Source organism: Pseudoalteromonas sp. Isolate6 (assembly GCF_022398435.1).
GTDB classification, from domain to species: Bacteria; Pseudomonadota; Gammaproteobacteria; order Enterobacterales; family Alteromonadaceae; genus Pseudoalteromonas; species Pseudoalteromonas galatheae.
Genome location: NZ_JAKEVK010000013.1, coordinates 1 through 49,696, shown reverse-complemented (window position 1 = coordinate 49,696; position 49,696 = coordinate 1). Strand labels below are relative to the sequence as shown.

Sequence of the window (49,696 nt, the reverse complement as noted above, 5' to 3'; positions counted from 1 at the left end):
CTTTAATAATCAGTATATTAAAATCAAATTTCATCTTGGGAAAATTGCTATAGAAGTGGCTGAGTGGGCAGTAAGCTGACGAAAAACAGAAGTATTTTAAAAAAGTAGCAGAGAAAAGAGAGGTGTGTTGCTAAAAAGCAACACACGCTAGATTTGTATTAGATTACGGAGCGGTACCCAACCTTGCAGCGCTGACTTTTTACTTGAGCACCACACCCAACCATTGAGTTGGTTATGCCCCAATAAGTGTTCACCTTGAACTACCGATAACTCCTGAGCAGTATAGTCCATTAATGCAACACCTTGTTTGGGATTGACTAAGCGAAACACTTGAGCAGGTACCCAACCAGACACTTGCTCCTCAGTTTCGCAGAAAAACCAATTGTCCCACCCCTCTTCGCCCTCATACTCTTCACCAACGGTCAATCTGGCACCTTGTTTAAACGTGATGGGGGTCGGAAACTCATTGATATGTTCCTTGATTACTTGATATTCGATATCTAACTGCTTATTTTCCAAGTTTTAACTCCATGTACGTCAGCCATTAGACTGGCGTTTTAGCTCTTCTAGCATACGTTCATCACCCATCAAGTTTTTAAGGATGGCTTTAACCTTGGGATCCGAGGCATTTTCGTAGAGAGAAAGCAAATCTTGCGCAATCCGTTGTTGCTGTTTTGGATCCGTGCCTGACTGGAAATACTGTGACATCAGTCCTTCTGCTGCGAGGCTTTTCACGTAATCATTGGGCTCTTGTTCTAACATTTTCACAAACGACTGTGACAAACGCTCATCAACGATAGGTGTGCGCGACACGAGCTCAAGCGCCTGTAGCCTCAACTTTTCATCACTCATGTTATGCGTCATATTGAGGATAGATTCTACCGCTTGATAATCATATTGCTCTAATTCATTGCGATTTAGCATAAACATGTTCATTTGTAGCTGGCTCATCGCCGCTAAACGTTCCGCCGCTGGTAAACTGCTATTCAGAATTTTCTGCTTTAAATCGTTGCTGATTTGACTCGCGTACTCAGGATCGGTCTTGATCCGCATTTCGTAGTCTTCGGGTAAGTCTTCATAAAAGCCATAAATTGGGTTTTCAGCTTTCATCTCATCGATTTTTTGTTGTTCACGTTTTTCTATCAACGAGAAGATTAGAGACTCAAACTCATCCGGCGCCTGCTCAGAGAGTAAGTCTGACTTTTCCATCGACAATGCCTGTAACCTCGTTTCAAGTTTATTGATCCGAGCCATTAACTTAGCGATTTGTTCAGGCTCGTCAGTTGAAATCTGAGTGTCCTGCGTATATTGAGTTGCATTATAGTGAGGCTGTTGAGTAGGGCTCTGATACGCATGTGGTGCTACAGGAGAGGTTGCTAATTTGGTTTGAATGACATTAAACCCAGAAAAAGCCAATGCAAGAACTGAGCATGAAAGCGCTATATTGAGTTTAAGATTAGACATGAACGAGTTACCCTTATAAAAAGTAGCAATGTAATAGATCTGCAAGACAAATACTGTAAATGATTGTACTGTAAATTGATACAGCAAGAGGCAATTACGTCAAGAATTATTACACTTTGCACAGGGTAGCCAAAACTAGCTTCCAAACAGATTGAAATGATTGCCAACAAGGAATGACCGTGAATAATATACTGCAAACTGTCCACTATAAACCCATCACATTGCTTTTACTTGGTATTGCGACAGTGACGTCTTTGCTTGGCAGCAGCCTACTTTGGCAAAGTCACCAAGCCTTATTTCAATGGATTTTGCCCTCAGCCTCACTACTTCTTGTGTTGCGATTAGGGTGGCATGTTCGCCAAACAAGCCTGGCAGTAAGTCCCTGTACTTTACACACAGACATAAAACTCTGTTGGGTTGCTCTGCTCTTATGTACTGGCGGAGATATCGTCAACTTCAATCTCTTCGAGCTTTACCATCGCCAAGATCAAACCATAAAGCATGACTACCTAATCGACTCTATTTGGTTTTTTGCCCTTGGTTATGGGCTTTTATTTGGACTGCTTATTCGGTTTTTAAGGCGAGAATTCTCATTAACATTAGCAACCGCGACTGTGTTGGTTGTTGTGTCTATGGCGTTATCGTTGTTTAGCTATCAAATGATGTACCTACCTACGATAAGCCAATACTCTCTGCTGTTGAGCGCAAGTTATAGCTTAATAGTGACCTTGCTTGGTGTTTTTGGTTTTTGGCTTATTATTCAAAACATTAAACTCAATGAACAAACCAACTACGCAGTTGCCATCGGCTTTATCCTAGCTATGTTAGCGGATGCTATCATCGGTCAATTTTGGCTGTTCGCAAACCAAGGGAATGGTTACTTCCCTATTGCGAGGCATGTTAATTGGGTCATCTATATTGGCTCGCAAACGTTACTATTATTGTTTCCTGTTGCCATGATAAAAACTAATGTTATTACACCTAAGGCTTAGGCAACAAAAAGGCCGAACGATGTCGGCCTTAACTATTTATGCGCTATATCGATAAGCGGCTTATCTTTTGACAATCGCATTGTGGTAAACGTTTTGTACGTCATCCACATCTTCAAGCATGTTGATTAGCTTTTCGAATGTCTCAATTGCTTCTGGATCTTCGATTTCTACGTGAGTTTGCGGAACCCAAGTGATCTCGTCGACCTCAAAAGTGATCCCCTCAAACGCTTCTGTCAATGCAGTTTTCGCCTTGAAGTACTCAGTGTGAGGTGCGAAAACAGAAACTTGGCCGTCTTCAACTTCTACGTCAGTAACATCAACATCAGCCATCATTAGCGCTTCCAAAACTGACTCGTCGTCATCACCTGCAAATCCTAAGATCGCAAAGTGGTCAAACATATGTGCCACACAGCCAGGATTACCTAAGTTTGAACCAGTTTTGGTAAACGGTAAGCGAACATCTTTGATAGTACGATTCATGTTGTCTGTTAAACAGTCAACGATGATCATGCTGTTACCTGGACCGTAACCTTCGTAACGCGCAGGAGTGTAATCTTCGCCCGCACCGCCTGCCGCTTTTTCGATTGCTTTATCAATAACGTGTGCAGGAACTTGATCTTTCTTTGCCTTGTCGATTAAACGACGTAATGACAAGTTCGTTTCAGGATCTGCGCCGCCATTTTTAGCAACAACGTAAATCTCTTTTCCGTATTTTGAGTTTACTTTTGTTTTTGCCGCCGCCGTTTTTGCCATGGCGTTTTTGCGGACTTCAAATGCTCTGCCCATCTTAATGCTCGTTTTTATAAAAATTGGCGAAGATTTTACCAAGACATTTGAGTTACGGCTATACCCTTATTATCCGTGATGATAATTTGCTTCAAGCAACAAGATTATATACTTGTTCTGCAACTATTTTGTGGCGAACCTAAACAACTTTACTATAGTTAATACTGTTTAAATTTACCGCTATGGGTGGCTTACGTATGATCATGTTTGGCTTGGGAAAAGCAAAAAAGCAAAATGGACAAGATGCTGCGCTCTTTCAACACTTTAAGGCTACAACCCCTTACTTAGAAGTGGATTATCAAACAGATATTGTTCAGGGTAGTTCGGCTTTCAATCGCTTACTCGGACACCCGACGAGCCACGAGCTGAAATCTCTAAGTTTTCTATGTCATACTTCAACGGATGCAGCCACACTCAAGCGTGGGCTCGCTCAACTTGAGCACCAAGCACATGTAAAGGTAGAAGTCTCTCTCAATACAGCGAGTGACAACAAGCCGAAGAAGTTATTACTGGAGCTATCGCGTACTCAAGAAGGTAGAATTTTAGTTATTGCGACAGACATCGATGATTACCTCACAACTATCGCCAACATGAGTGCAAATTTACGTGCGTTATCAGCGTCCTTTGCGGTTATCGAATTCGACATGCACGGTAAAGTACTGGACGCCAATGAAAACTTTTTGTCAGTTATGGGTTATGACTTGGAGGAAATACAAGGTAAGCATCATAGCTTATTCGTTAGCGATGACTACGCTGCAAGCGCGGAGTATGAAGCATTTTGGCAACGCCTAAATAATGGCGAATTTTTTGAAGGTGAATTCGCAAGGCAAACAAAATCAGGTAAAACGATATGGATCCAAGCCACTTATAATCCAATTTTTGATGAACAGAATAGGCCTATCAAAGTCGTAAAATATGCCTCAGATATCACCGCACAAAAATCGAAAGCCGCTGACTTTCAAGGGCAAGTTGATGCTATCAAACAAACTCAAGCCGTTATTGAGTTTGACCCTTACGGCAACATAAAGACTGCAAACAGGCTATTTTTAAATGCGGTTGGTTACACATTAAGTGAAATACAAGGTCAACACCATCGATTATTCGTGGCACAAGAAGAGGCTGAGAGCAGCGAATATCAAGACTTTTGGCACGCTTTACGACAAGGTAAACATCAATCCGGTGAGTTTAAACGCCTAACGAAATCAGGAAACACTCTGTGGATTCAAGCAACCTATACTCCCATCTATGACGAAAATGGCCAGTTGGGCAAAATCGTCAAATATGCCTCGGATATTACTCAAGCAAAGCTGGCGTCTTTCGACTTTGCCGGGCAACTCAAAGCCATCAATCGCTCGCAAGCCGTTATCGAGTTTGATTTGCAAGGTAATATTTTAAAAGCAAATGAAAACTTTTTATCTGTAATGGGCTACAAGAAAGAAGAAGTCATTGGCAAACATCACAGCATGTTCGTTGACAGTTTTTACGCGCAAGGCAGCGAATACAAAGCATTCTGGCAGCGTTTAAAACAAGGCCAATTTGAAACAGGTGAGTTTCAACGCAGAGGGAAAGGTGACAAAGAAATTTGGATTCGTGCCACTTACAACCCAATTTTAGATGAGCAAGGGAAACCGCTAAAAGTCGTGAAATTTGCGACAGATATTACCGAACAAAAAGCCATTGCTGCTGATTTTGATGGTCAGCTTCAAGCCATTCGTAAATCACAAGCCGTCATTGAGTTTGCAATGGATGGTACTATTTTATGGGCCAACGAGCCATTCCTAGATACGATGGGGTACTCACTTGACGAAATCAAAGGTAAACATCACCGTATTTTTGCTACACACGAACAAGCCACTAGTTCTGAATACCAGCAATTTTGGCAAAAGCTCAACCGAGGTGAGTTCGACTCAGGACAATACTTGAGGCTGGCAAAACAAGGTCAAGAGGTATGGATCCAAGCATCTTATAACCCTATTCTCGATCAACAAGGTCGCCCCTTTAAAGTCGTTAAATATGCAACGGATATCACAGAACAAAAACAAGCGGTTGAACATATTAAAGATGCTATCTTGGCAATGGAGCAAGGTGATTTAAGGCATAGGATCACCCACCACATAGGTGGCGAGTTCTCGGTGCTACAACAAGCAATGAACGGCTTATTCGATAAATTAAGCGACTTAGTTAACACCATAAACAATGGTGCAGAGCAAGTGTTTGATGTGGCTAAACAAATCGCGAATAACAACGAAGAACTCAATAGCCGCATTGAAAATCAAGCGGCGAGCTTAGAAGAAACTGCCGCCACTATGGAAGAGCTTACCGCTACGGTTAAAAAGAATGCGAGTAGCGCAAGTAATGCCGCTGAGAAAGCGACTATTGTTAGAGAAAAAGCACACTCAGGTAAAGCATCGATTGATGATGCCATTACCGCAGTAGGTAGAATCGAATCTTACAGCACGAAAATCTCTGATATTATCAGTGTCATTGACGAAATCGCTTTCCAAACCAACCTCTTAGCACTCAATGCTTCCGTTGAAGCAGCCCGGGCTGGTGAGGCTGGACGCGGATTTGCCGTGGTTGCCGGAGAGGTGAGAAACCTTGCTCAACGTAGCGCATCAGCGGCACGTGAAATCAAAGCACTGATCAAAAATAGCGTTGATGCAGTGGCGCAAGGCAGCAAACTTGTATACGAGTCTGGTACGACTTTCGATGAGCTAATGCAATCAATTGCCGAGGTGAGCAAAATGGTGGCAGACATAGATAACGCGGGGAAAGAGCAAGCTGAAGGGATCGCTGCGGTTTCCACCACCATCGCACAAATGGATAATATTACTCAGCAGAACGTTACTCTAGTTGAAACAACATCTCGTTCAGGTAGAAATATGGAAAATCAAGCCAAGCTCCTTACCGATCAAGTTGCATTTTTTCAACTAGATGAATAGTTAAGGATTTACTATCTACACAACCACATATAAGTAATTTATCTGAGTATGCCCGCTGTACCCTTAATGCATCGGGTATGTTAAGCTCGTTCGACTGGCTAGTCTCCCTTTTGTTTATCGCTTTACCCCATTTGGACAGTTTTATTAGACAAAAGGAAAAATGATGATAAGTCCAGTTACACCAAACAATTATCAGGAATTACTGGCCGTTTGGGAAGACTCTGTGCGAGCCACTCATGATTTTATCACTGACGCGGATATCGCTTATTTTAAACCTATTATTATTGAACAGGCGTTTCCAAACGTTACGCTACACTGTGTAAAAAATAGCGACGCAAAGATTGTCGGTTTTATTGGCGTGCATGACCGAAAAATCGAAATGTTATTTGTACTCGATAAGAACAGAAGACAAGGTGTCGGTACTAAGCTGCTTCGCTTTGCACTTGAAGCACAAAATGTGCAGTTTGTTGATGTCAATGAGCAAAACCCAGAAGCCGTAGGCTTTTATGAAGCAAAAGGCTTTAAGGTATATGAACGCTCACCAACTGACGATATGGGAAAGCCTTTTCCAATCCTACGAATGCGACTTCTAACGTCAGCTTAATTCAAATATGGGCCTACACAACAGGCCCATCATTTACTCTTGTCTAGTCAGAGCCCTTAGAAAAAATAAAATACTGAAATTTAAAGCAAAAACTCAATATAACCACATTGCATATAGTAAATGTACTAAAGCTACCTGCTTGACAAACATTAGTTATCTTAGCTAATCACTTTTATTAAGACCGTCCATTTATCGTTAGAAAAAACGCAGACTATTTACAATCATTTACTATTTAAGTAAGAGGCACAATAACATTTATCTCCACCTCTAAATTGGATATTTCTCAACCTAAAATCCCGTTTCCCAGTACAAAAAGCAACCAGCCCAAACCTATTAAATTAAAGTTAAATTGACAATTGCGCACAAAATAAAATAAATGTAACAAAACAAAAACAAGGAGAGAAAAATGATAAAACAGTTATTACTTACTTCCACTCTATTCGGATTAGCGATTTGTTCGACTAATGCACTAGCAGATCAAGTACTGTGCGCTGTGAGCCCCACAAGTACACCCCAGGAAATGAAACCTGATTTTTGCGGGAGTCAAAGAGTAACGTCCTCAAAACCCTACGTAAGTTTTCAATTTAAACCATCCAAACCCATAGAGCATGTGACATGGCAATTCAGCACACCACTGTCTGGTAGATGGGATTGTGGTGCACATCGTACAGAGTGTGTTTTTTATGACGATGGGGAAAATAATTCATCTTTTCGCGACGCTACAGCCTGTGTAAAAAGAGTACTTTACAAAGATGGTACATGGAAAAGTATGAACGAATGTGCAACTGCAATTTATAACTTAGGTTCTAGGTTCTAGAGCTCATCACAAACCAATAACAACTTGTAATATAAGGAATATAAAAATGAAAAAAGCAATAATTTCAAGTGCACTACTTGTACTCGCTACCACTACCTACTCACAGCAAGCTGAAGCAGCACACGTCGAGTGTTTGATTGGCGGAACCAGTACACAACAGTTTTTTGAGCCCGACTTCTGCTCAGCGATGACTAACACAAACCGCCCTTCAGTTGCATTTAGATTTATTGCAGATAAAGATGTTGCCGATGTGGTTTGGTCATATAGTGCATCAGCTACCGGGAACTGGGAATGCGGGAACGGTTCATACTGCCACTTTCGTGATAGTGGCAGACAAAATCACGACGTGTTTTATGATGCATCAGCTTGTGTAACAAGGGTACTTTACAAAGATGGCACATGGGAAAATACCAAACACTGTGCCACGGGACATTACTCGAAACAATCTAGCAATCCATTCTAAGAATTTGGTGTATATAAAGTTTGATATCAGTACTCTAAAGCTTATCGCGATCAAAGCATTCGTCACGCTTACCGTTAGCTCAGGGTAAAAGTCTAAGGATTGTATAGAAATACAAAACTTGGAACAATATCAAAGATATGTATTCAAATCTTATCTTGTACGGCAAGGCAGATTAGGTCGTAGTATGGGAAGAAGCTTTGGTATCACTGCAAAGCTTCTTTCTCATTTAATATGCACAGACTAAAAAAATAAATCAGAACAATCCAGTTCAGCAAGCATTATGTTACTTGGCAAACAATCTTCTCTCACAAAGCGTGCAAGTTCAGAGCGTTTCTCACACAATAATACATCCAATGCTAGACGATTTTTACCATAAATACCGCGATGTATCATATTGGCTGAAAATGCAAGGAGATCACCTGCGACCAAGGGAATGACTTTACTTCCCGGCAAACATTCATGGTTATTATGTCCTGATTGCTCTAACCTAACGTTTAACTCTTGAGGTGAGTCCCACCGTTTGTGAGTGCCTGGGATCAATTCTATTCCGGGCTCATCTTCCAGTGCCAATCGAAAGTGAATAACTTCAGGCCCTAACAACAATGCTTGTTTTTGCTCTTCAATGGTTAAATGATATTGTGGATCTCGGTGCCAGTAATTGAGTTGAGTGGTGTTCGCGGGGTTAAAAAATAGCTGAGTATTCATAAATCGAAACTCACGCGAAAATATGGACGAAGCTAGTGATACAAGAGAACCTGACGCAATGAATTGGAAAAGGGTAAGCCTTTGCTGTTCATCAAGGTACTTTGGTGCAGTAAGGTAGGCAGAATTGATTGCTCGACTCTGGTAAAAGTCATAATTGTCAGCCAGCCACGCATGATGAAATGCTAAAACGACTTGCTTGACTTTGTTAAGCTCGCGGGGCGATATAAAACTAGGCTTTACTAGATAACCATACTTATCAAAATTATGTGCTGATTTTACCATCACATATTGGCCTCTGGCATTGCCGGTCAAGCTCCTGTAACTAAATTGATTCCATACAGTTTTGAAATAGAGTCGAAAAGTATTCGGCTCCAACAATAACGTATATTTTTGATGCGACCCATTTGGCCCTAGCCTTTGACAAGAAAAGTCGTCGCTCTTTTTCATACCCATTCGCTAAGGTAAACGCCTCTTTGGCGAACCAAAGCGAACTGGTGTAGCTTCCCTAAACGTTCATAGGGCGTCTAACAGGGCTTCCGCCTTACTTACTTCAAATTGTTTAGGTTGTTCTACATTGAGTGATGTCACGATACCATCCTCAATAACCATAGCGTAACGCTGCGAACGCACACCGCCAAAAGGTCCAGTATCCATTTCAAGTCCTAGCGCCTTGGTAAAGCTTGCATCGCCATCTCCAAGCATCATAATTGCTTCTGCGTTTTGCGCATCACCCCAAGCTTTCATTACAAAAGCATCGTTTACCGATACACATGCGATGATATCAATGCCTTTTTCGGCAAATTTATCTGCATTTGCAACAAAGCCAGGTAAATGAGATGCAGAACAAGTTGGTGTAAACGCACCAGGAACCGCAAAAAGCACCACTTTTTTACCAGCGAACAACGTTGTTACGTCATGATTAACCATACCGTCAGAGGTGAGTTCGCTCAATTCGACTTGTGGTAATTTTTGTCCAACTTCAATCATTGTTTAATTCCTTCATTTAAGAGTTAAGCGCCTTCAAGGCCCTTTGTTATAGTAGTACATCACCCAAAAAACTATTATCAGTGACTACATTTCGACTTGTTTAATGTCAACTTGCGGGGTTTCATAGCCTGTAAAAAGTAACCACTGTTTTTCCGCAATAAAGGCAAGGCCACGACTACGGCTAAAGCTGCGTTCTGGCACACGGATGATATCTTTATGCACTTTACTAGCAAAGTCAAAATAGCTGATGCGAAAGTCCCCTCGCCACACATATAAGTAGTAAATACCAGAGTGTGACACCGACCAACTCGCACTGGAAGCCAAATGTGCATTTTTAAATAATAGCGTTTCTACTCCCGTTGCCAGATCCATATACCACATTTCTTGCAATTCGCCGCGATACACGTAAAGCAATCCTTCTTGCTCATAAGCAACATCGCCTTTGGTGAGCTTAACAGGAGCACTCTCAGAACTAAGTGGTAAATGATACAAGTCACGGCCATCAGAAACATAGACACCGCTTCCATCTGAAGACCAACTTGGCTTACCATGATATTCAAGTCCAGTATCGATTTGAGTAACCTGCTTAGAATTGACATCCAAAAGCTGAAGTTGGCTTCCTTGCTGAGACTTTGTTAAAAAAATAATTTTTGTACCATCTGGCGACCAGATAGGATGAAGGGCTTGCAACGACAACGTCGTCATTTGTTCACGTTTATCGCCAGTCAAGCTGGAAGTCCAGATTTCGTCAAAGCCAGATTGGTTAGATACAAAGACAATACGTTCGGAAAGAGGCGAGTAATTAGGGTATCGAAAACTAACTGGAGACTGTAACAATGGAAAAGGGGAGCTAGCAACCTGTGCATTTAAATCTAACTTCATAATAGAAGTTTTGATATTCCAATCGTGGAAATACAATCGACCAGAACGGCTAAAACTCGGATAACTTAACCCATCAAAAGGCAAGATGCCCAATGTTTTGCCTTCAGGACTAATTTTATATGCGCTACGTGTACCATGCTCAATAGACGAGATAACCAAATAATCGCCAGAAGGATGCCAACTAATTCCCCTTAAATCATCAAGCCCATTTAGTATTTTGATTTCTTTGCCTGTTTCTAAATCTTTTAAGTATAGATTTTCAAGTCCATTAGGTAAGTTACGAGTGATTGCAATTTGGGCTGCATTCGGTGCAAACTCTACACTTTCGAGTTCACTTCCTTCACAGTCTATTTCACAACCGAGCTCCGTTGACGTTCGATCGTTCAAATTTAATAGCGTAACCCGAGCCTCACCTGTTTGGTCTTTGTTCGCAATAAATCCCAACACATTATTTCTTACCGAATAAGTCAACGTCGTTGTCGTATCCGAAACGCAATTTGCAATGTATGACTGCACCTTAGTGATAACATCCAATGATTTTATCTCACACTGGCCTGCTCGCTTCTCGATATAAAAAAGCGTGCGATTATCTCGGCTCCACACCGAAACTGAAGCGTTTCCGGGGCCATTGGTCAACTCTTTAATGGGTAATTCTGGCTGCGCTAAATGCTTTAGATAGAGCCCCGAATGACTACCGAGCTTGCGCCAAGCAAACACCAAAAACTGTTCGTTCGGTGAAACACTAGGAAAAAGCTCCCGCCCTGGGTAGTCGGTTACCTCTTCAAGTTGAGGCGTTGGTTTAAGTGCTGATTGGCCGACAAAAAAATAAAAAAAAGCAAATAATACAAACAGTAAGATAGTCACTACAGCCATTATTTTGGCCTTTAAGGAGGGGCGTTGCATATCGTGTGGATCTGAATTAATCCTAGCGTTTGTAAAAGTTGGTGCTACTTTTAATCTGTATCCCGATTTTCTTATCGTCTCAATTATCTCTAGCTCGGACGCCTCTCTCTCCTCTTCACTAATAGCAAGTAGTGTTTTAAAGGTTTTGCGAAGGTGCCAAATCGCGTTAGTAAGGGCCTTTTCTCCAACAAACAAGTTACCGTCCCAAACTTGCTCAATAATCTCTTCTCGAGTTACAACCCTTGGATAAGCACGCGCCAATACAGTGAGCACTTCAATAAATTTCGGCTGAACACAACAAGTTTGCCTACCGCTTGATAACAGGTGGCCGATTGTATCAACGTTTACTTCTAATAACTTATAAGTTGTGCCTTGACGCATTTTTCCAACCAAGAGTAAATACATTGTAAATCATACCTAAAATAGTCACCAAAAGACAAAAGTAACGCGATAGACGCCTTGATATAAATTACACACACGACAAAAATCATCATAACAATCTGTATTTATTACTTATTTTCACAAAGATATTAAATAGAGTTAAAAACGTCAAAGAATAGATATCTAACTTATTGCATCAGTTGCAGCTCTAGTGAGAGTGTACTGAGTGAAGAGTAGCTTTCTTTGTTGCTCAAATATTATAAATAACAAACAAGGTTATTTATCTTTCTCAGTCAGCCCTAAAAACCAACAACAATCAGAAAAGAGGGACTCCCGTGTCACCTAACAATAATATTAAATTACTCGCCCTATCTATCGCGCTCGCTTGCAGCAATACGGCTGCTGCAAACGAACAACAAATCGATCTTCAGCAGATTGAACAAAGTGATACAGTTGCTAAATTGCAAAGTGAGGATCAGTCATTGGAAAAGATTGTCGTTACAGGATCTCGTATCAAGCGCGACAGTTTTTCAGTGTCAACACCTATCGCAACTATGGGGGCTGAATCGCTCAATGATTCAGGCTTTGGTTCACTTTCAGAAATTCTCTATGAAGAAATGCCTCAAGTAAGTGAAGGAACGGGGAACGGTAACTCACAAGGTAGTGTTCAAAATACCGGACTTTCAACTATAGACTTACGCGAATTAGGCGTAAGCAGAACATTGACTTTAATTGATGGCAGAAGAGTAGTATCAAACAGCTATTCAGGCAACTATGTTAGCCTATCAACCATTCCTAAAGGCATGGTTGATAGAATAGAAATCATTACCGGTGGCGCATCAGCAGCCTATGGTTCCGATGCCGTAGCCGGAGTCGTAAATATAATTACACAGCAAGACCAAGAGGGTGCCACTTTTAGTGTCAGAGGTGGTGAAAGTACCGAAGGCGGCGCTCAGGAATATACAGTAAGTGCTGACTACGGTACGACTTACCACAATGGCAAAGGTTACCTATTCGTCAGTGCCACTTACGACGAAGAAAAGGGACTAAGCTACTGGGATAGAGAGCGTGCTCAGCAGCAAGACAGCTGGGATTACGATAACGACCGTATGTGTAACGTGATGCTCACTGCCAACTACGATCCTGATACAAAAAGTGCTTACCATTGCATGAGAGATATTGATAAGTCACAGTGGGCTAGCTTGAGCGACTCAATTCCCGGTGGTGTATTTGATGAATCAAGCAGTACCAAACCTAACTCCGGCTTTTGGTATGACGGCACAACTTTACGTAACGATTGGCAAGAAGAGCTTCATGGTATCCACTTCAACCAATTTACTATGCTTAAGGTGCCCGACAAAGACCTCTCCGCAGCAGTTAAAACAGAGTACGAATTTGATTCTGGTATAGAAGCTTATTTCCAGCTGCAATACAGCCGTAATACCTCTCGGAATATTAAATCACCAGAAAGTGAGGATGAGTGCGATGCGATTGTGACCTATGACCCAAACAGTAATAAATTTGGTTCAGACTGCATGGGCCGTATCCCTTATGATAATCCATATATGCCAGAAGCGATCCGTGCAGAGGCAAGCTCAAAAGGCGTAAAATGGGATAGGCTATTCACCGAGGTTGGTAACATCATCAATAGCAATGAAAGAACGACTATCAGATCTTGGGGTGGCTTACGCGGCTACATCTGGGATGACTGGGAGTGGGATGTTTCTGTAGGTTACGGAAAATTCAAACAAGAACAGAGCCGTAGCAACGAAATTTACGTTGCGCGAGTCAAGCAGGCTCTGCATGCTGAGCGCCTTGTTGATGGTACGGTTCAGTGTAAAGACGAACAAGCTCGGGCTGAAGGCTGTGTACCAATTAATTTGTTCGGTGAAGGTTCAATCACGCCCGAAGCGGCGAATTATATTCGCGCTAACCCTTCCATTACGACTGATATAGACCAAGTGACCGTATCTGGCTTTATTACTGGTGATTTATTTGAACTTCCAGCCGGCCCCGTTGGTTCGGCATTTGGTTTTGAATATAGAAAGGACACACAAAGCGTATCAACTAACGTACCAAATGGTGGCGTAACATTTAACTACGTACCCACATTTGAAGGTGATGTAAGTGTTAATGAAATCTTCGGCGAATTGTCGCTGCCACTATTAAAAGATGCGCCAATGGCAAAATCGCTTAACGCCGAGATCTCTGCTCGCATCGCTGATTATAGCTGGGCAAATACAGGCTTAATCCAAAGCTATAAAGCAGGCTTCATTTACGAGCCAATCGAAGGTTACTCCATTCGTGCTAACTGGGCTCGAGCCATGAGAGCACCAACAATAACAGAGCTGATGTCACCACCTCGCGGCGACTATGATAGCTTTGATGATATCTGCGATGGTGTTACTGCAACATCAACTGATGCAGGCCACGACAATTGCCGTAAAGATGCGGGAATACAAGCTGCTATTGCCGCTGAAGGTACTTTTGAAGACGAAAATAACGGCTACTCACCTAACTCAGGGAATAGTGAGCTGTTTGAGGAAACCGCAGATACCATCACCATTGGTTTATCCTTAGCGCCCTCCTTTGCACCTGACTTTAGAATTGCGCTAGATTATTACGACATCAAAATCGATGATGCGGTGAGTTCGCTTGCTAATGAAGATATCATAAAGTTTTGTTACGCTTCATCGATGGAGTTCGGTGACAGTAACGAGTTTTGTCGTGATATTAAACGCGATGAAGAAGGGCAGATTTTTGAAGTTAATCAACGTGTCATCAACACGGATGAGATCCGCACTAAAGGTTACGATATCGCACTAGAATATGTGTATGACGCTAGCGATTACGGTAGCTTTAAGGTGAAAGCCGATTGGACACACGTGATCGAATACTCAATCACCAGTACGGGTCCCGATGGACAATACGAAGACCTTTATGAAGGCTACTTAAACGAAGATATTTTCGAAGACAAAGGTGCTATTTCACTGACTTGGTATAAAGATGATTGGCGTGTACGCTGGAGCACAAAATATAAAGGTGCAGTCGAAGCGAGCCGCTCGAGATACGAAGACTGGCAAACAGCTATCGCCAAGAACAATGAGCGCTGTGCAAAAGGCGAAACAACCTGTATAACCAACCCAGAACCGCTATGGCAAGGCGCGCTGCCGTCGGTTACCACTCACAGTTTGAGCGTTAACTATAGTATGGCGCTAAACGGTAATCGTACACTTTCACTTTATGGTGGTGTGAACAACTTATTCGATGAAAAAGGACCATTTATCGTTGGCGGCACAGGTAATTTTGATAGTGCCTATGGCTCAGGTGTTGGTCGCTTTGCATTTATAGGCGCAAAATACCAGTTTTAGACTTCTGCATTGATCCGAGGGGCTACCACTGAGTAGCCCCTTATCTTTAAATGAAAAAAGCCCCGCGCTAGGCGGGGCCAAAATCACTGTTTCGCTGATACAGGCTCAGCAAAAGTAACGTTAACTCTGAAGCTGTGTTAAGCAGTGCTACAGTTCACCGCTTGGCAACGAAACAGTGTACAACAACCTAATATTTAAAGGGAGTTAGGTTAATGTGGTCCGCTGTTGTCGGCTGGTGTCAACCAGTTGCTCTGCCAGACATAGTTACCATGGATATAAAGTAGTTTATCAGCTTGGATTAACCCTCTATCGGCCTCGGTATATCCGAGTGCTTTATCATTGTCTATAGGAGTTGCTACAGCTGCGCGACTACTGCCACGGTAAGTGAGCGTTGAATCTATACCTTGGATAATTTCAAACGCAGCAAGCTCATTTTGCGCAAACCAACTGTAATCGCTATCACTCGTTTGCTCCGTATTCCAGTAAACAACTGGCAATGTGAATCTGGTTACGGACTCATTGTCTTTCAGCATGGCTAATGTACGGTAGTCGTATTCTAGCGGCGTAAACCCCCCTGCAAAAGTGTGATCTTTGAGTAACTTTGGCTCGGCAGGATTTGCTACGTCAAACAAACTGACTTTGGTACCCGGCTGCACGTTTCCATCAGGGTCGCCAATGTGCTGGCCTACCCCCAGTAATAAGCCTTCACCAACTGGGTGCAGATAAGAAGAAAAACCCGGGACCTCCAAGCTTCCCACCATTCTAGGTTGCAATACATCAGATAAATCTAAGACATAGAGTGGATCAACCTGCCTAAAGGTTACGACGTAAGCCGTATCATTGAAATAACGCACTGCATAAACGTCTTCATCCACAAGCCCAGTATCCGGGTTAACTTTACCAATAGGTGTTGGGTTTTGACTATTTGGTAGCGTAGCCACAGTTTTGAGTTCTGTACCTTCTGGTTTAAGTACATATAATTTATGGCTATTACCAATCTCCGTATCATACTGACTCGTTACCACACGTAACACGCCATCTTTTTCATCAAAGCGCGTGGCAGCCATAGAATCGCTGACACGCGAAAGTTGGCCGTCAACCTCGCCTGTTGCTTGATATGTTACCCCTTCATCCGTTAACAGCAATTTATGTAATACCATACCAGAGGGATCCCAGAGTGAAGTTTTCACATCATCATCGCTATCGTTAAATGCATAATTGTATAGGTACACGGCGGTCGCTGACATATAAAAACCAAAGACTCGAGTACTGACGCAAGTTGTCTTCACATCATCAGGGTTACGAATGTCAATTTCAGTGACTGTTGTTAGGCCATTATAGCCATCTTTTGCAGTGGCATCGGCTGGTAAAAAACAGCCATCTGCAGCCACTAATGGCTCCGCACTTCCTTGCGTTAAGTTTCTAAATTTAGGTAATAAATCGTTAACGTTGGTGTTCATTAAACGATTGTAACTTGCTACTTTATCAGCAGGATTAAAATCACTATAGCTCAGCGTATGGTCTGCGATAACGTAAAGTTTGTCACCAATTAACCTACTACCAACTAATGAGCCATCGATTTGAAAACGTTTTTCAACTTCCGCTTGCGCTGGTAATGCAACGTCACTAAAGGCAAGTTCAATCACTCCTTGATAATTTATCTCAGGTTGAACGTCTAGCTCAGACATATCATCAGCAAAATCATACTCATAATCCATTAATACACTAACAAGCTGATTGTCTTGAAGGTAAAGGTTTTGGCTGGCAAATTCAGAGTCTGACACTGTTAACTCATTAACTTGGGTAGGAACATCGCCAGCATTGGTGTCCAAGATACGCACAAAGGTCTTATTGTCAGCATCTTGATATGCGACACCCGTTGAGCCTGCAATAAATAGATATCGGCCATCAAATTTAATTCGATCACTTTCTGACACACCGTCAACCAGTTGGTTTGTACCGGAATAAGGCTCACTATCCGTTGTTGATGGGTTTTCCAAGTCATCACTATTACTCAATCCACCACTGGCAACGAAAATACCGTTTTTGATAAACTGACTAAACTGAGCTGAAGAGGCCGTTTTTAACGGAGCCGAACTATTATTCAGGGCGTTAAGTTCTGGTAATTTGTCTTCATTGTTGTCACTACTACCACCGCATGCGCATAGGCTAGCGGCAAGCGGAAGACTGAGCCACATCTTGCATTTCATGATCTGTTTCCTTGTAAGTTAAGTGCAAACTAAGCCTAAACTTTCAGTTAAAAATTTCTGTTATCTTCGCAACTTGTTTTGTTATTTAATGTTACCCTTTCTGGTAATTTGTACGACGGCTGGTAAATTAGACTAGTAGCGATGTTGTGCTTTAATTGACAGACGTTTGGTCAAAGAAAAATATCTGCAAAAAAAGTGCAAAGCCCAACCCCAATACCGGAGTTCCAGTTGAATAAGTTTTTAATGGCCTTAGCCTTGTTGGTTACCACTCAGGTAAATGCCACAGCGGTGCCATGTGATGCAAATGACAGCGAATGCACGCCAGTCGACAAATGGCGGTTTGGCATTGCACTTGGCGGTGGGGTGATCTCAAACCCACTTCACGATGGTGAGAATATCCCTTTAGTCATCGTTCCCTACGTTAGTTACTATGGCGAGCATCTCTTTTTAGATAATGGTACCTTGGGCTACACCTTTTATTACTCCGATAAGTTTGATCTCAGTCTGATCGGGACTTTTAACACTGAGCAAGCCTATTTTGAGAGGTTCCACCCGAGTAACATCTTCGTACAAAAAATGGGGTTTGACGCCAGCGAGCAATTACCAGGTGGTGAATTTGCCGCAGAGCAAACCGCTATTTCTTTGGATGAAATCGAGTCGAGAAAATGGGCCGTTGATGGTGGTGTTTTAGCCCATTGGGTGGTAAACGATAGAGTAAAAGTCAGTGCATCATGGCTTACCGATATAACCAATACTTATCAGGGCTACAATGCGGATATTGGCGTTAGCTACCGTTTTCGTTTTGACAGCTCCCCAAATACTTATGTCTTTATTAAAGGTGGGCTAAAATGGAAGAGCCGACAATTAATAGACTACTATTACGGCATAGACAAAGCAGACATTGCAAATAGTGCGCTGTGGTATAAAGGTAGTTCAAGCTTTCAACCTTATATCAGTTTTGCCTACTCTTACCCTGTCAGTAAATCTTGGACATTCAAGTTTAACGCTAAGTATCAACAACTAGATAATGCAATGACAGATAGCCCGATTGTCGAGGACAGTTATACCGCGACGGTGTTTGTCGGGGGAAAATATGAATTTTAGGCTGTATTCAATAATAATTATAATTTTCAGCACGTCTAGCCAAGCTTTAACCAAAAAAAACAATGATGTCAGTCTTGAAATAAAACCGATTACATGCATGGTAAAACAGGCTGGGCAACGTTGTGAAATGACAGCAAAATTTGCTTGGTACGCGCCGACCTCAATGAGCTTATGCTTGTTTCAAGAGCAACAAAAGTTGCAATGCTGGGAGCACGCCAAGGAGGCGAAATCAACACAAATTATCCACCTCTCAAAATCCATGCTCTTTACCCTAAAAGATGCTAAAAATAACGTTGTTGCAAAACAAAATATTGAAGTACACACAAGCGTCAATCAACAATATAGACGTAAACTTAGAAGCGATTGGAGTGTGTTTTAATGGCTAAGGTGTTACTTGTCGAAGATGATGTAAAATTAGCGGAGTTAACCGCAAAGTTCTTAATCCATAACGGTTTTGAAGTTGTTCAATTGCACAATGGTATAAACGCCATTAAGGCAATAGAAGCCGAGAAACCTGATATTTTAATTTTAGATATTATGCTTCCTGGCCTAGACGGCTTCTCTATTTGTAAAGCGGCACGCGGTGAGTTTAAAGGGCCGATTCTATTCCTTACCGCCAAAGATAGCGACTTCGACCATGTAAAAGGGCTCGAAATTGGCGCTGACGACTATATCATCAAACCTGTTGAACCCTACGTGCTACTTGCTCGATTGAACGCACTTATAAGGCGCACACAAAATGATGAGGTACATTCAGATTCGATCACCTTGGGCGAATTACAAATAGATAAATCGGACCGTAAGGTCTATTTAGCAGGCGATGAAGTTGAACTAACTAGTTATGAATTTGACTTACTAAAAACGCTTGCTGGCCACGCTGGTGAAACACTTAGCCGAGACTATATCTATAAACACGTTGTTGGTCGCGAGTACGACGGATTAGACAGAAGCGTTGACGTACGTATTAGCCGTTTGCGAAAAAAACTTGGCGACAATCTTGAGCAACCCGCAAGGCTTATCACCGTGTGGGGCAAGGGTTACCTCTGCTCGAAGTCTGCTTGGGATTAGTGAATTCGTGCTAAAGCTATTACTCAGCCTTTATTTGGCTGTGTTTACCAGCATCGTCGTGATCAATCAAGTGAGCGAAGCCATCTGGTCTCATTGGGTGCATTCTGCGCCCGATGAGTTGCGACACGCAAAAGCGGTCGCCAACACGCTCAAAGCGAGTATTTCCTCACACAACTTACCCCAAGAGTCAGAAACCCTGAAAGTACTCGACATGGATGATGTCGCTTGGCTACCTGAGCAAGCCAGCACATTAATGCAAGGGGGAATTTTGACGAGTTTTGATGATGAAGGTAGTGCATGGCTCACTTTCAAAGTACCAAATTCAACCTCATTGCTACAATTAGGGCCACTAGCGCCAGCGGCTTCCGCTGCTAATAAAGAATGGGTTATCAAACTGCTTTCGTATGCCGTGCTCGCGTTTTTACTTATGCTGTGGATAAGGCCGTTGTGGCTCGATTTATTGCAACTGAGATATATCACCGAAAACCTCACTCAAGGTCAGCTACCCAATGCGGCCCGGCATTCCCGGTTTTCTGCTATTTCAAATTTAACCGAGCAGATCCGCGATTTAGCGTCTCAAGTAGCAAGGTTAATTGAAAACCAAAAGTTACTCGTCAATGCCGTTTCTCATGACCTACGAACGCCACTTGCCAGACTTAAATTTGCTCTCGCCATGCTACCAGAACAAAGCCGTGAACAAGCAAACGATATGGCAGATGATGTGGTCGAAATGGAAGCCATGATAGACGAAATGCTGGCTTACGCACGCCTTGAATTTGAAGTAGATAAACTTGAAGTAACACCACTTGACCTTTGCGCGCTTGTCGACGACCAGATAAACAAACTTAGTAAGCTCACCGATAAACAAATAACTCTTAATAAAAAGAGCACGCAGGTTATCGTCTCAGGTAACGCTCACTACCTCTCTCGAGCCATTCAAAATATTGTACAAAACGCCGATAAGTACGGTCGCTCAAACATCGAAATTAGTCTTGAATGTGACAAAATCAGCGCTTATCTTCATATCGAGGATGATGGCGATGGGATCCCTAAGTCTCAGTGGGAATCGGTTTTTATTCCGTTCTCTCGCTTAGATGAAAGTCGTAGCAAAGATAATGGTGGTTATGGCCTAGGGCTAGCTATCGTACGTAAAATTGCCACTTGGCATCGCGGCAGTTGCCATGTTGGGTTTTCCGAACTTGGTGGAGCTAAGTTCACGCTAACTTTGCCCCGCGCTTCATCTTGAAACTCTGATCACACGCACACCTGCTGACCTATGTGCGTGTATTCAAAGCATATAGAAGTTGACGGACGCAGCCCTAAGGGATAACAACGGCTAAAGAGCAAGTTACAGTTGCTATCCCAATTTTTGGACGATTAAGTGCGGATACGAGCTGGTGTCAGAGCTGCTACCAATAACATTCCTGCTATTAGTCCATACGGCAACCCAATCTCTATTTCATAAATAGCAGTTCCAACAATCGGGCCCATAACAATACCCATTCCTTGCGCCGCTGATATCGTTCCGGCAGCCGCACCTTGCTCATCAGCCTCCACCGAATTGGCAGCCAAAGCAGAGACAGACGGATATATCCATCCCATACCAAAGCCAGCGACACCATAGCAAACCCAGAGCAAGATGGGCGCTGATGCGAAAATCGCAGAAACAAATCCAGCGGCAGCGATGACTCCGCCGAATTGAATTAGTCGCGCAGGCTGCCATTCAAGCTTCTGTAGTGCCACTTGCGCGATAATCAGTGCCACACCAACAGTCGCGAGTGCAATACCTGCAGCGCGCGCAGTTTCAGCAGGATCAAGCTGAAGCCTATCAAGGACAAAAAAGCCAACCGTGATCTGCGCAACAGCCACGCTAAAAGCGGCAATAAAAGCCACAGTAACAGGTCTACGTAACCTTGCATCCGTTAAACGAACCCGGTTGTTGCTGGGTTTCACATGCCGTTCGTACTTTGGCAGTACCCACCAAAGAACAATCAGAGCAATGAGGGGCAACATTGCTGAAATATACAAAGGCATGCTTAAGCTAAAAGGCCCAAGCAGTCCAACAAACCCAGGACCAATCACCATACCAGCCGCACTTGACGCACCAATCCCCGCCATCGCTGCCGCACGTTGTTTAGGCACAACATGATCCGCGACTAAAGCAGCGCAGGTCGCCGGTACCGCAGCATAAAACATCCCAGCGAATCCACGTCCAACCACTATGCCTGCAAATGCAAGCACGGGCACTATTGCGGTCTGCATCGCAAAGTCGATAAAGACTGCTAACGATGCATAGCTAATGACAAAACCTGCCAGTCCAAAGAGTATCACCGGGCGCCGACCTTTTCGGTCACTAAGGCTTCCCCAGAACCGTGCCATAATAACCCAAGCAATCCCAGCAACTGTCATCGCCGCGCCAATTTGCCAAGCTTTGAGCCCAATCACATGAGCAATAGGACCTGCTAACGCAGTAAACCCCATTACAGCCATAGTACAAACAAATGTCTCAAACATCAGCGGCTTCAGACTAAATACATCACCCGCCTCTTGCACCCTCTCATTGTTGACTAAATTATTCATTTACTTTCCTGTTAATAATGCCAGTACGTATTCCATTTACACAAGTTGCATAGACTGTGTATTCCAAAGGTGCGTGTAGTGCCCTCCATGCGCTAACAGGCGATGGTGACACCCCGACTCCACTATTTTACCTTGCTCAAGTACGATAATGTTATCAGCCCCTTCTATACTAGAAAGCCGATGTGCAATGGTGACCACGGTACGATTTTGCAACAGGTTTTTCATGGCGATGATTACCTCTGATTGAGTAATAGGATCGAGTGAGGCTGTGGCTTCATCAAGCAGTACAATAGGCGCATTTTTTAATAGCGCTCGAGCAATCGCAATACGCTGCCTTTGGCCACCAGACAGCAATAAGCCCCCATCGCCAACTCGGGTATTTATGCCACTTGGTAAATTATCGATAAACTCTAAGCAATTAGCCGTTTTACACGCCTCTATCACTTCTTCATCGCTGGCATCAAGCCGACCAATACGAATGTTTTCAACAATACTGGCATCGATTAACTGGATATCTTGAAACACCATACCAACTAATTGATGCACACCCTTTGAGCCAATGTTTTTAAGATCTAGGCCACCGATTTTCACACAACCTGAATTAGGGTCAAAAAAGCGTGCGCACAAATTTAATAATGTTGATTTACCACTACCTGATGCGCCTACAATGGCCATTGTAGTGCCTTGTGGCACACAAAAACTCACATCATCTATGACCTTTTTAGACCCATGTTGAAACGATACTCGCTCAAACTCTATATCAAAATTGCTTGGTAATTGGGGATTATCTGGCTCAGCCAGCACAGGCTCATTTAGAATAGACTCAAGCTTGCGCTCAGACTGCATAGCCAGACGTAAAACCGTTAGATATTCGCCAACTTCTTGAAGGGGCTCGAGTAGTTTTATTAGCAGCAGGGCAAATAGAATAGTGGTGAAATCTATACCTGAAAAACGGTGCTCTGGTAAGGTTATGGCTAACATTATCACAAACATACTGAGCGCCATATTTAGCACGATGCGATAGGTTAATACGGGACCGGCTCCCCACATTTCCACTTGTAGGCTATGCTGCTTTGTTTTCTCTAACTGCTTGGCGAGGTGGGACAGCCATACTTGTGCTTGGTCATATAACTTGAGGGTTTTTAGTGCTTCAATATAATCGGTAATGGCGCTGGCACTTTGGCGATATGATTGCTGCTTAGCCATAGCAACTTGCACAAACTTTCGTTTCGACACTTCCATCACCCAAAATGCCAAAGGCAATAGTATCAATGTACTAATGGCATAAATAGGATTGATAAATAACATCACCACCAGACCAATCACAGGTGTCACCAAAGCAGAAATCAAATCGGGAGCGATATGGGAAAAAATACTCTCAATTTTTTTTATATCCTCAGTGAGTATTTCTAAAAACTCGCTACTGTGAGTACGCCGCATACGTCCGAGAGGCAGTTGTCGCACATGATTGATCAATTTAATACGATACGCATGGACAACCTGATAACTGCCTACAAAGCTTTGATATTGGCCTATATATGCACATAGCAGTTGCATTACAAAGCAACCACCTAAAGCCATAAAATAATCCATTGGTGTCGAAAGCCAGGGCACCACTTTTGACGTGGTTAAAAACTGCTGTTGTAGCCAGTGGAAACATAATAGCAGCGGTGCAATTGCTACACTACGTTCTAACACTCGAAAAACAACGCCAGTATAAAAGCGCCACTTACCAGAGCTTGCGTGTCCTATTACTCGAGCAATACTCAATAATGCTTGTCTGTCCATTTAAGCCTCATAGTTTATAGATTGGAAATCTGACGAGCCTTTTACCAGTTGTTGTTGCTCTCCTTCGCTGTGTTGCAGCAACCAACTGCGGCGATAATAGTCGCAACTCGATAACAACTCGTCATGAGTTCCCTGTGAGACAATTTTCCCCTCTTTCAAGACAAGGATCTGACCGATACTTTCAAGGCCAAGATACTTGTGGGTGATCACCAAGAAAGTAGTGCTTGGATAATACGTTTGAATAGCCTGATAGAATTTGGATTGTGTCACATTGTCCATTGCCGCCGCGGCTTCATCTAAAATCACCAAAGGGGGAGCGGCCAACAAAGCACGTGCAATAGCAATACGTTGTTTTTCTCCCCCAGACAAATTTTGTCCACGCACTTGTACCTGTGTTTCGAGACCTTCAGGTAATTGGCTTATCCAGTGCTTTATTTGAGCAGTCATAATGGCACGCTCTAGTCCATCGGGACTAACATGGCTGCGACCAAACAAAATATTATCTCGTAACGTGCCCTCAAATAAGTAGCATTCTTGCGTTACCACACTCATAAACTGCGATCGGACACTATCACTTAGTAAATTCACATCCTGCCCGAATAGTTGCACTTTACCTGATGAAGGAGACAATAAACCACATGCCAACATAGCAAGCGTAGATTTACCGTTACCAGATTCACCGACTATAATATTCAATGAATTAGGCACTAGCTTAAAGTGCACATCAGCCAAAACCTGATTAGAATGGTAAGCAAAATCCACATTATGAAACTGCATTAGAGGCAACTTTTTATCAGCTTTAACAGGTGCGCTAGATGAATTAGAAAAGCGCGCCATATAGATAGGTGTGATCCGTTTAACACCAGCTAGTAGCTCATTTGCCTCCATAAAAAAGCGACTCACTTTGATGATTGGATTAAGCATACCAACAGCCAGTAATATACTTAAAACAACCTGCTCAGTAGTGACACTTTGCGCACTATGAAAACTAATCGCAGCAGGTAACAAGCAAACAAAAGATGCACTCAGCAATGCGGTGTATAACGTCCAGCCTGGCACCGTTTGGCCGGTGAGTTCGAGCACCAACTTCTGGTATTGACCCAACTTTCGATTTAAAACGGCAAATCGTTCACTGTCTAAATTATATAGCTTCATCAGTGGCATATTTTTAACATAGTCACTTAGTGTCGTGGTCAAATCCTCTGACACAAGGCTAAAACGCTCATACTGACCAGCTGTTTTATACATAAATAAACTACTAATAAAAAATGCTAACGGCACAACTGCAACCGTGCTGAGAGCAAGCCGCCAGTCTATAAAAGCGATCACCGTAAAGACCACAAAAGGTGTAAGGATTGCGTTAAACAACTCTACACTTTGATGAGCTATAAAGTTTTCAATATGCTCAACATCTTGCAATATATTTTGTTTTAAAACGGCGGGGTTTTGAGCACTGAACCATATTAACGACATATTTGCCAATTGACTTGCGAGTGTCATTCTAACTTCAGTGAGCGCTTTAAAAGAGACTTGGTGACTGAAGTAATAGGCGCCCATAGCACACCCAGACTTCAATAAAATCGCGCCAAAAGTACCTGCTGCAATCCACAACAATAGGTCCATGGAGGTCGATAAAGGGTTAAGTAAGGCTTGGATAGAAAGAAATAACAAATACACAGGCACGATTTCAAGCAAAGTGACAAACACCATTAAGCTAAAAGCTATCAACATCTTGCCTTTATAAGGTGCGCAGATAGTAAAAATGATAGACCAAGGACTGCAATGCCCGTCGGTTTCATGCGACTCAACACGCATATACCTACTCCGTTAAATGCGGTTAAAAATAGGTCGTATAAACTAACCCGAAGCGACATTAACACCGAGCAACCAAACAAATATGCTCTTGCCAATCCGCTAGCTTTTCGAGATATCAGATTTAAATCAACCAAACGTGAAACTTGAACAACAGAGTCAGCCATTAAAGGCCGGAACAAATTCCTTGTTTGTATCTCTGGTTTATGCCGTCAACTTTTACCACACGGTGATTTATCTAATCACAATAAAAAATAGCGATAAGCCTACTGCAGCAATCCAAGCAACTCTCCCCATATCCGTTCAATATCCCCCAGATCGGAAGTAAGTATAAGTTCTCTGATATGCAAGCAAATTTCCCCGAAAAAATTACCGATAGGGGCATACAACAACTTTTTGGGGTGGGAACAAATTGTCCAAAAACATATTTTTTGGGCAAGAAAATTTCATGACAAATAACACTCGCAGTTACTAAGGCTCAAAGACCAACCGCGATCGTGCTTCATAACCGGAGAATAATAGTGAAAACAACAATTGATACGCCAGTCCGGCCGAAGGCTGAGCAAGACCTCTATATTGAAGAGAATATTTGGCAGCAACAAAGTCTCGGTTCCCTTGTCGCCGATTGGCGGTCTCAATTTTCAGATAACGTCGCCCTGATAGAAGATGAAACGGAACTCACATACGCTCAGTTTGAGCAACGCGTGATAACGCGCAGCGCTGGGTTTCGCAATATAGGCTTAAAAGCGGGCGACCACGTTATGATGCAACTGCCCAATTCTCTCGATTTTATAATTAGTTGCTTCGCACTGTTCCAATTAGGTGTCATTCCAATTTTGGCCATGCCTGCGCAGCGAGAGTCCGATATTGCAGCGTTGTGTGAGCTCAGTAACCCTGTGGCATACATAGTACCAAGCAGTTATTTGGGGCACGACTATATTGCTATGGCCCAACGTATTGTGTCCGCATGTTCAAGTATTGAGCATATCTTGGTCGCGAGTGATACACCAACCTCCACTCCATATACATCCCTTTCTCAGTTAGACAGTACCGAGTACATGCAGGTTTCTAATATCGATCCAACATCCACAGCTCTCATGTTGCTTTCTGGTGGCACCACAGGTACACCTAAACTTATTCCACGCAGCCACAATGATTATTACTTCAATGCCAAGGCTTCTGCCGAGCTATGTCAATTTAATGAGCAAACCACTTATTTAGCGGTTTTACCAATCGCCCATAATTTCCCTTTAGCATGCCCCGGGATCATTGGCACACTTTGTCAGGGTGGAACGGTGGTGCTATGTCCAACGCCTGGGCCAGACGAAGCGTTTCCACTTATAGAACAACACAAAGTTACTCACACCGCTTTGGTACCCGCTTTAACAAAACTATGGCTTGAGGCTAAACAATGGGATGACACCGATATAAGTAGCCTGCAACTGCTACAAGTGGGTGGTGCTAAGTTCACCGCCGAGCAAGCGATACAAGTGCCCGATGTACTTGGTTGTCAACTACAACAGGTGTTTGGTATGGCCGAGGGGTTACTGTGCTTCACCCGCTTGGATGACCCGTTAAATGAAGTGGTGCATACCCAAGGCCGCCCACTTTGTGACTTTGATAAAGTACGCATTGTTGACGAACAAGATAACCCCGTAGCGCAAGGTGACGTTGGTGAGCTACAAACCAAAGGTCCTTATACCATCGCAGGTTACTACAAAGCACAAGCACATAACCAAACAGCCTTTACCACCGATGGCTTTTACCGTACGGGTGATTTAGTGCGTGTGAACCAAGCTGGTAACCTAATTGTTGAAGGGCGGATCAAAGAACAGATTAACCGAGCAGGAGAAAAAATCGCTGTCGCAGAAATAGAACAACGACTGCTCTCCCACCCCTATATTGATGAAGCCATATTAGTACCCGTACCAGACGCATATCTTGGCGAACGTAGTTGTGCCTGCATTATTTCTAGTCAGCCCGTTTCCCTCAGTGAGGTCTATCAGCTGTTGCAAGAACAGCAAGTTGCACGCTTCAAATATCCAGATCAAATCATTTCACTCAGTTTTTGGCCACTCACCGCGATAGGAAAGATCAATAAAAAAGCACTGATAAAACGTGCTGAAGATGAGTATGTAGAGCCCAATATGAACCAATTAAAACCAATACCCTATATTGAAAAAACCATCTCTGTCCAGTCAACTTCAATGCAGTTAGCACCGAGGATTTCTGAGCTCAGCAGCCATCCATTTAAAGCCATATACGAGTGTAAGTCTGCTTGGTCTGTTGGCCTTGGCAAAGTAGCTGAACTATATTCCAACGGCAGCGAAATAACCTTACAACAAGGTGAAAAAACAAAACAGTTTAATGGCAAACCTTTTCCTGAGCTAATGGCGCAAGCACTGCAAAGTATTCAATTCGAAAACTGGCGGTTATATGGCGTAGCCAAGTTTGAACTAGCTAGCGTATTTCACGGTATTCAAACACGCACTGAGCATGAAAAGTCTTTACAATTATTTGTGCCAGAATTAGAGGTACGCCTTGAAGCAAATAAAGCGATACTGCGCGCGTTAACTGAGGCTGACCTCAAAGCGCTTGAAACATTAGTTTTAAAAGCAGATACATCATGCGTACAAACGGAAAGTGCGGCTGCACTTAAGCCTCTACAAACACCACAGATCAACACGCAATATAAAGATGAATACAAAACATCGGTTGCTAAAGCCATCGAAGAAATTTGCAACAGGCAATATCAAAAAGTGATCTTGTCTCGCCGTATTCATGTGCCAGACAGCATTTGTTTGAATAAGAGCTTCCGCTACGGCCGTTTACATAATTCGCCTGCACGCTCATTCCTCTACCAGTTAAACGACTTTTCAATTGCAGGTTTCAGCCCAGAAACCCTACTTGAAGCCAGCAACAAGGGATATATCAGCACACAACCCCTAGCTGGTACTCGCTCACTTGGTAACTCGCCACAAGAAGAGCAGCAGCTACGAGAAGAACTTCTTAACGATACTAAAGAAATAGCGGAGCACGCTGTATCAGTAAAATTAGCCCAAGAAGAATTGGAGCAAATATGTGAACCCAGTTCAATTGCGGTAAGTGAATTTATGGCTGTGCGCCGTCGCGGCAGTGTACAACATCTAGCCTCTCGCGTTTGTGGTCAACTAAGTAATGGTAAAAACCCATGGCATGCATTTCAAGCGCTTTTCCCAGCAGTTACGGCGTCAGGGATCCCAAAACGCGAAGCCATAGAAGCCATATTGCGCCTTGAACCAAATAGCAGAGATTGGTACAGCGGCTGTGTAATGATTGTAGATAATGACGGGTTTATGGACTCAGCTTTGGTACTGCGTTCAATTTATCGCGCCAATAACCTTACATGGCTGCAAGCTGGCGCTGGTGTCATTGACCAATCTAAGCCTGAGCGTGAATTGACAGAAACCATCGAAAAACTCAGTTGCATCGCCAACTACCTAATTGATGAAAAAACGTTAGAAGAGGCGCAGAGCTAACACATGACACAGGTAAAGATCCCCCTAAATAAGAAACAGCTGTTAAAACATGTACAAGCGTTTGTGAAAACACCGCTTGAAGACAAGCTAGATGCCAACCTTATTGAGCTTGGCTTAGACTCAATGCATATGATGCGTTTGGTCAACCAGTGGCGAAAACAAGGCGCAAAAGTAACCTTCTCAAAACTGATTGAACAACCAGTTCTTAGCGACTGGATAACACTTTTATGCATGCAAACAGATACTGATGTCGAAGTTATTGGAGCCCCTAAACTACCCGATATAGACCCCTACGCAGAGTTTGAGCTTACTGACGTGCAATATGCCTATTGGATTGGTCGCCAAGATGAGCAAGAGCTGGGTGGCGTCGGTTGTCACGCCTATCTGGAGGTAGACAACAAAGATATCGATCCTTTAAGGCTCGAACAAGCATGGCATGCACTTTATCACTATCATCCCATGCTACGTGCACAGTTTACTGAGTCTGGTACCCAGCAAGTGCATTCACAGCTACCCACACCAGGGCTTGCAATTAACGACTTTAGGTCACTAACTCTTGATGAGGCAACTCAAGCGGTAGAGCAAATTCGCAGCCGCCTATCACATCGAAAATTAGGTATTGAGTATGGTCAAACCCTAGGGCTGGAATTGAGTTTACTCCCCGAAGGAAAATGTCGGATCCACTTTGATGTAGACCTACTGATCGCTGACGTACAGAGCTTAAATATCTTATTAAAAGATCTTGCCGTGCTTTATCATGGCGGTACACTCAACACTGATCCAAACTGGAGCTTCGCAAAGTACTTAGCGTTTGAAAATGCGCAAAATAAAGATAAGTTTGAAGCAGACAAAGCTTATTGGCAAACGCGTTTAGCAACCCTCCCCTCTGGTCCACAGCTTCCCCTTCGTTGCGACCCTCGAACCATCACTCGACCAACATTTTCTCGCCGTTTGCACACCTTGAGCCAAAACCAGTGGAAGACGCTTAAAAATACCGCACAACAGTATCAAGTGACACCCGCTATGTTGCTCGTTACTAGTTATGCGTACGTACTTGCCAAATTTAGTGGCGAGAAGAAATTCACGCTGAACTTACCACTTTTTGATCGCAAAACTCAGCACCCAGGTATTGAAAACGTAGTCGCAGACTTCACCAATCTATTGCTTTTAGATTGTGATTTTAGTGAAGAAAAAGGTTTTATTGATCATGCGAAAACAATACAAAGCCAATTTCACCAAAACGTCGCACACTGTGATTATTCCGCAGTTCAAATCCAACGCGATTTAGTAAAACACGGTTATGCACAGGGTGTAAGCGCACCTATCGTATTTGCCTGTAACTTAGGCACCCCACTTCTGTCGCAACAAGACACGGTATTGGGTCAATTTAACTACATGATCTCGCAAACACCACAAGTTTGGTTAGACCATCAAGTGTATGAAGTCGATGAAGGTTTGATGCTAGCATGGGATGCTGTGGATGAGATTTTCCCAGAGTTGCTGATTGATACCATGTTTGCAAGCTATGTTGCATTACTTGAAAACCTAGCGACAAATAGCAGTGCATGGCACGCATCACATCTTATTGACCTGCCAGAGTATCAGCAAATCCAACGCAAAGCAGCGAATAACACCGGTGCACCTTATACCCCACATACATTGCATGAAGCATTTTTTAGAGGTGCTCAGGTACACCCTGATAAGACTGCGTTAATATTCAACACCGAACGGTTAAGCTATCGTACCGTCGCTGAAAAAGCGCTACGTATAGCCGCTTATTTGAAGCAACAAGGGCTGAAGGGTGCAGAACCTGTAGCCGTAACATTACCCAGAAGCGCTGAGCAGATCATGGCGATACTTGGAGTACTGGCAGCCGGAGGCTGTTATGTGCCTATAGGACCTCACCAGCCTCAATCACGGCGAGAAAAGATCCATCGAACCGCAGAGGTCAAGCTAGCAATTGCTATTGGTGACGATCCAGAACATGACCCAGCAGTAAAATGTATTGATATTCAACAAGCGCTTTTAGCTGAGCCACTAGAATCAGCTGTTATCACAGACCCTGCAAATCCCGCCTATATCATATTCACCTCTGGCTCTACAGGTGAACCCAAAGGGGTTGAAATGAGTCATCAGGCCACTGCTAATACCATTTATCAGCTCAATAAAGACTACCAAATTGACCAAGATAGCTGTGTGCTCGGGGTTTCAGCGCTTGATTTTGACCTTTCTGTATATGATATTTTTGGTTTGTTAAGTGTTGGCGGGCAACTAGTCGTTATTGATGAGCAGCAACGCCGTGATGCACAAGCATGGCTTGAGCTGGTACACCAACACAAGGTAACTATTTGGAACTCTGTTCCGATATTACTAGATATGCTTTTGACCACAGCGGAACAAGATAGCCGTCAGCTGCACTTTGAGCAGGTGATGTTATCTGGTGATTGGATAGGCTTGGACCTTCCTCCTCGGCTACAACATATCAGCGCCACCAATCCACCTATTATTGCAATGGGTGGCGCAACAGAAGCAGCGATTTGGTCAAACCGTTGTGAGGTTCGCTCACCACTGCCACTGCATTGGCACTCAATCCCATACGGTAAACCTCTACCAAACCAAAAGTATCGCGTTGTTGATAAACACGGGCAAGATTGCCCAGACTGGGTTCCTGGTGAGCTGTGGATTGGCGGTATTGGTCTAGCAACTTGTTATCGTGGTGATAGCACACAAACGGCAGCACGCTTCGTTGAGCAACATGGCGAGCGTTGGTATCGCACTGGCGACCAAGGCCGTTACTGGCCTGATGGCAACCTAGAGTTTTTAGGACGCATCGATCATCAAGTCAAAATACGCGGGCATCGTATTGAGTTGGGTGAAATTGATACAGCCCTTGCCAATATTAATGGTGTTCAGCGTGCCGTAACCGTGACGATTGGCGAGCCCAAAAGCCTAGCGAGTGTTGTAGTCTTAGCTGCTCAAAGCACGTTAGATAGCGCCGCCATACAACGCCAATTACACAAGCTACTGCCAGATTATATGGTGCCAAGCCATATCGAATTTGCACTGCAGCTGCCACTCAGTAGCAATGGTAAAATAGACCGAAAGACACTAGTCGACCAGCTAGCTGCCAAGCAGCAGTGTGCGTTGAGTTTAACCGCGCCGCAAACAGACAATGAAAAATGCCTTGCCAATATATGGCGGTCTTTACTGGGGGTTGAGCAAATCGGTCAGCAAAGTCACTTCTTCGAGTTAGGTGGAGACAGCTTAATTGCGACTCAGCTTATTGCAAAACTTAAACAACAAGGTTTGGCATCTCCAAAACCACTACCTGACTTATTCTCATCTCCTCAATTAAGCGCCTACGCAGCGCGCTTAGAAAGCACCGAACCGGTAATAAAACTCGAAATAGTGCCAGATCTAGATAATCGTTTTGCGCCATTCCCGCTCACCGAGGTACAACGCGCTTATTGGATGGGCCAAACACCGGGATTACCGCTTAACTGCAGCACTTTGTATTTGCTAGAGTTGGAGGGAGAAAATGTCGATATTCAACGTATAGCAAAAGCTTGGGACCAACTGGTTGAGCACCATGAGATGCTGCGTGCAGTGATCACACCAGACGGTCAGCAACAACTGCTGTCTCATTTACCTGCGGTGTCTATTGCACAAGTGAGCTTGAAATCAGAAACCAATAATCACGCCAATGCCGCGAGGGATCATCTCCACCAATTTTGGCGTAGAATTTGTCAACAAGCGCTACAAAGCCACGACCAAAATGAGTCAACGACATTACCTAATCACCGTATTTGCGCCGTAAATTATGGTGCTAATAAGACCCGTTTAGGGATCATTTTTGATTACTTAACGCTCGATGGATTTAGTATTAAATTGCTGCTAGATCAGCTTGCAAGCCTTTATAACGATCCCGCTTATCACTTGCCAGAGATTAATGTTTCGTTTAGAGACTACGTGGTCCAAGTGCAACACAATGATGCGGAGCATTTAGCAGCACAAGCATACTGGCGAGAACAGATTAATACCTTACCACCTGCGCCACAGCTACCACTAGCACAAGACCCGCAAAGTATTACTAAGCCTGAATTTGTGCGCCGCGAAGCACAACTCGATACAGGTACTTGGCAAGCACTTAAGAATAAAGCGAGATCCTATGGCATTACCCCTTCAGTACTACTATTAACGGCCTACAGCAATGTCCTGAGGCGCTGGAGCGAAGGTGATCACACGCTCAATTTAACCCTGTTTGATCGCCAAGATGTGCACGAGGATATCAATAAAGTGTTTGGTGACTTCACCACATTAACCCCAATTGCATTTCGTAAAAATATTGGTGACTCTTTACTGGTACAAGCACAGGAAGCGCAACTGCAAATTGCACAGGCTATTGAACACAAAGCAATTTCCTCTATTTGGATCCAGCGCGAGCAAGCTCGCCAAAGCACACTCACATCAGCAGCGCTACCTGTGGTGTTTACCAGTACCTTGGGCCTTGGCGGCGGCTTGTTTGAAAACTCAAACGGCGATTTCCCTAAGATTGTACCTGGAGGTTTATCACAAACACCGCAAGTTTGGCTTGACCATCAATTATACGAATTTGATGGTTCACTTATTCTATCTTGGGATGCGGTGGATGCACTTTTCCCAGCCGGTATGATTGATGACATGTTCAACAGCTATGTTGGTGCGCTTGAAAAGCTGTGTCATAGCAGCTGGGAAGAGGAGTTGTCCTTACCATTACCTGATGCACAAGCGCATACACGTCTCGCGGTAAATCACACCGAACGCCCACAAACACCACGTACTTTGCACCATGCTATTTTTGCGCACGCACAGCAAAACCCCGGCGACACGGCACTGGTATTTGAAAACTCGCATGTCAGTTATGCACAGCTATGTGAGCAAGCGCTCTGTATTGCAGCGCTATTGCAGCAGCATCAGCTCGAACCAGCAGAACCAGTTGCAGTCACTTTGCCACGTGGCATAAATCAAATTGCAGCTATATTGGGAGTTATGGCTGCGGGCGGTTGTTACGTGCCAATCGGGATCCATCAGCCTGCGAGTCGTCAGGCAAAAATACATCGTATAGCAGGGATCCGATTAGTGCTTACTAACAGTGATCACTTAGAAGTCGAATCCATCGAGTCAGTGATAAGGTTGGACGTCGCTACAGCAAGTACACCACAAGCTAAGCCTATAGGAGTGTCACCAGAACAACACGCATACATTATTTTTACCTCGGGCTCGACCGGTGAACCAAAAGGGGTGGAAATGTGCCATCAGGCAACCGCAAACACCATAGATCAACTCAATCAACTCTATAAAATTGATCAACGTAGTTGCGTACTAGCGGTGTCTGCAGTGGATTTCGACTTGTCGGTATACGATATCTTTGGCTTACTCAGTGTAGGGGGGCAAGTTGTGTTGCTCAGTGATGAGAACCGCCGCGATGCCAGCGAATGGTTACAGCTCGTGCACCAACATAATATCAATGTCTGGAACTCTGTACCCGTCCTGCTGGATATGTTGCTCATCGTTGCAGAGCAAGATGACAGACAATTGCCTTTCAAACAAGTGATGTTGTCAGGTGATTGGATTGGCCTAGATATTCCACCGCGTTTACAAGCCAAAAACAAAGCCGAAGTTCCACTTATCGCTATGGGTGGCGCAACAGAAGCAGCTATTTGGTCGAATTTCTGTGAGGTAAAGGGCGACATTCCAGCTCACTGGAACTCCATTCCTTACGGTAAACCACTACCGAACCAAACCTACCGTGTCGTCGATGCCTACGGACGCGACTGCCCAGATTGGGTTGCAGGTGAGCTTTGGATAGGTGGTGCAGGCCTTGCTAGTGCGTATCGGGGAGATCAAAAGCTCACTGCTGAGCGCTTTGTCAACCACGAAGGTACTCGTTGGTATCGTACCGGCGATAGAGGTAGATACTGGCCAGATGGCAACCTTGAGTTCTTAGGGCGTATAGATCACCAAGTGAAAGTACGCGGTCATCGTATTGAACTGGGTGAAATTGATACGGCTCTCGCCCGTATCGAAGGTATTTCTCGTGGAGTGGCATTGACCATTGGCGAGCCTAAAATGTTGGTTGCTGCACTAGTAATGGATGAAAGCACGGAACTGGATCTCGATGCAGTAAAAACAGAACTTGCTCTTTCTTTGCCAGATTATATGGTACCGAGTCACTTTTTAGCCTTAGCTGCACTGCCGCTAAGCGCTAATGGAAAGGTAGATAGAAAACAACTTGCTACCCAGTTTGACGACCAAATTAGCGTTGAAGTGGCTGTAACAGCGCCACAAACAGATAACGAACTTCAAGTTGCGCAGCTTTGGAAAGACTTACTGGGGGTTGCCAATGTTGGCCTAGAAAGCAGCTTTTTTGCACTCGGTGGCGATTCGCTCCTGGCGACCCAATTCCTGACTCAGCTCGCCCACCGTGGGTTGTCGACCAAGCAACCTTTACGCACTTTGTTTGCCAACCCAACGCTTGGTGCATTTGCAGCAACACTTGAGATGCATGAAGCCACACAGTGCAAGCAAATTGTAGCTAGACCCGAACATCAGTTTGAACCATTTGCACTGACTGAAGTACAAAGTGCTTATTGGTTAGGCCAAACCCCGGGCTTCCCGCTTAATTGCGGCACTCACTACTTACTCGAACTCGATAGTTTAACGCTTGATACTGAGCGAATGATGCTTGCATGGAAAAAGCTGTATGCACGCCATGACATGTTGCGCGCCCAGGTGAGCGATAGTAACCAACAGGTTGTGTTGCAGCAAAGCGGCATACCAAAATTGGATATCGATCCAATGACTTACACCTGTTTAGACCAAGCACGAACGCAAATTCACGCATGGTGGCAAACTAAAAATAGCCAACATTTACATGATGCGATAACGATTAAAGTCGCGAGATATCAAGCGGGTGAAAGTGAGCGTACGCGTCTTGCTTTGATGTTTAATTACATGACACTAGACGGCTATAGCATCATGCTGTTATTGCGCGAATTCGCTGCTTTATATCAAGCACCAGATATTGAGCTAACGCCACTTTCCTTAACCTTTAGAGACTATGTCACCCAAGTTCAACATAGCCAGCAAGCAATAGATGAAGCCCAAGCATACTGGCTAGAACGTTTGCCTACCTTGCCGGATGCGGCAGCACTACCACTGGCACAAGATCCACTGCAAATTGAACACAGCGAATTCTCTCGTCGCAGTGCAAGATTGCCAAAAGCCAAGTGGCAAGCCATTAAAAAAGCGGCTCGCTCACAAAATGTAACACCAAGTATTTTAGTGCTGAGTGCCTATGCGGAAATACTCAGTCAGTATAGTGGTGGCCATCCACATACCTTAAATTTGACCCTATTTGATCGTCAAAATGTACACCCAGAAGTTGGCAGTATTGTTGGTGATTTTACGTCTCTGGCCCCCCTTGCTTACCACCCTGACGAGCACATCACAATTGCTCAACATGCAAAGCAACTGCAAGAGCAACTTGCTGATGTACTTGATCACCGAGCAGTCTCATCTGTCTGGGTGCAAAGGGAGCGCAGCCGAACTATGGGGCGCACCGCAGCTGCATTGCCCATTGTCTTTACCAGTACATTAGGAATGGCCGACGACTTACTGGCAGACTCTTTCAATGAAGATTTACCACAATTTACCGATGGCGGATTGTCGGCAACTCCACAGGTTTGGCTAGATCATCAAATGTATGAATTCAAAGGCGAGCTAATTCTATCTTGGGATGCCGTCGATGCACTGTTTCCAGCTGAGTTGCTAGACAATATGTTTAGCCGTTTCTTAACATTACTGGACGAAGTATCCATTTCAGCGGATACAGCATTTAGCCACGCATTACCCAAATCTCAACAGTTGGTGCGAGACCGAGTAAACAGCACCTACGCTGAACAAACGCCTCGTACTTTACATCAGGCGATGTTTGACTATGCCCGTCAACACCCCGATACCGTTGCGCTGATCGCTGATGAGCAAATAGTAACCTATGGCCAATTGGCAGACAAAGCACTGCGTATCGCCCACTTACTTACTCAACAAGGATTATCGCTGAGTGAAGCGGTGGCAGTGAGCTTGCCAAGGGGGGTAGATCAGGTTGCTGCCGTATTTGGCATTATGGCCGCCGGAGGCTGCTATGTGCCAATTGGTATTCATCAACCCACCAGCCGTCAAGCGAAAATTCATCGCACTGCGGGGATCCGTTGGGTACTTACGAACGAAGCACACATCAACCAAGACGTTGAGCAGGGTGTCACTCGTCTCAATGTGGCGGATGCAGAGGGCTTTACGCCGCTGGCAACCCCCTTGACAGTAGCAACAGATGCACCCGCATATGTGATCTTTACCTCAGGTTCTACCGGTGAACCCAAAGGGGTCGAAATGTGTCATCAAGCGACTGCAAATACCATTGACCAGCTTAATCGCCACTATGCTATCAACAGTAATAGCCGTGTACTTGCTGTTTCTGCATTAGATTTTGATCTCTCGGTATACGATCTATTTGGCTTGTTGAGCGTTGGTGGCAGTGTTGTATTACTCAATGAGGCGAGCCGCAGAGACGCAGCTACGTGGCTTGAACTAGTGCATCAACATCATGTCACTACTTGGAACTCAGTGCCGATATTGCTCGACATGCTACTGGTCGTCGCTGAAAACGATGCACGCCCACTACCATTTTCGCAAGTGATGCTATCGGGTGATTGGATTGGCCTAGATTTACCGCCAAGATTACAAGCCAAGACTCACTCACAGATCCCATTAATTGCCATGGGTGGTGCCACTGAAGCAGCCATTTGGTCAAACAGCTGTGAGGTAAAAGGTGAGCTGCCAGAACATTGGTCATCTATTCCATACGGTAAACCGCTCCCGAACCAAACATATCGTGTAGTAGACCCATGTGGCCGTGATTGTCCAGATTGGGTTGCAGGTGAACTATGGATCGGAGGCGTGGGCCTTGCCACTGCCTATCGAGGAGATAAAAAATTAACGGATCAGCGCTTTGTGATGGCCGATGGTAAGCGTTGGTACCGCACTGGTGACCGTGGTCGTTACTGGCCGGATGGCAACCTCGAGTTTTTAGGCCGAATTGATCACCAAGTTAAGGTGCGCGGACATCGCATTGAGCTCGGTGAAATCGACGCCGCCTTGGCTCAGGTTAAAGGCTTAAGTCGCGGTGTTGCACTAACAATTGGTGAGCCGAAAAAGCTCGTTGCCGCCTTTGTTAAGGAAGCCCAAGCTACGTTAGATACACAGGTAATTACTGCACAACTGGAACAGCAACTTCCAGAATACATGGTGCCCAGCCATTTAGTAGAACTTGAGACATTACCGCTAAGCGCCAACGGTAAAATTGACCGAAAGCAATTGCTCAATGAATTTATGGCATTGGAGCTAATGCAAGCTGAGTTCGAGGCGCCTGAAGGTGAGCTTGAAGAACAACTTGCAAAAATCTGGCAATCACTTTTAAAGCGCCCTCAGCTCTCTCGTCACGACGACTTTTTTGCCATCGGTGGTGATAGCTTAAGCGCAACACAGCTTATCCAAACACTGCAACAACAACACATTATTCCAACATCTGTGTCACTTACAGCACTATTTAGCGCCCCAAGTATTGCCAGCTTCGCTGCTGCTATAACTCAAGCTTGGCGTGATCTAGGCGACACAACCTGTGATACCGATGAACTATTTGAAGAGGGTACAATATGACCATCGCCAGTATTATCGCTGACTTTGAAAGCCGCGGCGTTTACCTGTGGGCCGATCAAGGCAACTTAAAATTTAAGGCCCCTGCTGGAGTATTGACACCAGCACTAAAAACACAATTACAAGACAATAAGGCAGCGCTTATCGACTATTTAAGCGACCCTGTAATGGCAGCTATAGAGCCTAACTATGCAGACCGCTATCAGCCGTTTCCGCTAACCGATTTACAGGTTGCTTACTTAGTAGGCCGTAACAATGCCGTTGAGTATGGTGGTGTTGGCTGCCATAGTTACATTGAGTTGGACCTACCGAATATTGATGCAAAACGCCTGCAAACGGCTTGGCACAAGTTAGTTGAGCGCCACGATATGCTGCGCGCTATTATCAACCTTGATGGTACTCAACAAATTATCGCACAGGTTACGCCAAAAGCGATCCGCGTGCATGAGTTTGCAGCGCTTGACCAGCAAACTCGTCAGCAAAAACTATTAGACCTGCGTGAACAGTTGGCTCACCGCCACTATCAACCGGATAAATGGCCACAATATGATTTACACCTTAGCCAAACCGGTGAAGGGTCAATTCTACATTTTTCTATCGACTTACTTATCGCCGATTTTGCTAGCATTCAAATTATGCTCGCCGAACTCGGTGAATTATATAACCATCCAGAGCGTGCTCTTGCGCCTTTGGGGATTTCGTACCGAGATATTGTCATTGCACGCAAAGCCTTGTTAGAGCACCCTAAAACAGCACAGCGCTATGAACAGCACAAAGCCTATTGGCTAGAGCGCATTAAAACGCTACCAGCCCCGCCCGAGCTACCGAGAGCAAAAAGTACGGGCAACGAGGAAAACGTCGCGTTTTCTCGCTTGAATTTTAAGTTAGATCCCACCCTTTGGCAGCGCCTTGGCGAGCGAGCAGCAAGACACAAACTAACACCTTCTAGCCTTGTATTAGCCGCATTTACAGAAGTAATTGGACGCTGGTCTCGCCATCCTAATTTTTGTTTAAACCTCACTATGTTGAATCGCGCCAATGTGCACCCAGATGTCCGTGGCGTGGTTGGCGACTTTATCGCAGTAAACGTGCTAGGGGTATCGCCAGATCCGCAAGCGGGTTTCGCCAAGCGGGCAAGTCAGTTACAGCAACAACTTTGGCGTGATTTGGAACACAGTGACTTTACTGGCGTTGAAGTATTACGAGCTATGAACCAAATACAGCAAAGCAATACCATAGTACCAATTGTCTATACTAGCACCCTTGGTTTATCAGGTGATGAGTTAGACAGCAACCAATTTATGCATGATGCACAGTTGCGTTACGGAATTACTCAAACGCCGCAAGTCTGGCTTGATTGTCAAGCAACGGAGCGCAATGGAGAGCTGATCGTAGATTGGGATATCCGTCAAGGGATTTTCCAAGCCGGTGTGATTGAGCAAGCACATCAAGCATTTTGTGAACTATTACACGAGCTGGCTAATAATGAAGCACTATGGCAGTCCACCAGCCCGGTGAGTTTACCAAAGCAAACGCAAGTACACATCACCGCGCTAAACGACACCAAAACAGAACAAGCTAGAGGATATTTGCACTCTGGATTTGCACGACATGTTCTAGATACCCCAGATCAAATTGCGGTGATCGACCAAAACGGCGAAATGAGTTACCAACAACTTGCACAGTTGGCACTTCAAATCAGGCTCACCTTTGTCGACTCGGTAAAACCGAACGACCATATTGCAATCGTATCAGACAAAAGCACACAACAAATTGCAGCAGTGTTTGCAGTATTGTTTGCCGATTGTGTGTATGTGCCTATTGAGGCAAAACACCCGCTTGCTCGCCAGCAATCAATCATCGCTAACTCAGGCGCCAAAATCGTACTCACAGAGTTGCAATATGCTAACCTAGACTTTGGCTCTGATGTCACTGTTATTGCATTTGATCAATTACTACCGGCTATTCCGCAGCAGGACCTTCAAGGTTTATTGGAAATATTCACGCAACGTCGACAGCAGCAAATTTTTGTCGAAGCGCCAGCTTATGTAATATACACCTCCGGTACGACAGGTCAGCCAAAAGGGGTGCAGCTATCGCACGGCGCAGCACTGAATACCGTGCTGGAAATTAATCGCCTGTATGATGTCAACCCGAAAGATAAAACCTTAGGACTGGTGAGCTACGGCTTTGATCTCTCAGTTTGGGATATCTTTGGCACTCTCTCAGCAGGGGCGACTCTGGTATTACCAGCTCAAGAGCTACGGGGAGATCCAAACCACTGGCATCAAGTGATCGCCAAGCACCAAGTCAGTCTGTGGAATTCGGTGCCTGCGCAAATGCAAATGCTGATGACCAGTTTGCCATGGGCGGAAGATCAGACGCTCAGTACACTTAGGCTGGCCATGCTTTCTGGCGATTGGATCCCTGTCCAACTTGCAAAGCAAGTAATCCAACAACTGCCTCATATTGACCTGAACAGCCAAGGTGGCCCTACAGAAACTGCGATTTGGTGTGTCCAGCACACTGTCAAAGACATCGCGGATGATGCTGCTTCAGTACCATATGGTAAGCCACTAGCGAACCACCAAATTCACATTTTAAATGACCGACTAGAGCCTTGCCCAACTTGGGTCACCGGCGAAATGTATATTGCAGGTGATGGTTTGGCATTAGGGTATTTAAACGATAAACAAAAAACTGCTGAGCTATTTATTAAACATCCACAAACAGGTGAAAGGCTTTATCGCTCTGGCGATTTAGGCTGCATTATGGATGACGGCATCATTGCCATTCAAGGGCGCGAAGATGGCCAAGTCAAAATCAATGGTCATCGTATTGAGTTGGGCGAAATAGAGTCAACTATTGCCGCACACCCAGCTGTAAAAGACGTCGCGGTGGTCAATCTATCTACTGATGGTAACTTAGCTGCGGCACTGGTTGTCAAAGAAGTAACCAATAGCGAAATCATCTTCAGTGAGTTGGGCACCTTACTTAATGACAAGTTGCCTAAATACATGTTACCGACGCATTTCTTTACCTTAGACACACTTCCTCTTAGTCAGAACAGTAAAGTTGATAGAAAACAGCTTAAAGTACAATTGACGCAATTACAGCAGCAACTGACAACACAATATGAAGCACCATTTGACAATCATGTTGAGCGAACTGTGGCGCAAATCTGGCGTGATTTACTCAACGTGACGGAGGTATCGCGCCACGATGATTTTTTCCAACTTGGTGGTACCAGCTTAAATGCCATCAACCTGCTAAGCGCATTTCTAGCAGCAGGCTTTGATGCAGATATTGACCTGATTTTCAATCACGCCGTATTCAGCGAAATGTCCGAAGCACTGGCAAAAGCAAATGAAGCAAAACAAGCATGGCTTGAGAGCATTGATTTAAACAGCATGGCTACTGAAGCACTCGAAGGCCTTGCTGATGCCCTACCGTATGATTCGAATTCCGAGCCAAAAACCCTATTATTGACTGGCAGCACGGGGTATTTGGGTAGCTATGTTTTGCGCGAAATATTGGATACTACGGATTATCGTATTCTATGCTTGATGCGCTGTGATGATATTCAGCATGGATTCTCGCGCTTGGAGCAGGCCGCAGCAGAAAAAGGCCTGCCTACAGCTATAGCTCACGAGCGTATTCAGATAATCAGCGGTACGATGTCCGAGCCTTACTTTGGTTTAAGCAATACAGACTATCAAGCTCTAAGTGCACAAGTGGATGTGATAGTTCACAATGCATCGATCATTAACCTCATGGATCCGCTTTCTGCTCTTTACCCAACCAACGTCGAAGGCGCCCGTGAAATTATCCGCTTAGCAAGCTCGCATCAAGTGAAGCCAGTGCATTATATTTCTACTATCGGAGTACACCACGCGTTACCAAGTGATGTACCTCAGCCTGTGGTAGAACATACCCAGGTGGTGCCATGGCGTGAAGTGGAGTTAACGTATGAGCAGTCAAAAATTATGGCTGAAACCTTATTTACTGAAGCGAGAAGACACGGCGTACCAGTCAATATTTTACGTCCCGGAACCATCACTTGGGCAACCACAGAAACACCCTTTATTAATGATGATGCATTCTTAAAATTTTATCGTGCTTGCTTGAATATTCACGCCTATCCTGCGTCCGAGCTGGCGGTAAACATTGTTCCCGTAGACTATGTGGCAACCTGCATCACGGCCATAGTGAAAGGTGCGACGGGCCAAAACAGTAACTTCCACCTAGTGTCAGACCAAAGTACCGATGTTGCACAGATCTATAATTGGTTTAACGAACTCGGTTGCGATATTCAACCACTTGATTTTATAACATGGAAAGACAAACTCAATGACAACTTTGTGCGCAGCTTTGTTGAGCTTTACTTCAAGCAAGGTATGGACTCAGGTGGTCACCACCAATACGCCACAGATAACCTAAAATCCATATTGGCCCAATTCAGTCTCCCAAACTTTGCGGTCAGCCGCGATTACCTAAAGCCACTTACACAGAAGTACAACAATGCTTAATACCACATACACCAACAACAGTGCGTGTTACCGCATTTTTAAAGCACGCCCCAATGCCTCTAAACGGTTAATCATTTTGCCTCATGCAGGGGGCAGTGCAAGCTACTTTCGTCAGTGGGCTAATATCGCCGACTCAGATTTAGAAGTCGTGGTTGTACAATACCCAGGTCGTGAAAACCGCATGGCTGAGCCTTTGATTTCGAACATGGATCGTTTGGTCAGCAACTTGGCCACAGGTCTTAAAGCAATACTCAACAAGCCTTATATCTTGTTTGGACATAGTATGGGCGGCGGTATCGCTTACGAACTTGCCATGCGCATTCAGGCCTATCGCTACCCGCCTCCAACTCAACTGGTGGTGTCTGCTGTTGAAGGGCCTAGTTGCCACCATGCGACCGAAGTACACAAAGCCCCTGATGAAGTCATGCTTAATGAGCTTAAACGTCTTAATGGTACGGAGGTTGATCTCAATGCCCTTCCAGAGCTGCTAGAAATGATGTTGCCGTTGCTGCGCAATGATTACCAGTTAATTGAGACTTATAAACCAAACCTCAATGCACCAAAATTGCAATACCCAATCACCGTGATGCTCGGGTCAACTGATACCGAACTCACCTATGAAGAAGCCCAAGCTTGGCAACAAGTGAGTAGTCAGCCCATCAATATTAAGGTCTACGAAGGTGGCCATTTCTACTTAGCCACTCATGTCGAGGCTATTTTGACCCATTTGGGCACGCTGTTCCCAGTGCAAAAAACATGGTTGTGTGCTCCTTAGTAACCAATCCCCCTTGAGGGTAAAGTTTGTTCAAACTAGGAGCTGCCCCCCAGCTCCTTCTTCCAGCGCTGTTAAAAATTATCTCTTTTGGGGATTACAAATCCGATTTGGGTAGTGCTGGGTTTTTAAGCATTGCAAAATGTACCTATTAAACCAACTCAATTATTCGCAAGGAAACGCTAATGCGTCGCTTCATATTGCTATTTTGTGCATGTTTATCAACATTATCGTCTCTCAGCGTTAATGCTCAGTTTCCTGTCGTAGTGAAAGATGACCGCGACAAACTTGTTACTATTAACACTTCACCCAAAAAGGTTGCCGCTGTCTCAGTATTTGGTGCTGATTTACTCAGTGCTCTAGGTATGCAGGCTGTAGCGATCTCAACACTCAATCATCAGATGTCACCCTACCTCGGTGAGCAAACTAAACATATGCTAGATCTTGGTGAAATTCATGAGACGAACTTGGAAGTGTTGACTGCGCTAAAACCCGATCTCACCATCGGACTGCGTACCTACACCGAACCATTTGAAGCCAAATTTGAGGAGATCAGTCCCTTTTTAGCTTATGACTTGGTCACCAAATCCGACTCAGATCGGGCAATAATCTCTGCGGCTAAAGCGCTGGGCAAGGAAGCAGAAGGTGCTGAATTAAATCGAGTATTTGCAGAGCAGCTCAAGCATTTTGCAGCTGCACCTCTAAAAGCACAATCTGTGGTGTTTTTGTGGCATTGGTCAGATGTACCTTATGCATTTTACGACCATCACTTTACCGTTGAAATGATGGCGACTCTCAAAGGTAAAAATAGCGTCGGCACCTCTCCACAGCCGGACTTAAAAAAGCTTGATTCCGCCCCGATTTCGATGGAGTCGTTATTAAAGCTTAACCCTGATGTAATTATTTCCTTCAAAGGCGAACCTGGGCCCTTTAAATCACATCCAGTTTGGAAGCAACTCAAAGCCGTTACCAATGGCCGCGCCTACCGAGTTGCAGACCATTACGTGATGCCCCATGGCCCAATTGCAAGAAAGCTCATCTTACAAGAATTAGCGCACCTATTGCACCCTGAGCAATTTGCCCCCCCAAGCGATCTGGCCAATAAAGCACGGGCCACACCAATGCAATTTGGTCATTTATAGCAGGTAATGTAAGCACGCTATGATTTACTTAGAAAGACTTCGCGTCGCTACAACACCCACTGGCTTATTTCTATTCGGTGTGTGTATGTTACTACTCAGTCTACTGCTGTCTTTAACAATCGGCGACTATCAGCTCACATTACAGGAAGTTTGGTCAGTACTTATTGACCCATCAAAGTCACAGGCTAGTTTTGTCGTTTGGGAGCTGAGACTACCTCGTTTAACATTGGCCATCATTGCAGGTATAACACTTGGCATAGCAGGAGCCATTATTCAGGCAGTAACACAAAATGAGCTCGCATCCCCAAGCCTCGTTGGCGTCTCCTCTGGTGCCGCATTGGCTATTGTACTGGTTCTCACTTTTACCGGTTTAAGTACCTACTTCCAATTTATAGCGGGTATATTTGGCGGTGCTTTGGCGATGTCAGTCACATTATGGCTTTCTTGGAAACAGAAACTAGAGCCTGTGAATCTTATTCTATCTGGTTTATGCGTTTCTCTGTTTTGCGCCGCCGCAACAACTTTGCTACTAATCTCGGTAAGCACTGACACTAGAGGGTTGTTTTATTGGTTGCTTGGCAGCGTTGCAAATCGCACTTGGCAGCATGTGTCGTTATTGGCTCCTATCGCATTACTCGGTGTTATTTTATGTGCACTGTTAGCCCGCCCGCTCACCATTTTACAACTCGATAGCGATGTCGTAAAAAGTATTGGGGGAAATGTAAAGCGCTGGCGTATTCAAACGCTCACTGTTGCCGTAGTGCTAACTTCTGCCACCGTAGCTGTTACAGGCCCCATCGCTTTTGTAGGGCTGGTTGCCCCTCACCTGTGCCGCACTTTACTGCCCAAGCACCTGGCTTATGAGTACCGCTATGTCTTATTTGGCAGCGCACTAAGCGGCGCTGTGCTTGTCAGTCTTTCCGACTTATTGGCAAATTATCAGGAGATCCCTGTGGGTATACTATGCGTGCTGTTTGGCGGACCAAGCTTAGTTTGGCTCATCCAATCTCGCTATCAGCAGGCGTCTATATGAATCGAACAATGACGATATACGCTTGCCGAGAAATTAAGCCTTGGCCTTTTTATGGTCTATTAACCTCACTCATCGCGCTACTTATTTGCTTATTTTTTACCGCGCTATGTATGGGGTCTGTGCCACTATCGATACTATCTGTTTGGCAGATACTGATTACCTCAATACCACAAAGTACTGATTCAAACATCCTATGGCAACTACGTTTACCTCGCTCACTGTTAGCCATGTTGGTTGGGATCCATTTCGCGCTGGCTGGACTAATTTTACAAGCCGTGATCCGCAATCCTCTTGCCGACCCAAGTATCTTAGGGGTCAATGGTGGCGCGAGTTTAGCCATCGTACTTTGCTTACTTGTGGTGGATTATATTCAACTTCATGTATTCGGCTTCAGTGATTTCATTTTTAACTTTGCTTGGCTTCCCGTTGTAGCATTGCTCGGTGGGGTGTTGGCCACTGCTTTGGTTTTGAAACTTAGTTGGCGACAGCAACTACAGCCGAATCAATTGGCACTTAACGGGGTCGCAATAGGCGCGGTGCTAAATGCTCTAGTTATGTGGGCCATTTTGGCATGGGGAGGAAATCGTACAGAAACCAGTTTGATTTGGTTAGCAGGTAGTCTGTATGGCAGAGACTTTAGCCACGTGTTTTTGCTTCTTCCTTGGACATTTATCGGCGTACTTGGTTGCTTCGCATTATTAAAGTACTTGTCGATACTGCAATTAGATAGCGATGCCGCACGAACCTTAGGGCTAAACGTCACTAGGTGGCGTTTAATCAGCTTATTGATAGCGGTGGCATTGGCGGCCAGCGCCACCGCAATCTCGGGCCCACTCGGATTCGTAGGTTTAATTGTACCCCATTTCGCCAAAGTGCTTCTTAACCGATTCGGCTTGGGTACCAGCCTCCCCCACCTGATGGCAGTCTGCATGTTAGCTGGAGCCTCGTTAACGCTGGCGGCAGATATTGCAAGCCGAACGCTCATCTCTCCTTTGGAGATCCCCACAGGCACGCTAACCACCTTGATGGGTATTCCCATCTTGCTGTTATTGATCCGCCGCCAAAATTAGGATTTATCATGTTAAATGCAGATCAAATAACCTTACATTACCAACATAGACCTGCGCTAAAAGACTTGTCTGTCTCCATCGCACGTCATCAGATCACCGCAATTGTCGGTCCTAATGGCAGTGGTAAGTCCACCTTACTTAAACTACTTGGCGGACTTATTCAACCACATCAAGGGACTATCTCTTTGGAGCAACAGCCGCTTCACCAATGGTCCCCTAAAACGCTAGCAAAAAAACTCGCATTACTTGGCCAAAGTCCACAAGCTCCAAGTGGTATGCTCGTTAAACAGCTTGTTGGCCATGGTCGGTTTCCCTATTTAGGAATGTTCAAGACATTATCGCAACAAGATCAGGATGCCATTACTTGGGCGCTCAAAAAGACCAAACTTGAAGCGTTGCAACATAAGCCGTTACAGCATTTATCTGGTGGTGAGCGTCAAAGAGCATGGTTAGCGATGGCCTTAGCACAGCAATCTGAAATTTTACTCTTAGACGAACCTACGACTTATCTAGACTTAGGTCATCAGTTTCAGCTTTTAGACTTACTCAAACAGCTACAAATTCATGAACACAAAACCATTGTGATGGTGCTACACGATATCAATCAAGCCAGTCAATTCAGTGACCGAATTATCGCTCTTAAAAATGGCTCGATAATAGCTGATGGCACACCGCAACAAGTCGTCACAGAGCCAATCATTAAACGGCTGTTCAATATTGATGTTGCAATTGTGTCTCAGTGCTATGGCCAGATAACTAAGCCGCTGTGCTTGCCAATTGGAACAGTGGATCAATTTACCTCTAACTCAGCGGCGCCACTGCGCAGTGCCCCAATCTAAAATCAACAACAGAAGCTAGTGAAATGGAATTAGAAATTCGTGACGTATCAAAAACGTATGCAAACGGTGTTCATGCACTAAAAGATATCAATTTAACCATAAACAAGGGTATGTTCGGCCTGCTTGGTCCCAACGGAGCTGGTAAAAGCAGCATTATGCGCACCATTGCCACCCTACAAACGCCCGACAGTGGCAAAATATATTTTGATGGACAAGATATCTTCGCAACCCCTGCTGAGTTTCGTCGCCAGCTGGGCTACTTGCCTCAGGATTTTGGTGTTTATGCTAATGCATCCGCCACCGATATGCTGGACTATTTCGCTCGTTTAAAGGGTATTCACAATGCCAAGGAACGAAAAAATAGAATTAATGAATTGTTGGAACTAGTTAACCTCACAGAGCATTGTCATAAGGCGGTAGATACATACTCAGGTGGTATGCGGCAGCGTTTTGGTATAGCACAAGTTTTATTGACCAACCCTAAGGTCATCATTGTTGATGAACCAACCGCGGGACTAGACCCTGCGGAGCGCAACCGCTTTTATAGTATTTTGCACCAACTCACTGACAGTGCCATCGTGATCCTCTCCACACATATTGTAGGAGACGTCACTAACCTTTGTGATGATATGGGGATCCTCAACCAAGGAACGCTACTTTCACGCGGCAAGCCCGATGAGCTCGTCGCCTCAATAAAGCACCAGATTTGGCACAAATCAGTATCAAGAAATGAGTTGAAAACACTACGAGACAATTACAAAGTGATTTCAACGCGCATCGTCAAAGGTAACATCCAAGCCACTATTCAAAGCGAAACCGCACCCACCGCAAGCTTTATTCAAAGCACAGCGGACCTAGAAGACTTTTACTTCAGCTACGTCCCTGAACTTGCGGTTTAAGGAGCATGTATGTTTTTCACAAGTTTTTTGTTTGAGTTAAAATATCGACTACGCTCCGTAGCCACATGGGGTTGTTTAATAGCCATGATTGCCATGGGCTACCGAGAAATGTTAGGCGGTGAGTGGGATGCACTGATGCAAAGTGGCAGGGTTGCACGCAACTCGCCATATGCAATCTACTACTTGTTTATGTACTACACATTTTGGGCTGCCACGGTGGGTAGCGCACTGGTAGTCCCAACATTACTCAGGGATCTTAATTCTAAAACTGCAGACTATTTATAT

General features: G+C 44.4%; 29 protein-coding genes. 19 read left to right on the top strand and 10 right to left on the bottom strand.

Features of this window, described 5'->3' with window-relative positions; genetic code table 11:
- Positions 1–147: 147 nt before the first annotated feature.
- Positions 148–519 carry an SH3 domain-containing protein gene (locus L1D50_RS03335; protein ID WP_128726088.1) on the bottom strand — a complete coding sequence of 124 codons (372 nt, stop codon included), beginning with the start codon at positions 517–519 and terminating at the stop codon, positions 148–150.
- An 18-nt stretch (positions 520–537) separates the two neighbouring features.
- A complete protein-coding gene (locus L1D50_RS03330; protein WP_128726089.1) occupies positions 538–1,464 on the bottom strand; it encodes a hypothetical protein in 927 nt (308 codons plus the stop codon).
- A gap of 179 nt (positions 1,465–1,643) precedes the next feature.
- On the opposite strand from L1D50_RS03330, the gene L1D50_RS03325 reads away from it, so the two are divergent.
- Positions 1,644–2,456 carry a hypothetical protein gene (locus tag L1D50_RS03325; protein WP_128726090.1) on the top strand — a complete coding sequence of 271 codons (813 nt, stop codon included), beginning with the start codon at positions 1,644–1,646 and terminating at the stop codon, positions 2,454–2,456.
- Positions 2,457–2,516: 60 nt separating this feature from the next.
- Here the strand turns inward: L1D50_RS03325 and L1D50_RS03320 are convergent, their stop codons facing one another.
- Positions 2,517–3,242, bottom strand: a complete 726-nt coding sequence (locus L1D50_RS03320) for a YebC/PmpR family DNA-binding transcriptional regulator (RefSeq protein WP_010375669.1) — start codon at positions 3,240–3,242, stop codon at positions 2,517–2,519.
- 197 nt (positions 3,243–3,439) lie between these two features.
- On the opposite strand from L1D50_RS03320, the gene L1D50_RS03315 reads away from it, so the two are divergent.
- From L1D50_RS03315 to L1D50_RS03305, 3 genes are all read left to right on the top strand, one after another.
- Positions 3,440–6,184, top strand: a complete 2,745-nt coding sequence (locus tag L1D50_RS03315; protein WP_239965518.1) for a methyl-accepting chemotaxis protein — start codon at positions 3,440–3,442, stop codon at positions 6,182–6,184.
- A gap of 163 nt (positions 6,185–6,347) precedes the next feature.
- A complete protein-coding gene (locus L1D50_RS03310) occupies positions 6,348–6,788 on the top strand; it encodes a GNAT family N-acetyltransferase (protein ID WP_138524021.1) in 441 nt (146 codons plus the stop codon).
- Positions 6,789–7,651: 863 nt separating this feature from the next.
- Complete coding sequence (locus L1D50_RS03305) at positions 7,652–8,068, top strand: hypothetical protein (protein ID WP_138523969.1); 417 nt, start codon at positions 7,652–7,654, stop codon at positions 8,066–8,068.
- Between the two features lie 240 nt (positions 8,069–8,308).
- Here the strand turns inward: L1D50_RS03305 and L1D50_RS03300 are convergent, their stop codons facing one another.
- The 3 genes from L1D50_RS03300 to L1D50_RS03290 all read right to left on the bottom strand — a co-directional run bounded on the left by L1D50_RS03300 (position 8,309) and on the right by L1D50_RS03290 (position 11,950).
- A complete protein-coding gene (locus L1D50_RS03300; RefSeq protein WP_128726157.1) occupies positions 8,309–9,055 on the bottom strand; it encodes a phytanoyl-CoA dioxygenase family protein in 747 nt (248 codons plus the stop codon).
- A gap of 231 nt (positions 9,056–9,286) precedes the next feature.
- Positions 9,287–9,760 carry a peroxiredoxin gene (locus L1D50_RS03295; protein WP_128726093.1) on the bottom strand — a complete coding sequence of 158 codons (474 nt, stop codon included), beginning with the start codon at positions 9,758–9,760 and terminating at the stop codon, positions 9,287–9,289.
- Between the two features lie 84 nt (positions 9,761–9,844).
- Complete coding sequence (locus tag L1D50_RS03290) at positions 9,845–11,950, bottom strand: winged helix-turn-helix domain-containing protein (RefSeq protein WP_235956700.1); 2,106 nt, start codon at positions 11,948–11,950, stop codon at positions 9,845–9,847.
- A 311-nt stretch (positions 11,951–12,261) separates the two neighbouring features.
- Between L1D50_RS03290 and L1D50_RS03285 the strand changes: the two genes are divergently transcribed.
- Positions 12,262–15,297, top strand: a complete 3,036-nt coding sequence (locus L1D50_RS03285; RefSeq protein ID WP_239965517.1) for a TonB-dependent receptor — start codon at positions 12,262–12,264, stop codon at positions 15,295–15,297.
- 209 nt (positions 15,298–15,506) lie between these two features.
- Here L1D50_RS03285 and L1D50_RS03280 read toward each other — a convergent pair whose 3' ends face one another.
- A complete protein-coding gene (locus L1D50_RS03280) occupies positions 15,507–17,507 on the bottom strand; it encodes a beta-propeller domain-containing protein (RefSeq protein WP_138523967.1) in 2,001 nt (666 codons plus the stop codon).
- A 228-nt stretch (positions 17,508–17,735) separates the two neighbouring features.
- Between L1D50_RS03280 and L1D50_RS03275 the strand changes: the two genes are divergently transcribed.
- Genes L1D50_RS03275 through L1D50_RS03260 form a run of 4 tightly spaced genes read left to right on the top strand, consistent with a single transcriptional unit; the run spans position 17,736 to position 20,925 of the window.
- Positions 17,736–18,611: a MipA/OmpV family protein gene (locus tag L1D50_RS03275; RefSeq protein ID WP_239965515.1), complete on the top strand. Its 876-nt coding sequence runs from the start codon at positions 17,736–17,738 to the stop codon at positions 18,609–18,611.
- Entirely contained in the window at positions 18,601–18,990 is a 390-nt protein-coding gene (locus tag L1D50_RS23380) for a DUF3019 domain-containing protein (protein ID WP_128726096.1), read from the top strand. The genes L1D50_RS03275 and L1D50_RS23380 overlap by 11 nt, the downstream gene beginning before the upstream one ends.
- The gene (locus L1D50_RS03265; protein ID WP_239965514.1) at positions 18,990–19,679 is read left to right on the top strand and encodes a response regulator; all 690 of its coding nucleotides are present in this window, start codon (positions 18,990–18,992) and stop codon (positions 19,677–19,679) included. The genes L1D50_RS23380 and L1D50_RS03265 overlap by 1 nt, the downstream gene beginning before the upstream one ends.
- A 7-nt stretch (positions 19,680–19,686) precedes the next feature.
- Positions 19,687–20,925: an ATP-binding protein gene (locus tag L1D50_RS03260; RefSeq protein ID WP_239965513.1), complete on the top strand. Its 1,239-nt coding sequence runs from the start codon at positions 19,687–19,689 to the stop codon at positions 20,923–20,925.
- 131 nt (positions 20,926–21,056) lie between these two features.
- Here the strand turns inward: L1D50_RS03260 and L1D50_RS03255 are convergent, their stop codons facing one another.
- From L1D50_RS03255 to L1D50_RS03245, 3 genes are read right to left on the bottom strand one after another with little or no spacing between them, the layout of a single operon-like run.
- The gene (locus L1D50_RS03255) at positions 21,057–22,259 is read right to left on the bottom strand and encodes an MFS transporter (protein WP_239965512.1); all 1,203 of its coding nucleotides are present in this window, start codon (positions 22,257–22,259) and stop codon (positions 21,057–21,059) included.
- 36 nt (positions 22,260–22,295) lie between these two features.
- On the bottom strand, positions 22,296–24,047 hold the full coding sequence (locus tag L1D50_RS03250; protein WP_239965511.1) for an ABC transporter ATP-binding protein: 1,752 nt from the start codon (positions 24,045–24,047) through the stop codon (positions 22,296–22,298).
- Positions 24,048–25,862, bottom strand: a complete 1,815-nt coding sequence (locus tag L1D50_RS03245; protein ID WP_239965510.1) for an ABC transporter ATP-binding protein — start codon at positions 25,860–25,862, stop codon at positions 24,048–24,050.
- 518 nt (positions 25,863–26,380) lie between these two features.
- On the opposite strand from L1D50_RS03245, the gene L1D50_RS23530 reads away from it, so the two are divergent.
- The 10 genes from L1D50_RS23530 to L1D50_RS03195 all read left to right on the top strand — a co-directional run.
- Positions 26,381–29,377, top strand: coding sequence for a salicylate synthase (locus L1D50_RS23530; protein ID WP_138523955.1), 2,997 nt, complete (start codon positions 26,381–26,383; stop codon positions 29,375–29,377).
- Between the two features lie 3 nt (positions 29,378–29,380).
- Entirely contained in the window at positions 29,381–39,130 is a 9,750-nt protein-coding gene (locus L1D50_RS03235) for a non-ribosomal peptide synthetase (RefSeq protein WP_239965509.1), read from the top strand.
- A complete protein-coding gene (locus L1D50_RS03230; RefSeq protein WP_239965508.1) occupies positions 39,127–43,656 on the top strand; it encodes a non-ribosomal peptide synthetase in 4,530 nt (1,509 codons plus the stop codon). The genes L1D50_RS03235 and L1D50_RS03230 overlap by 4 nt, the downstream gene beginning before the upstream one ends.
- Positions 43,649–44,431, top strand: a complete 783-nt coding sequence (locus L1D50_RS03225) for an alpha/beta fold hydrolase (RefSeq protein WP_239965507.1) — start codon at positions 43,649–43,651, stop codon at positions 44,429–44,431. The genes L1D50_RS03230 and L1D50_RS03225 overlap by 8 nt, the downstream gene beginning before the upstream one ends.
- Before the next feature lie 182 nt (positions 44,432–44,613).
- Positions 44,614–45,570, top strand: coding sequence for an ABC transporter substrate-binding protein (locus tag L1D50_RS03220; protein ID WP_239965506.1), 957 nt, complete (start codon positions 44,614–44,616; stop codon positions 45,568–45,570).
- A gap of 85 nt (positions 45,571–45,655) precedes the next feature.
- Positions 45,656–46,603, top strand: a complete 948-nt coding sequence (locus L1D50_RS03215; RefSeq protein WP_161568675.1) for an iron ABC transporter permease — start codon at positions 45,656–45,658, stop codon at positions 46,601–46,603.
- Positions 46,600–47,673 carry an iron ABC transporter permease gene (locus L1D50_RS03210; protein ID WP_239965505.1) on the top strand — a complete coding sequence of 358 codons (1,074 nt, stop codon included), beginning with the start codon at positions 46,600–46,602 and terminating at the stop codon, positions 47,671–47,673. Before L1D50_RS03215 ends, L1D50_RS03210 begins: the two co-directional genes overlap by 4 nt.
- Before the next feature lie 8 nt (positions 47,674–47,681).
- Positions 47,682–48,512, top strand: coding sequence for an ABC transporter ATP-binding protein (locus tag L1D50_RS03205; protein ID WP_239965504.1), 831 nt, complete (start codon positions 47,682–47,684; stop codon positions 48,510–48,512).
- Between the two features lie 23 nt (positions 48,513–48,535).
- Positions 48,536–49,411, top strand: coding sequence for an ABC transporter ATP-binding protein (locus tag L1D50_RS03200; RefSeq protein WP_239965503.1), 876 nt, complete (start codon positions 48,536–48,538; stop codon positions 49,409–49,411).
- A 9-nt stretch (positions 49,412–49,420) separates the two neighbouring features.
- A partial coding sequence (locus L1D50_RS03195; protein ID WP_239965502.1) for a hypothetical protein occupies positions 49,421–49,696 on the top strand: 276 nt, incomplete at its 3' end.

Excerpts from the sequence above, each read along its gene's own strand:
- L1D50_RS03330 (WP_128726089.1), bottom strand. The coding sequence starts at position 1,464 with ATGTCTAATCTTAAACTCAATATAGCGCTTTCATGCTCAGTTCTTGCA.
- L1D50_RS03320 (WP_010375669.1), bottom strand. The coding sequence starts at position 3,242 with ATGGGCAGAGCATTTGAAGTCCGCAAAAACGCCATGGCAAAAACGGCG.
- L1D50_RS03315 (WP_239965518.1), top strand. The coding sequence starts at position 3,440 with ATGATCATGTTTGGCTTGGGAAAAGCAAAAAAGCAAAATGGACAAGAT.
- L1D50_RS03310 (WP_138524021.1), top strand. The coding sequence starts at position 6,348 with ATGATAAGTCCAGTTACACCAAACAATTATCAGGAATTACTGGCCGTT.
- L1D50_RS03305 (WP_138523969.1), top strand. The coding sequence starts at position 7,652 with ATGAAAAAAGCAATAATTTCAAGTGCACTACTTGTACTCGCTACCACT.
- L1D50_RS03300 (WP_128726157.1), bottom strand. The coding sequence starts at position 9,055 with ATGGTAAAATCAGCACATAATTTTGATAAGTATGGTTATCTAGTAAAG.
- L1D50_RS03295 (WP_128726093.1), bottom strand. The coding sequence starts at position 9,760 with ATGATTGAAGTTGGACAAAAATTACCACAAGTCGAATTGAGCGAACTC.
- L1D50_RS03290 (WP_235956700.1), bottom strand. The coding sequence starts at position 11,950 with ATGTATTTACTCTTGGTTGGAAAAATGCGTCAAGGCACAACTTATAAG.
- L1D50_RS03280 (WP_138523967.1), bottom strand. The coding sequence starts at position 17,507 with ATGAAATGCAAGATGTGGCTCAGTCTTCCGCTTGCCGCTAGCCTATGC.
- L1D50_RS23380 (WP_128726096.1), top strand. The coding sequence starts at position 18,601 with ATGAATTTTAGGCTGTATTCAATAATAATTATAATTTTCAGCACGTCT.
- L1D50_RS03265 (WP_239965514.1), top strand. The coding sequence starts at position 18,990 with ATGGCTAAGGTGTTACTTGTCGAAGATGATGTAAAATTAGCGGAGTTA.
- L1D50_RS03255 (WP_239965512.1), bottom strand. The coding sequence starts at position 22,259 with ATGAATAATTTAGTCAACAATGAGAGGGTGCAAGAGGCGGGTGATGTA.
- L1D50_RS03250 (WP_239965511.1), bottom strand. The coding sequence starts at position 24,047 with ATGGACAGACAAGCATTATTGAGTATTGCTCGAGTAATAGGACACGCA.
- L1D50_RS03245 (WP_239965510.1), bottom strand. The coding sequence starts at position 25,862 with ATGCGTGTTGAGTCGCATGAAACCGACGGGCATTGCAGTCCTTGGTCT.
- L1D50_RS03235 (WP_239965509.1), top strand. The coding sequence starts at position 29,381 with ATGACACAGGTAAAGATCCCCCTAAATAAGAAACAGCTGTTAAAACAT.
- L1D50_RS03230 (WP_239965508.1), top strand. The coding sequence starts at position 39,127 with ATGACCATCGCCAGTATTATCGCTGACTTTGAAAGCCGCGGCGTTTAC.
- L1D50_RS03225 (WP_239965507.1), top strand. The coding sequence starts at position 43,649 with ATGCTTAATACCACATACACCAACAACAGTGCGTGTTACCGCATTTTT.
- L1D50_RS03220 (WP_239965506.1), top strand. The coding sequence starts at position 44,614 with ATGCGTCGCTTCATATTGCTATTTTGTGCATGTTTATCAACATTATCG.
- L1D50_RS03215 (WP_161568675.1), top strand. The coding sequence starts at position 45,656 with ATGTTACTACTCAGTCTACTGCTGTCTTTAACAATCGGCGACTATCAG.
- L1D50_RS03210 (WP_239965505.1), top strand. The coding sequence starts at position 46,600 with ATGAATCGAACAATGACGATATACGCTTGCCGAGAAATTAAGCCTTGG.
- L1D50_RS03205 (WP_239965504.1), top strand. The coding sequence starts at position 47,682 with ATGTTAAATGCAGATCAAATAACCTTACATTACCAACATAGACCTGCG.
- L1D50_RS03200 (WP_239965503.1), top strand. The coding sequence starts at position 48,536 with ATGGAATTAGAAATTCGTGACGTATCAAAAACGTATGCAAACGGTGTT.